This is a genomic window from Roseibium sp. MMSF_3544, from assembly GCF_030732845.1.
Classification (GTDB): Bacteria; Pseudomonadota; Alphaproteobacteria; order Rhizobiales; family Stappiaceae; genus Roseibium.
The window spans coordinates 56116-111383 of sequence record NZ_JASHKA010000016.1; the positions used below are offsets into that span (position 1 = coordinate 56116).

The following is a 55268-nucleotide window of genomic DNA, read 5'->3' on the forward strand; positions in this document are numbered from 1 at the left end:
TCGAGCAGGAATCTGTTCACCTCGGCCGATCTCAGATGATCGGCAAGGGCGTTTCGGGCCCCCTCACCACGCGATGCGTTGAGTGTCTTGAGCAGCGCGTCGAAGGATAGGATCTGAGGCGCCTTTTCGACCAGTGGCTCGACGATTTCGTCAATGAGCACATCCAGATCGCGCACCTCACCGGCCTCATTGGCAATGGTCCTTGCCATCTGGTCGAGTGGAGCCACGGTTGCCGGATTGAGGACAGGCTTGAACAGGCGGAAGGCACTGCGCAGCCGGCGAAGCCCGACGCGAAGCTGGTGGGGTCCCTCCGGATCGTCCGATGCGAGCACCACCATGCGGTTTTCAGAAATCTGTTTCAGGCAGGAGCGCAGCACGTCGCGGAATGCCAGTTCTGCGCTCGTGCCCGGCGTGAACCTGATTGCTTCAGCGAAATAAGGCGTGGGTGTTTCGGTTTCCCGGCCTTCCGCGAAGCGGTAACCGCGCTCTGCCTTGCTGTAGGGCGAGAACCGGAACGGAACGTCCTTCAGGAGCGATTTGGCGACATCGAAGATTGCCTGGCTCGGGCCGGACTTGAGTTCCATCTCAAGTTCAATGAGAGGCTGGCTGCCGTCTCCGGCCAGAATGTTGCCGGTATCAAAGGCAAGCTCCACGTGACCACCATCGCTGTCACGCGTCAGCTGGCGGGTCGTCCGTTTCATCACCGTTTCGAAACATTCCGAAAGCGGCGCGTCGCCGATGATTTCTAAGAGCGTCTTGCTGACTTCATCATCCTCAATCACGGAAAAGTCCACCGCGCGGCCCTTGACCGGATGTTCCGCTTCGACGGGAGAGGACAGTCCGGCGACGATGCCCGTGCCAATCTTGACGGTCTGGACCCAGCTGCGGCCGGTTTTTCTGACCCTGAGGGAGATTTTCGCCTTGCGAAGAGCTTGATCAGGAGTGTCGAAGTAAATCGACTGCAAGGTCTTGGAAACAGCGCGGCCCGCGGTGAAGCCTTCAACGGTTCCCAACCGTTTCATGGCGTCTTGCGCTGACCGGTCCAGTTCGAGCTTGAGCTCGATTTCTCGTCCTGATTTGCTCATAAAGCCGTTTCTAAACAGGCTAAAATCGCTTGTCCAGAAAAAGCGCACAATTTGCGCTTTTCTTTGCAGGCTAATGTTTCACGAGATTCAAATGCATATCACTTTTTGCAACTCTTGATATGCGTCGTTTCCGCGCGGAAATTGCCGGTGGCGAAACGAGCAATCGCTTGCATCGTCGAATAGGCCATGATAGGCACCCTCTCCGGTGTCAGTTGCCCCTCTGGCGGAACTGGTAGACGCGCTGGATTCAAAATCCAGTTCCTTAGGGAGTGCCGGTTCGATTCCGGCGGGGGGCACCACTCTTTCTTCCAATTTCATAGACCTGCTGTCCCCGTCATTCGGTTTCGAACCGGAAATCGGGATCGGGGTCTTTTGCGCCGTCGTGTTTCCGGTTAAGTCTTGCCCTCGAAGGTGTGGGACCAGAAACAGCCTTGTGCGGATTTTTGAATTTGCGGATGAGCGCGAATTCGAGCCGCTGGGCGATGTCACGGGGACTTAACGTGCAGAACCACACCTATGAGGCGCCATGCCTCTCTCAACTTGTTTTCAATTTGGCGAAACTCTTTGTTGCCGGGATGATGGTCCTGGCCGCACTTCCTGGATTGTCCCGGGCCGGGGACAAATCCGTCACTGTCACGGCCTGGGCGGACTATCTTCCACCGGATGTTATTTCCGAGTTTGAGGCCAGAACCGGAATTGATGTCATCTACGACACGTTCGACTCGCTGGAAGTGCTTGAAACCAAGCTGTTGACCGGAGCGTCCGGCTACGACGTCGTCTTTCCGTCCGCCTTGGTTGCCAATCGACTGATCCAGGCCGGTGCCTTGCAGACGCTGGATCGGGAGCGACTTTCCAACCACGTCAATCTCGATCCTGCAATTCTGAGGTTCCTGGCCGCGCACGATCCGGGCAACCAGTATGGTGTCCCCTATCTTTGGGGAACCACGGGCATTCTTTACAACCCGGCACTTATCTCAGAACGGTTGGAAACAGCCCCGATCGACAGTCTGGACATGATCTTTGATCCGGACATCCTCTCCAAGGTCGCTGATTGCGGCGTTGCGATGATCGACTCACCCGAGGAAGTCATGGCAATCGCGCTGAATTATCTCGGACTTGATCCCTTTACGTCGGATGCCGACGATTTCAAGGCTGTCGATGGTTTGCTGACTGCGATCAGGCCGCATGTCCGGCATTTCAGAACCGGTTCACTCATCAATGAGTTGGCGGATGGAGACCTGTGCCTCGTTCTGGGGTGGAGCGGGGATGCCGGGCTCGCCCAGGCGCGCGCGCTGGAGGCGCAAACCGGCGTGGAGGTCGCCTATGCCCTTCCAAGAGAAGGAACCGAAATCTTCTTCGATTTCCTCTCCATTCCGGCAGATGCGCCCAATCCGGACCACGCGCACACGTTCATCAACTTCCTGATGGAGCCGAAGGCAATCGCCGCCGTAACCAATCTTTACTATTACCCAAACGGCAACAAGGCAGCGCTCGAATTCGTCCTGCAAGAGGTCCGGGAGGACCCGAGCGTCTATCCGGCTGACGAGTTGATGGCCAAGTTGTTTCCGAACCTGCCGCGCGATCAAAAAACACTGCGGCTGCTGACCAGAAGCTGGACCCGTTTCAAGTCCGGAACCTGACGGATTTTTGGAGCGGATCACGGGCTGCGCCCCTCTTGCGGGCGCTGCAGACGCCCAGGCAGCGCCAGTCCGGCATAACCGGGCTGGTTTAACCAAGTCTGCGTATTCTTGGCCCTTTTTGGCCTGCATCGCTTGTGTGCTCGACCGATATCGGAGATATGAACCTTTCGGATTTGAGCGCGCGGGGAGCGATCGTCAAAAGGCGAGGCTTCCCCAAGCCGGTTCGAGGGGGCAAACATGTCTGAAGGAAAACGACATTCGTCCTTTGCGGCGATAGGGCTTGCTGCTGTACTTGCAGCCTGCTCCGGAAGTGCGGACCAGCATTCCGGACTGACGGCCTGCGCTGTTCTGGAAGACATCGACCTTGCGGCCGTGATGGGTCAGGCGCCCCAAAAAATCGCCGAAAACAATCTCCTGGTGGCACCCGATGACGCGCAGTCCACGCTTTCCGGATGCGACGTGCTCGACTCGGATGGAAACGCGGTTCTGTCCCTGATGCTGCGCGAGGCGAAGGACGGCACGGAAGGGTCCGATGCCGATGCAGCGATTGACAGCATGATCGCGGCGTTTGAACCTGGAACCGCGGATAAGATATCCATCGGGGAAGGCGGTTACTACAGCGAGGTGACCGCGACCTCCTCACAGCTTGGCCTCTTTACGAGAAATGGTCGCATGCTGATGATCTTCAACGGGATGGCGGAGGCCACAGACCGGGCGATGCTGGAAGCAGCTGCGAATGCGGCGCTGGAAAAAGTTCAGAACTAGGTCAAACCCTGTTTTCAAAACCTTGTTTTTCCCACATTGTGCGGGGTTCCATCCGGGCTGACACACGAAAATTACGGAGAAACGCATGTCGGGACATGGCTATGAATCCGGGCGTTTGAACCTGCCCTTCGTTGGCATCGCGACCTTCGGCAAAAAGGAGTTTGTTTCCGACTGGGACAAGATCGACGCCGACGTTGCGGTTCTCGGGGCGCCATTCGATTTCGGTTGCCAGTTCCGTTCCGGAGCCAGATTCGGGCCGCGGTCGGTACGTGAAGCTTCGACGCTGTTCAGCTTCGGCCACGCCGGGGCCTATGATCATGAAGACGATGCGACCTATCTCGGTGAAGACGTCAGGATTGTCGACATCGGCGACGCCGATATCATTCATACCAAGACCGAGGAAAGCCACGCCAATATCGAGTTCGGTGTGAAGAAAATCCTAAGTGCAGGCGCGATGCCGGTCGTGATCGGCGGAGATCACTCGGTCAATATTCCCTGCATCAACGCCTTTGAGGAGAATTGCGCGGCAAACGGGCCTATCCACGTGGTCCAGATCGACGCACATCTGGATTTTGTGGACGAGCGGCACGGCGTGACCGCCGGTCACGGCAATCCCATGCGCCGGGCGATCGAGAAGGACTACGTTTCCGGCATGACCCAGCTCGGCATCCGCAATGTGTCGTCGACGGCAAGGGAAGGTTACGTGGATGCACGGGAGCGTGGATCCGATATCCTGTCGGTCCGGCAAGTGCGCAAACTCGGGACCGAGGCGGTGCTGGAGCGCATCCCAGTGGGAGCGCGCTATTACGTCACCATCGATATTGATGCCTTCTGCCCGTCCATAGCGCCGGGAACGGGCACGCCGAGCCATGGCGGCTTCTTGTATTATGACGTTCTGGAAATCCTGCAGGGCCTTTCAAAGCGGGGCGATGTTGCCGGTATCGATCTTGTGGAAGTTGCACCCGACTACGACCCGAGCCAAAGCACCCAGATCCTGGCGGCGCAGATCCTTCTGAATTTCATCGGATTCATCTTCCATAACAGAAAATAGGCGGGTCACTACCTTAGAAACTGGTCAACGTAGTCTTCGCCAAGCCCGACCTTTTCGTAGTGCTCGCGGCACATGTCGATCTTTGTGAAAACATCCTCATATCCGAGTGGTTTTCCGTAAGGGTCGACGTAGTACATGATGCCGTTGACCTGAAAGAGCGTGATCATTTCCTCCACGTCGTCGGGAACGACCAGCGTATGGGTCTCGCCGGGCGGTTCATAGACATAGCCGCCTGCCTCCGCCACCCAATCGTGTTCCAGGTAGTGCCAGCGCCCCTTCAGCACAAACCCGTGGACCGGGTTGGGGTGGCGATGACGTGACAGGACGCCGGCCTTTCGCACGCGGAGCAGGTTGACCCAGTATCCCTGGCTTCGGTTGAGGCAGAGTGGCCGAAACCAGACATTGTCTGCCTGGGGCACCCAAACCCGTTCGTCCTCGGGGATGGCGCTCGGGACCACGATTTCCGCCTGTGCGTCCTTTGGAAAGGGCAACTGATAGGGAATGCGCGGGTTTTCATCTTTTTCCGTGACCGGCATGTCAAATCCACTCCGTTTTCTTCAAAAAGGGCCTAGACGGAAGAGTACCCGCCGTCCACCGGATACACCGCCCCGGTGACAAAACTTGCCTGGTCGCTCAGGAGCCATGCCGCCAGTGCACCGACCTCGCTCGGCTGTCCCCAGCGTCCCATGGGAGTTCGGGACAGTATCGCCGTTTCACGTGCACTGTCCGCTCTCAGACCCGCCGTCATTTCCGTTTCGATCCAGCCGGGTGCAATGGCATTCACGCGGATGCCGTCCTTCGACCATTTCGCCGAAAGTGCCTTGGTCAATTGCGCAACGCCGCCTTTCGAGGCGGAGTAGGCCGGGACAAGCGGGCCACCGAAATAGCTGAGCATCGATGCCGTATTGACGATTGCGCCGCCCGATGTCTCCAGAAGGGGTCTTGCTGCCAGACACATTCGCATCGTGCCGGTGAGGTTGACGTCGATCACCTTGCAGAAGTTCTCGATTTCGTACTCGGCTTCGCGCATCAGAATACCCGCGCAATTCACCAGTCCATCCAGTGTGCCGAGTGTGGCGAACAGTCCGGCGATTGCGTCGGCATCGGTCACATCAAGAACAACCGTCTTGAGATTGTCTGCGGGCGGGCAGGCGGCCACTTCGCTCTCGCTGATGCCGGTCGCCGTCACAGACCAGCCCTGATCGAGAAGCGAGCCCGTGACACCGCGCCCGATCCCCCGTGTTCCGCCAGTCACCAGGGCATGTTTCATGCAGCCTTACCTTCGTTCAAGAAGCGTTCAACATCCGGCCGTCTCGGCATCGGGGCCACCGCGCCATAACCCTGTGTCGACAGAGCGGCGGCCGCATTTGCATATTTGGCAGCTTCGTACGGATCCCGCCCGGCAGCCATCTCGGCCAGAAAGGCGCCGTCAAACGTGTCTCCGGCAGCGGTCGCGTCGACGGGTGTCACAGGCTGACCCGGAACGCGCCGCCGCTCATTCGGCAGTGCGATGAGAGTCCCCTCCTTGCCAAGCGTCAGGGCAACAATTTCACAACCGAGATTGAGATAAAAGTCTGCAATTGCATCCGGATCGGTCAAGCCGGTCAGAAGCACCGCGTCTTCAAGGCCCGGCAGCGCGATGTGTGCCCTGGCCATGGCTGCATGGGTGACGGCGCGCGCGCGCTCCAGCGGCCAGAGATTCGGTCTCAGGTTGGTGTCGTAGGACACCCAGCCGCCGGCATTACGGCAGACTTCGATCGCCGCAAACACCGTGTCGGCAGCCGATGCGGAAATCGCCTGAGAAATGCCGGATACATGCAGGATCCGCGCTTTTGAAACGTAGTCTTCGGGAATGTCTGGCGGGCTTATCAGGCTGGCCGCCGATCCCTTGCGCATATAGGTGAAGGAATGGCCCTTCTCGTTATGGCTGACGAAGTAAATGCCGGTCCGGGCCACGGGGTCCCGGATAACCTGGCTGGTGTCGACGCCTTCGTGTTGCCAGAGTTTCAAGAACTCGTCACCAAAGTCGTCCTGACCCAGGCGCGTCAGATAGCCGACGGACGCGCCCTGCCTTGCTGCAGCGATCGCGGCATTTGACGTGTCGCCACCGTGACCTTTTAGAAACCGGCCGTCTTCCTGCTCGTTGAACTCGAGCATGGGTTCGCCCAAGCAAACAATATCTGAATACATCGCACTGCTCTTTGAGTGAGAGCCGGCCCCAACGCGGTGTGGGACCGGCCGCGTTGGTTATTCGGTCGTATAGCTTTGCCCGACGTTCGGAATACGCCAGATCCTGAAGTTCGGGATTTCCGGAGACTCGAAATTCATGTCTCCGTCCACCCAAACGTGCAGGTGATTGGAAACAACATACAAAGATCCGTCCGGTCCCCACGCCAGCGTGTCCGGCCAGTTCATTTCCGGATGATGGACGAACCGGCTGACCTGACCGGTGGATTCGTCGAATTTCATGAGGCCGTCGAGCGACAATGCGGTCATGTAAATGTTTCCGGCATTGTCCGCCGTCATGCCATCCGTGTTGGAAGGAAGCGATGTCTCAACACGCGCCGCGTTCTCGATCACCGTTTCATTGGTTTCGAAGTCGCGCAGGATCTCGGTCGGCAGCGAATAGAGCTTGTTGCCCGTCAAATTGGTCCAGTAGACGGTCTTCTTGTCGCCTGAGAGCGCTATGCCGTCCGCGCCGGTTTGCATGCCGCCGTTTTTGAGGACCGGACGGTCGTCGATGTTGAAGAAGAAATTCGGTTCGTTGTTCGTGAACTTGTGCTGATCAAGGATCCGGCGGACGGTGTTCGTATTGCTGTCATAGACGATCAGGCCGCCGTGAAGCGGGTTACAGAAAATGCCGCTGTCGGCGATGTAGGCAAACCCGGTGTCATTGTCGACGGCCAGATCGTTGAGGAAAGAACACTGCCTGTCTGCTTCGTCGGCGGTAAAGACGTACCGCTGAATTTCCTTGTTACCCTTGATGTCCCACAAGACGAGTTTGGCGTCACCGTCTTCAAAGGGAGGGCCTGCGACATGTCCCTGATCGAGGATCCACATGACATCATTGCGATCGATCTCGAAGCCCAACACAGCCTTCAAGCCGGCCGCGTTGGCCACATCGTTCATTTCCTCGCTCGGATAGGGCTCGAGCTCCCAGACGTCTCCATTTCTGACAAGTTTGGAGAGCGTTGAGGGGATTTCTTTCCCACCCCACCTGGCCGTCGACACGTAGATGTTGCCATCACTGTCGACCTTTGCGCCCTGTATGAGGGCCTGGCCGAAAATGTCGCTGTTCTCCCAAGACGACCGTATGTCTTCAGATTCAACTTTGTACGGCAGACGGTTCCACTCGGCGACAACTTCGGGCTGAGGCGGTTCGCTGGCAATAGCACTTCCCGCGCCAAGGCAGGTCGCTGCGATGGCCGACAAGGCGGCAGCTTTCAGCAGTTTCATTTTTCTTGTCCTCTTAGGTCTGGTTCAGATGCGGCCGTATTTCGCAAGTCCCTCGCGCAGCGAGCCTGCCTGCATGATCAGTTTCGCCTGTTCGGCTTCGCGAACATCGATTTCGCGCGCCATTGCCAGAACCTCTTCGGCCTTGTCGGAAGGCACCACGACAACGCCGTCGATATCTCCAACGATGATGTCTCCGGGATGAACGATGACATCGCCGACTGGGACAGGTTCGTTGGCGGCGAGTGTCTTGTGGCGGCCGAGCGTCGTTCCCGGTGAGGTCGACCGTGCATAGACCGGAAAATCATAGTCACGGCGGATTTCGGTTATGTCGCGTACTGCGCCATCCAGAACCGCGCCTTCGTGCTTGTTGGCGACGGCCCCTGCCGTCATCAGCCCACCCCAGACCGCTACGTTTTCATCTCCAGAAATGGAGATGACGATGACCGAACCTGGCTCCGATTCATCAATTGCGTCCAAGGCATGCTGAGGGGGAACGAATTCATCGGTCGGACCCTCAAGCACGGTCACGGCCGGGCCGACAATCTTCTTGTCGTTGATGCGCGGCTTGATGGCCTGATCAAGATACCCTTTGCGCCCGACAATTTTGTCGACCGCGTCCGCGACGGAAGCGGTTGCCGTTTCCCGGAAGCCTGCGATCAAGTCCCTAAGTTCCATTTGAGTTACTCCTGATTGGGTCCGTCCGCAGACGGCAAATTCGGTCGGCCGCGGGTCTGTTCACCAGCGGTTGACCCAGTTCTGTGGTGGATTGCCTTCAAGGACGCGGGCCAATTCGGCGCCGGCACGCCTTTGAAGTTCACTGACGGAAGCCTCCGAGTACCAGCCGCTGTGATCGCTGAGCACGGTGTTCGGTGCCGAAAGCAGAGGGTTGTCTGCCGCTGGCGGCTCCTGTTCGAAGACATCGACGCCGGCGCCGAAAATGCGCCCGGCACAAATCGCGTCGGCCAGGGCGGTTTCGTCGACAAGGCCGCCGCGAGAAACGTTCACGAGGATCGCGGTTTTCTTCATCAAAGCGATGCGTCGTGCATTCAAGATGTTACGGGTGTCGGTTGTCAGCGGTGCATGAAGACTGATCACGTCGGACTCCCTGCACAGGGTGTCCGTGTCGCAGGCTTCGATATCCCATTCAGCCCGGGTGTCGTCATCGAGATAAGGGTCGCTCACGAGGACGCGTGAAAATCCGAGAGCGCGAAAACGTGTGCAGACCGACTTGGCAATGCGCCCAAATCCGATCAATCCAACTGTTGCGTTCCTGCGCCCGGGAATGGGTGCGTGCTGACCTATTCCCCACTTTCCCTGGCGCACCTCAAGGTCTCTTGAAACGATCCTGCGCGAAACCGCGAGGTAGAGCGCGATTGCGTGGTCGCTGACTTCGTTTTCCGCGCCGTAGTCCGGAATGTTGGCAATATAGATCCTGCGTTCCGTGGCGCGGGTCAGGTCGACGTTGTCAACGCCCACGCCGTATCTCAGGATCAGCTTGAGGTCAGGGAAATTCTCATAGATGGCCTTGTCGATGAGGCGCTCGCGAACGAGCACCGCAAAGACATTTCTGCTGGCCAGTGCGGAGACTGCGTCCTGTTCCGCCGGAACAGGCAGCACACGGGCGCCGAAGCGCCGAATGGCTTCCTGTTCAAGCGTGTAGTCCGCATACCCCGGTTCAAGGACCGCGGCACAGGGCATGTCCAGTTCGGTCACAGCCTCCGCACGCATCTTACTGGTTCCGATACGCAGCGACGGCATCATCAAGCTTGGACGGCCAGTCCTCGCCAATTTCGCCGACAATGTATTCCCGGACGGCAGGCTGTGCCAGGTCGCGGAACTTGGCCTTCTGTTCCGGGCTTACCGGGACGACTTCCAGCCCCTTCTCGCCCAGAATTGTCGCTGCGTTGGCGTCCTGGGCAGCCGTCATGCCGCGATGGATGATCTTTGAAATCTCAACGCACTGATCGACAGCGAGTTTCTCGTCGTCGGTCAGACCGTTGTAGAAATCGTCGTTGATCATGTAGGCGTGCCAGGAAAAGACATGGCCATCGAGCGAGACGTATTTCTGGTGCTGGTACAGCGATGCGTTGACGATGTTGGTCACGCCGTTTTCCTGACCGTCGACAACACCCTGTTGCAGCGCGCCCGGCAGTTCGGGCCAGGGGACCGGGGTCGCGGAGGCCCCAAGGGACTCAACAAGTTTTGTCCAGACCGGCGCGGTCATCACGCGCATCTTGAGGCCCTTCATGTCCTCCGGTTCAGCCACCGGAACCTTCGAGTTGGTGAAGTTGCGGACGCCATTGTCCGCAAGGCCAAGGACGCGAATGCCGGTCTGGGAACGCATGTCCTCGAACATTTCGTCGCCGAAGGAACTGTCCACGATCGACCAGGCCATCGCCTGATCATCGAACAGATACGGCATGGCAAAGACGGCGAAAGGCTTGTAAACCGCCGAGATCGGACCGTCGTGAACGACGCCCATCTGGACCGTTCCCAGTTGCAGACCTTCGATGATCTGGCTGCCGTCGCCAAGCTGTGATGCCGGGAAAACCTGGACATCGATGGAGCCCGAGGTTTTGCCTTCCACGCATGTTTCAAACGCAAGCGCGGCGGCGTGTTTGGGCGAGGACATGTCAGCCGCCTGGAAGTGGGCGTATTTCAGGTCCTTGGCCTGTGCCGCAGAAGCGGCTGCGAAGATGGCGAGAGCAGCTGCCCCACCCAGCAAACGTGTCGTCAATTTCATAAGTTTCCTCCCATGTAACTAGCTCGAGAAACCGAAGAAGCGAGGTAGAGCGGTGCTGAGGCTTGGTACGAGAATGACCAGCAACAGAACCGCCAATTCCGCAGCGAGTAGCGGCAGAACAGCGCGCGACAGGCCTTCAATGCGAAGACGGCCAATGGTCGCGATAACGAAAAGAACGGGCCCGACGGGGGGCGTGATCATCCCGATGGTGAGGTTGAGGACCAGCATCATTGCGAATTGCAGCGGGTCGATCCCGAACTGTGCCGCAATCGGGCCGAGCACGGGTGTCAGGATGATGAGTGCCGGAAGAGTGTCGATGAACAACCCGCAGACAAGTGCGAAACCCGCCAGCAGGAAGAGCACGACGATGCGGTCGTCGGTCATCAGGGCAATGGCGGACGCAAGCGTTTGCGGGATCTGCAAATATGTCAGCAGCCAGCCGAATACCGATGCCATTGCAACGATCAAGAGAACGGAAGACGTCGTGATGGCTGCCCTGACAAGAACGTCGTAGAGCTTTGACACCGACAGGGTGCGCAGGATCAGTCCGAGGAACAGCGCGTAAGCCGTTGCCACCGCGCCTGCTTCCGTGGGTGTGAAGACACCGCCGAGAATGCCGCCGAGAATGATGAGCGGCATGAGCATCGCGGGTCCGGCACCGATTGCGCTGCGCGAAACTTCAATCGCCGAGGCGCGTTTGTCCCGTCCGCGATAGCCTTTTTTGACCGACACGACATGATTGGCCGCAGCAAGTGCAAGGCCGAGCAGAAGACCCGGGACGACACCGGCGAGAAACAGGCCTGCAACGGTTACCCGATTGTCGGAGATTGCGAAAATCACCATGAGGATGGATGGCGGAATGATGGGCCCAATGGTGGCGGTCGCCGCCGACAGGGCTCCGGCGTAGTTGGCCTCGTATCCGGCCTTGCGCATCATCCGCATGACGATGGCGGACGGACCGGCCGCGTCGGCAAGCGCCGATCCGGAAATGCCGGCGAACAGCATGGAGGTCAGGACGTTGACGTGGCCGAGACCGCCGCGGATGTGGCCGACAAGGTCGTTTGCGAAGCGAAGGAGGGCAGCTGTCAGGCCGCAGGCCGTCATCAGCTCTGAGGCGAGAATGAAGAACGGTACCGCCATCAGTGGGAAGGAGTTTATCCCTCCAAACAGACGCTGCGGAATGAGGAGAGGATTCAGCGAGCCGTCGAGCAGGATTGCCACCGTTGAGGCAACACCCATCGTGAAAACAACGGGCAGCCCGAGCGCAAGCGTGCCGAAGAACAGGATGATGAGGGTCTTCGCCATCATGGCTGGGCTTCCTCCGCATCATCCAGAACGGTGTCCGTTTCGAATTCACCGGCAACGAACTTCCGGCAGACAAGCGCCAGGTGGCAGAGAAACAGAACCGACCCCAGCGGAATGGCCAGATAGGGAATGCCGCGGGAGATGCCGGTCGCCATGGTTTCCTTGTTCCAGCCGAAGCTGACGAACTGGACACCAAACCAGAAAATCAGGGCCATGAAGCCCGCCATGACGATAACGCTGCCCCAGCGAACAAGCGTCCGCAGCCTGTCGGGAAGCAGGGCGACAAAGAGGTCGATCTCAACCAGCCGTCCGCTTCTCAGGGCCAGTCCGGCACCGGCGAACACACCGAATATCATCAGGAACCGCGCCACTTCCTCACCCCAGGACAGGGATATGCCGAACAGGTAGCGGCCGACGACATTGGTAATGACGATCAGGAAAACCATGGCAAGCGCCGATGCGACCAGGAACTGGTTCACAGCAATCAGAATGCGCTCCAACTGCGCCATCGGTGTCCTCCCAAATCACGACTTCCGCATTTGCGGTTCTGAATTGCCGAAATGCTGGCATACTGGCATACAGTATGTCAATAACAAAAGTACTGTGCACAAAATGCTATTGGGTCTATAACGCTTTCTGCTGATGAAGGGATTTGAGAAAATGCTGAAAATTCAACGACCAAAATCATTTGCAGAACAAGTTTCGGATGCCTTGCGCGCGCAGATCATCAGCGGCGAACGGGACATGGGCGAAGCGCTTTCGGAAACGAAAATTGCAAAAGAGCTTGGCGTCAGCAGAACCCCTGTTCGTGAAGCTTTTGCCCGATTGGAGCTTGAAGGCCTGGTGCATACCGAGCCGCAGCGCGGGACGTATGTCTTCACTCTTGACCGGTGCTCGCTGATCGATATTTGCGATGTCCGCGTCTGTCTTGAGACCGCGGCGTTAAGAAAAGCGGCAGAAAGAGATCCGGCCGGGCTTGCGTCGACGTTGAAGGACATCACCAAGAAGATGACCCGCGCACACAAGAAGGGTGATGACCGGGAGTATCTGTCTCTCGATACAGACTTTCATCAGGGCTTCTTCGATCACGCGAAAAACGCGTTCCTGAACGATGCGTATCAGACAATCGCAGCCAAGATGGCGTGCTTGAGGAACAAGCTGGGCAACCATCCGGACCACATGCAAAAGTCCTATGGCGAACATTTGCAAATTGTCGATCTGATCTCGGACTCACGCCTGGAAGAGGCAGTAGACGTCCTGATAAAGCACATCGGCAGAAAAGAAGGTTCCTACTGGAACAACTGACGGCCTGACTGTGGGTTTACCGCAGCCTGAACTGCCAGAAACTGCCAGAAACCGCCCGCATAATCAGGTGCGTTTTAGCAGCTGACAGGTGGATCGCTATTCCAGCGACACCCACAGCACCTTTGCATCTTCCTTGCTCGTTGAAACACAGCCGTGACCCATGCCGCTGTCGTAGTAGACACTGTCGCCTGCCTTCATCGGCAACGGTTTGTAGTGCTCGGTGAAGAACGTCAGCTCACCGCTGATGACATACATGAATTCCTCACCGCGGTGGCGGATCCAGGACTCGAATTCGGAAACGTCGCGGGCCTTGATCGTGCTGATATAGGGAAACATGCGTTTGCTGGTGAGCTCAGTGCACAAGAGCTCATGGAAATAGGTCGGCGTGTCCTGGGGTTCTCCCTGGCCTGCAAGCGTAACGTCCCGTCGGCCGGAAATATCGCTCGGTCCGGACTGAACGAACAATTGCGGCGTCCTCAGTTCCAGTGCTTTGGTCAGGCGGCGGACGATATCAAAACTCGGCCGCGTCTGGTTGTTCTCGATCTTTGACAGGGTCGAGCGGCCGATCCCGGCGGCCTTGCCCGCTTCTTCCAGCGTCCAGCCTTTTTTCAGACGCGCCTCGCGGATCATTTTTCCCAGGTGGTCGGCATCGGGAGTGTCGACAATCTCTTCCTCGGAAGTCTGCGAAACAGGGTCCATGTCGGGCCTTTCCAGTTGTTCTCCAACACCTTGCACACTCTCGTATAGGCGTCAAATTTCTCTCACGAAAACTTATGTTGCTAAATAGCGAAAAGTTTCTTATAAGAAACACAAGTTGCCAACAGGAAACTTAAGGTAATTCCGGAAACGGTTGGAGAGAGTCATGTTTCGGACAAACCTGGAAACTGCAGATCCGGTCATTGCCGGGTCGATTGACCGCGAAGCTGGACGCCAGGCGGATCAGATCGAACTGATTGCTTCGGAAAACATTGTCTCGAAAGCGGTTCTCCAGGCACAGGGGTCGGTGCTGACGAACAAATACGCCGAGGGCTATCCGGGACGCCGGTACTATGGCGGCTGTGAATATGTCGATGAAGTTGAGGCGGAAGCCATCGACAGGTTGAAGCGCTTGTTCGGTGCCGGGTTTGCAAATGTGCAGCCTCATTCCGGTGCGCAGGCCAACGGTGCGGTCAAGCTTGCTCTCCTGAAGCCCGGCGACACGATCCTGGGCATGTCCCTCGACGCGGGCGGTCACCTGACCCATGGTGCAAAGCCGGCGCAATCTGGAAAGTGGTTCCGGCCCGTTCAATATGGACTGACCCCGGAAGGTCTGATCGACTACGATCAGGTTGCCGACCTTGCGCGCACTGAAAAGCCTCAACTCATCATTGCCGGCGCGTCCGCTTATTCGCGCAAGATCGATTTTCGGAAGTTTCGGCAGATCGCCGACGAGATCGGCGCCTGGCTGCTGGTCGACATGGCGCATATCGCTGGTCTTGTCGCGACAGAACTGCATCCGTCTCCGATGCCGCACGCCCATATCGTCACCTCCACGACCCACAAGACCCTGCGAGGCCCGCGCGGCGGCATCATTCTCACCAATGACGAGACCTTGGCCAAAAAGATCAACTCAGCGGTGTTTCCCGGACTTCAGGGTGGACCGCTGATGCATGTCATTGCAGCCAAGGCGGTCGCCTTTGGTGAGGCGTTGCAGCCCGGGTTCAAGGACTATTGCCAGCGCGTTGTCGACAGCGCACGCTCGCTTTCCGACGTCATGATCGAGCGTGGGTGCGCAGTTGTTTCCGGTGGTACCGACAATCACCTGATGCTGGTTGATCTGCGGCCGAAGGGGGTGAAGGGCAATGCTGCTGAAGCAGCCCTTGAGCGCGCCGGGATCACCTGCAACAAGAACGGGGTTCCGGGCGACCCGGAAAAACCCACGATCACCAGCGGCATCCGTCTGGGCACGGCAGCTGGCTGTTCGCGCGGGTTTGGACCAGACGAATTCCGTCGCATCGGTCATCTGATCTCCGATGTCCTGGACGCGCTGGCGGAAAATCCCGATGGCAGTGCCGAGGTCGAAGCGGCGACGCGTGGCGAAGTGCGCGCGATCTGCAAGAAATTCCCGATCTACGAAAACTGAGGCGCCGAGATGAAGAGTTACGATCTTGTCGTCATCGGCGGTGGCCCGGGCGGCTACGTGGCAGCGATCCGCGCCACGCAACTCGGCATGAGCGTCGCCTGTGTCGAAGGTCGCGGAGCCCTCGGCGGGACCTGCCTCAATGTCGGCTGTATTCCCTCCAAGGCTCTTTTGACGTCTTCAGCAAAATTCGCCGAGCTGTCCCATCTGGCTGCGCATGGCATCGGGATTGAGAGAGCAACGCTCGATCTTGCGGCGATGATGGGGCGCAAGGACAAGATCGTCGGCGATCTCACCAAGGGCATTGCTTACCTGTTCAAGAAGAACGGCGTAGACCTCATCGAAGGCTGGGGCTCCATTCCCGAACCCGGCGTCGTCAAGGTTTCCGGCAGCGAAGGCAATTCGCTTCTGTCAGCGGTGAGCATCCTGATCGCCACCGGCTCCGAACCGGCGTCGCTGCCTGGCATCGATATAGACGAGACGGACATTCTCAGCAGCACCGGTGCGCTCGCGCTCGCCCAGGTTCCGCAACACCTTGTGGTGATAGGTGCGGGCGTGATCGGCCTTGAACTCGGACAGGTCTGGTCCCGGCTCGGCGCAAAGGTGACCGTCGTGGAATATCTCGACCGGATCCTGCCGGGAAATGACGGCGAGATTGCCAAACTCGCACAGCGGGCGCTGACGAAGCGCGGCCTGAAGTTCCAGCTTGGGCGCAAGCTTACCGGCATCGAGCGCGGCGCAGACGGTTTGCAGCTGTCGCTGGAACGGGTCGGCAAGGACAGCACCGAGACGCTGGAGGCCGACAAGGTTCTCGTTGCCATCGGCCGCCGCCCGGTCACGCGCGGGCTGGGCCTCGATGCACTTGGTGTTGCAACGAATAGCCGCGGATTCATTGAGGTCAATGATGCCTTCATGACGTCAGTCCAAGGGGTCTATGCCATAGGTGACTGCATTCCCGGACCGATGCTGGCGCACAAAGCCGAGGAAGACGGTGTGGCCTGCGTCGAGATGCTGGCAGGGAAGGCAGGACACGTCGACTACAACACCGTACCGGGTGTTGTTTATACCGATCCGGAAGTCGCGTCTGTCGGCGCGACGGAAGAAGTCCTGAAGGAAACAGGCACCGACTACATCACCGGAAAATTCAACTTCATGGCCAACAGCCGCGCGCGTTCGTCCGGCGAGACGGACGGCGCTGTCAAGGTGCTTGTCGCGCCTGACGGAACGATCCTTGGCGCGCATATTTGTGGTGCCCATGGCGGCGACCTGATTGCCGAGCTGGTGCTGGCCATGACCAAAGGCGTGAGCGTGGAGGAAGTCGCACGAACCTGCCATGCGCACCCGGCATTGGGCGAGGCCGTCAAGGAAGCCTGCCTCGATGCACTCGGGCGCGCCATCCACGCCTGAAACACACGAGATCACGAACTCCTTCATCCGCAGCCGTCAACACAGAGCCAATTGACGGGGATGAAGGCATCAACGCTCCCGAGCACTTTGCCAAGGGCCTGGCAAGCGGGAGCAAACCCTAACGCACTGGGAGGACAATCATGGAAGCGTTAAGCAACATAGTGGGCCAGATAAACGGGGTCGTCTGGGGCCCGGTCATGCTGGTTCTCATTCTCGGCGTCGGTTTCTTCCTGCAGGTCGGGCTGAAGTTCATGCCCATCCTGAAACTCGGTACCGGGTTCGGTCTCCTGTTCAAGGGCCGGACCGGTCAGGGCGAGGGTCAGATCAGCCCGTTCAACGCGTTGATGACCTCACTCTCGGCGACCATCGGCACGGGTAACATTGCGGGTGTTGCAACAGCGATCTTCCTTGGCGGTCCCGGCGCGTTGTTCTGGATGTGGATGACTGCTCTTGTGGGCATGGCAACGAAATACGCCGAAGCGGTCTGTGCGGTGAAATACCGGGAAACAGACGAACTCGGCAATTTTGTCGGCGGGCCGATGTACTACATCAAGAACGGTCTTGCCGCGCATTGGCACTGGCTCGGCTGGGCCTTCGCGCTCTTCGGCGCGATTGCAGCTTTCGGCATCGGCAACGGCGTGCAGGCGAATGGTGTCGCCCATGTGCTCGACGCCAACTTCGGTCTCAACACATCAGTCACCGGCGTGATCCTGATGGTCCTGACCGCGGCTGTTATCCTGGGCGGCATTACCCGGATCGGCGCTGTTGCGGGCAAACTGGTTCCGTTCATGGCGGTCAGCTATATCATTGCCGGCCTTCTGGTCCTGCTGATCAATTTCGGCGCGATCGGCGACACGCTCGCGCTGGTCTTCACCCATGCCTTCACACCTTCGGCTGCCACGGGCGGATTTGCAGGAGCTGCGGTCTGGGCAGCGATCCGCTTCGGTGTGGCACGCGGTGTCTTCTCCAACGAGGCAGGTCTCGGTTCTGCGCCGATCGCACATGCTGCCGCGTCGACCAAGGGTCCGGTCAACCAGGGCCTGATCGCGATGCTGGGCACGTTCATCGACACCATTATCGTCTGCTCCATCACCGGTCTTGCGATCATTTCATCCGGTGCCTGGACCAGCGGTGAATCGGGTGCTGCGCTGACGTCACTTGCCTTTGAGACATCCTTGCCGGGCGTTGGCGGATATCTCATTGCCATCGCGCTGTCGATCTTCGCCTTCACCACCATCCTGGGCTGGTCCTTCTATGGCGAGAAATGCGTCGGCTTCTTCTTCGGCTACCGGGCGCTGGTGCCGTACCGCATCCTCTGGATCGCCATGATCTATTTCGGCGCGACCGCGGATCTGGGCTTCATCTGGCTGCTTGCGGACACGCTGAACGCGATGATGGCAATCCCGAACCTGATTGCCCTGGCGCTGCTCAGCCCGGTCGTCTTCGCACTGACCAAAGAGTTCTTCGCGACCAACGGTGCCAGCGAAGAAGGCGAAAAGAGCGCTGCAGAATAACTGAGAGGCGGGAGGGCTGGTTCCCCAGCCCTCCTCATATCCAACCCGTTGTTTGGAGATGACAGATGACTAAAAAAATTCTGCTGCCGATCGATCATACGGACGACCGGTCCTGGAAAAAGGCGCTACCCATGGCGCTTGAGCAGGCGAAATTTTATGGCGCTGAATTGCACGCCGTCTCCGTGATTCCGGAAATCATCCGGTTGCCGAATCTGCCGGCAAATTACGGCGCCGGCGCGAAGGATTTCGTGCGCGGAAAGCTTGCCGCCATTCTGGAAGCAAATGGCGCCGGTGACATCCCGATCCATATCGAGGAAGGCAGTGTCTACCGCGAGATTTTGAAGCTCGCCCACAAGGAAGGCTACGATCACATCGTGATGGCCTCAGCCAAGGGCGATTTCCCCAACTATGAAATCGGTCCGAACCTTGCCCGTGTCGTGCGCAACGCGCATTGTACGGTCACGGTGGTGCGCGACTGACCGAAACAACAACGAGAGAGGACCGGCATTATGGCTGACGCCCCCAAACGTACACCGCTCTACGACCTTCATGTCGAACTGGGCGGAAAGATGGTCGATTTCGCCGGCTGGGAAATGCCGGTTCAATACCCGATGGGCATCATGGGGGAACACAAGCAGTGCCGCGAAAAGGCGGCTCTGTTCGACGTCAGCCATATGGGTCAGGTGATCCTCATGGGCGAGAATGTCGGCGAGAAGCTGGAAGCGCTCTGCCCACAGGCGTTCTCGACGCTGAAAGAAGGCAAGGCACGCTACGGTTTCTTCACAAACGAGACCGGCGGCATCATGGACGACCTGATTGTATCCAACGCGGGCGATCATTTCTTCGTTGTCGTGAATGCCTCCATGCGCCACCAGGACATTCCGCATATGGCGAAGCACCTCGACGGGGTGGACGTGACCGAAATCTTCGATCGGGCGCTGGTCGCGGTTCAGGGGCCCAAGGCTGAGGATGTTGTCGGCGCCCTCTGCCCGGCAGCGCGCGATCTCAAGTTCATGGAAACCATGGTTGGCGAAATCAACGGCGTCGAGTGCCGGATCTCGCGTCTTGGCTATACAGGTGAAGACGGTTACGAGATCTCGATCGCGGAAGACAAGGCCGTCGAGGTGGCGCGTGCCTTCCTGGCGGACGAGAATTGCGAACCGGCCGGTCTTGGAGCGCGCGATTCGCTCAGGCTGGAAGCCGGGCTTTGCCTCTACGGCAACGATATCGACAACGACACGTCACCGATCGAAGCTTCGCTGATCTGGGCCATCCAGAAACGCCGCCGTGAAGAAGGCGGCTTCCTGGGCGCGGAACGGATCCAGCGGGAGATTTCCGGCGGAACGGCGCGCAAGCTGGTTGGCATCCGGCCTGAAGGCCGCGCACCGGCGCGCCAGGGAGTTGAAGTGCAAAGCGAAGATGGTAATGCCATCGGCGTCGTCACGTCGGGCGGATTCGGTCCGACCGCTGGCGGACCGGTTGCGATGGGCTATATCAGCACTGATCAGGCGGAACCCGGCACCAAAGTCAACCTGATGATCAGGGGCAAGGCACAGCCGGCCGAAATCGTCTCGCTGCCGTTCGTGCAGCAAAATTACAAGCGTTAATCGGGGAGAGACCGACATGACCACTTATTATTCCGAAGAACATGAATGGATCACCGTCGACGGTGACACGGCAACTGTCGGGATCACCACGCACGCGGCAGAACAGCTCGGCGAAATCGTCTACGTGGAACAGAAAGACAGTGGCGACACTTTCGAAAAGGGCGACGAGATCGGTGTCGTTGAATCGGTCAAGGCTGCGTCTGAAATCTATGCACCGGTGGACGGCGAAATTGCCGAATCCAACGAAGTGCTGGCGGACAATCCCGCCAAGCTGAATGAAAGCCCGGAAGGCGACGGTTGGCTGTACAAGATCAAACTGTCGAACACCGACCAGTTGAATGATCTGATGGACCTTGACGCCTACAAGGCCTTCATCGCCTAAAGGAAAGCAGAAGATGGCTTTTGAACTCACCACTTATCAGGCGTATGATTTCGCCAACCGGCGGCATATCGGTCCTTCCCCGACCGAGATGGCGGACATGCTTAAGCTGATCGGCTTCGACAGCCTCGACGATCTGATCGACGCCACCGTCCCGCCGGCCATCCGCCAGAAAGAGGCTCTCGACTGGGGCGGACCCGGCCTGTCCGAACGCGATGCGCTGTTTCACATGAAGGAAGTGGCCAGCAAAAACCAGGTGCTGACGTCGCTGATCGGCCAGGGCTACTACGGCACGACGACACCGGCCCCGATCCTGCGCAACATCCTGGAGAACCCTGCCTGGTATACGGCCTACACGCCCTACCAGCCGGAAATTTCCCAGGGCCGCCTGGAAGCACTTTTGAACTTCCAGACCATGGTGTCCGACCTGACCGGCCTCGATATTGCCAACGCGTCGCTGCTGGACGAGTCCACTGCGGCTGCCGAAGCCATGACCATGGCGAAGCGCTCGGCGAAATCGAAATCCAATACATTCTTTGTCGACGAGAATTGCCACCCGCAGAACATTGCGGTGATCCAGACGCGGGCAGAACCGCTCGGCATTGACGTTGTCGTCGGCAACCCGGACGAGCTTGATCCCACGACCGTGTTCGGTGCGATTTTCCAGTATCCGGGCACCTACGGCCACGTGCGCGACTTCACAGGCATCATCGGGAAACTGCACGAGAACAAGGCTCTGGCAATCGTTGCCGCGGACCCGCTGGCACTTGCGCTTCTGAAGTCGCCGGGTGAGATGGGCGCCGACATTGCCGTCGGATCGACCCAGCGCTTCGGTGTTCCGATGGGCTACGGCGGTCCGCACGCTGCTTATATGTCGTGCAAGGACGCGCTGAAGCGCAGCATGCCGGGACGCATCATCGGTGTTTCCGTCGACAGCCGCGGCAAGAAGGCCTACCGCCTTGCCCTGCAGACCCGTGAACAGCATATCCGCCGCGAAAAGGCCAATTCCAACGTCTGCACCGCGCAGGCACTCCTCGCCGTGATCGCGTCCATGTACGCGGTCTACCACGGTCCGGACGGCATCAAGGCAATTGCCCAGTCCGTGCACCGGAAGACCTCGCGTCTTGCGACAGGCCTGGAATCGCTTGGCTTCAAGGTCGAGCCGGCCGTCTTCTTCGACACGATCACCGTCGAGGTTGGCGCCCTCCAGGGTGTCGTCATGAACGCGGCGGTCGCCAACGGCATCAACCTGCGCAAGGTCGGCGACACGCGTGTCGGGATTTCGCTCGACGAGCAGACCCGTCCGGAAACCATCGAGGCCGTGTGGCGTGCCTTCGGTGGCGACCTGATCGATGACAGCGAACTGAACCGTGACTACCGGCTGCCGCAGCATGCGCTTCGGGAAAGCGAATATCTGACGCATCCGATCTTTCACATGAACCGCGCCGAAGCGGAAATGACGCGCTACATGCGCCGGCTTGCCGACCGCGACCTGGCGCTTGACCGCGCAATGATCCCGCTCGGTTCGTGCACCATGAAGCTGAATGCGACGATCGAGATGATCCCGGTCACCTGGCCGGAATTCTCGAACCTGCATCCGTTCGTGCCGGCGGACCAGGCGGCCGGTTATCACGAGATGATCGACGATCTGAACGACAAGCTCTGCCAAATCACCGGCTATGATGCGATCAGCCAGCAGCCGAACTCCGGCGCACAGGGCGAATATGCCGGCCTTCTGACGATCCGCAACTACCATGCGGCGCGTGGTGAAGGTCATCGTGATATCTGCCTCATTCCCACCTCCGCGCACGGCACCAACCCTGCCTCTGCGCAGATGGTCGGCTACAAGGTGGTTCCAGTAAAGTCGGACGAAAACGGCGACATCGATCTTGCCGATTTCCGGGAAAAGGCGGAGCAGCATTCCGCAAGCCTTGCTGCCTGCATGATCACCTATCCGTCCACGCATGGCGTGTTTGAGGAAACGGTGCAGGAAGTCTGCCAGATCACGCATGACCACGGCGGTCAGGTCTATATCGATGGCGCCAACATGAACGCCATGGTCGGCCTGTCGCAACCGGGCAAGATCGGCGGCGATGTCAGCCACCTGAACCTTCACAAGACCTTCTGCATTCCGCATGGCGGCGGTGGACCCGGTATGGGCCCGATCGGCGTGAAGGCGCATCTGGAGCCCTACCTGCCGGGTCATCCGGAATATGGAACGTCGGTCGGTCCCGTTTCGGCAGCACCGTTCGGCTCGCCTTCGATTCTGCCGGTGAGCTGGGCCTATGTCCTTCTGATGGGCGGTCCGGGCCTGACGCAGGCAACCAAGGTAGCGATCCTCAATGCCAACTACATCGCGGCGCGCCTGAAGGATGCCTACGAGATCCTCTACACGTCCGACACAGGCCGGGTCGCACATGAGTGTATCCTTGATACGCGTCCGCTGGCCGATAGCGGCGGGGTCACGGTTGAGGATATTGCCAAGCGCCTGATGGATAGCGGCTTCCACGCGCCGACCATGTCCTGGCCTGTCGCAGGCACGCTGATGGTGGAGCCGACTGAATCCGAGCCGAAAGCGGAACTGGACCGGTTCTGCGACGCGATGTTGTCGATCCGAGCAGAAGCCCAGGACATCATCGACGGCAAGATCGATGCGGAAAACAACCCGCTGAAAAATGCGCCGCACACGGTCGCCGATCTTGTTGGGGAGTGGAACCGGCCATACAGCCGTGAACAGGCCTGCTATCCGGCCGGTTCGCTTGATGTCGACAAGTACTGGTCTCCGGTCAACCGGGTCGACAATGCCTATGGCGACCGTAATCTGGTCTGCACCTGTCCGCCGATGTCCGAATACGCAGAAGCGGCAGAATAACAAACAGATGTGCGGCGCGGTTCAGCGCCGCACACATGACAGAGCTAGCAGCCATGTTCCTCAGCGTTTTCGACATTTTCAAGATTGGCATCGGGCCGTCATCCTCCCACACCATGGGACCGATGACCGCGGCTGTCGATTTCCTGGAACGCCTTGCCGCGGGTGGCCGCGGACGTTTCGATCCCAAAGCCGTTGCGCATATCACTGCCTCCCTGCACGGGTCTCTCGCATTTACCGGCAAGGGCCATGCATCGGATCGGGCTGTCATGCTTGGCCTTCTAGGCTTTCGTCCCGACAATGTGGATGCGGATCTGGCTGAAGCGAAGCTGGCGGAGCTGCATGAGCGCTGCAGCTTGCAGGTCAAAGGCTGCGGCGAGGTCCGTTTCGATCCGGACTCCGACCTTGTTTTCGACTATGGGCCGGCTCTGCCGCTTCACGCCAATGGCATGAAACTCACCGCTTTCTCTGAGAACGGCGACGTCGTGTTCGCCGATACCTATTACTCGATAGGCGGCGGCTTCGTGGCGACGGAAGCCGAAATGATCGCCGACGAGAAAGCGCCGGATGCGGATCTTCATGAAGAAAAGGAAGCCATTGGCTATCCCTATCCGTTCGGTTCTGCAGCCGAAATGCTGGAGATGGGCAAGGCGTCCGGCCTGACCATTGCCCAGATGAAGCGGGCCAATGAAGAATCTGTTCTCGGCGCCGATTTTCTGAATGAGAAGCTCGACGCCATCTGGGGCGTCATGGACAACTGCATTTCGCGCGGCTTGTCCCAGGAGGGCATTCTGCCGGGTGGTCTCAGCGTGAAGCGCCGGGCGAAGGCGATCCATCAGCGCCTGGTGGATCAGACCGGCTCGAACAGCCAGCAGCCGCACGCGATCAACGACTGGCTGTCGGTCTATGCCATGGCGGTCAATGAGGAAAACGCAGCCGGTGGCCAGGTGGTTACCTCACCCACGAACGGCGCGGCCGGCGTCGTTCCTGCCGTGATCCGCTACTACCGGGACCACTGTGTGGATGTTACACGCGACGGCATCGACACGTTTTTGCTCACGGCAGCGGCTATTGGCGGCCTGATCAAGCACAACGCGTCCATATCTGGCGCAGAGTGCGGGTGTCAGGCTGAAGTCGGCTCGGCCTCTGCAATGGCCGCCGCGGGCCTGTGTGCGGCGCTTGGAGGCAGCAACGAGCAGGTTGAAAATGCCGCAGAGATCGCGCTTGAGCATCATCTCGGCATGACCTGTGACCCGGTCAAGGGTCTTGTCCAGGTGCCGTGTATCGAACGTAACGGCATGGGCGCCATCAAGGCGGTGTCGGCGGCTTCGCTTGCACTTCATGGCGACGGCAAGCATTTCATGCCGCTCGACAATTGCATCGAGACCATGCGCCAGACCGGGCAGGATATGCGCGACAAATACAAGGAAACGTCGCTTGGCGGTCTTGCCGTCAACCTGCCCGAATGTTGAGCAATTCGACGCCAAGAGAGTGTTGGCTCGGCAGAAAAGCAAAATGGTGAAGCCGGAAAGCGAATATCCAGGCTTTTCGGGGATTCCGTTGGTGACTTTTTAAATCACTGCCGCTAATGGAAGCGCCATGATCAGACGCCTCTATGACTGGACCCTGTCCCTTGCCGCCGGACCGCGCGCACCTGCTGCGCTGGGCTCCGTTTCCTTTGTTGAAAGCTCCGTCTTTCCGATCCCGCCGGACATTCTGCTGATACCGATGGTCATCGCGCGGCGCGAGCGTGCCTGGTGGTATGCGTTCCTGTGCACCGTGACGTCGGTCGCCGGAGGCATCCTCGGTTACCTGATCGGCATGTTCTTGTTTGAGCAGGTCGCGCAGCCCGTTCTGTCATTTTACGGAAAGATGGACAAGTTCGACGAGTTCAGCGCCGTCTTCAATCACTGGGGCTGGTGGTTCGTTTTCTTTGCAGGCCTCACTCCCTTTCCCTACAAGGTCATCACGATTGCCTCCGGAGTTGCCGGTCTAAGCCTGCCGGTCTTCATCGTGGCGAGCATCGTTTCAAGAGGGCTTCGGTTCTTCATCGTTGCCGGTCTGCTTTACTTCTTCGGCCCGCCGATCAAGGACTTCATCGAAAAACGCCTCGGTCTCATGTTCACCCTATTTGTGGTGTTGCTGGTCGGCGGATTTGTCCTGTTGCGGTATATCTGAGGGAAGAGGGCGCAATGACCCAAGATCAATGGGCGCGGAATTCAGCGGGTCTGGTCCTGCTTGGCGGACTGGTCGTCATTGCGACGGCCTGGGGTTTTCAGCTTATCGGCGGGTATGTGCCCTGCAAGCTCTGCCTTGAACAGCGTATTCCCTACTATGCCGGATTGCCGCTGACCGCTCTTGCACTGATCCTGATGGCACAGGGACGCAAAACCCTGGCAATGCTTGTGCTTTTGGGCGTCACCGCGATTTTTGCCTACGGGACAGGCCTTGGCATCTACCAGGCGGGTGCGGAGTGGAGTTTTTGGGCGGGTCCCAGCGACTGCGGTGGCGGAACGACAGCGCCCGCGTCGGCGGCGAACATGCTGCAGGCGCTTCAGTCGACTCGGGTCGTCAGCTGCACGGAAGCGAGCTGGCGGATGCTCGGTCTTTCCTTTGCGGGCTGGAATGCGGTCGCATCCGCCGGACTCGCCGCGTTCAGCCTCCTTGCTGCTTTCCTGTTGAAACAGCGCGGAAACAAAGTCACTGTGAGCGCATGAGCAAGAAAAAGCATCCCAAAGAAGAAGAGCGAGAAGAGGCGCTCAAGGCCCTCGACCGGGTGCAGGCGGAGAGTGAGACCATCGTCGGTTCGACCATGGTGCGCATGGCTGACCGGGCGAAGAACCACCTGAGCGCAGCGGACAAGGACGAGGACGACCAGATAGAAGTCTGGGGGACGCGGATCGGCCGGTTTGCCGGGCTGATCTTTGCGATAGGACTGGTGATTTACCTCGCCGTTACCTACCTTTAGGCGAAATATTCGTAGCCTGCATTATCTGGCTATGGCTTCTGCATAATAAGAACGAATTAGAGTGTAAGGCGAGAAATGGCATCGGTCCGACCGATCAGCCGCAGTGGCTGGTCAGAACGCAAGGCACCAGAACTGACCGACTTTGAGCAGATGGCGAGCGAAGTTCTGGCCGGGCTGCCGGATGACGTGCTGCTGCGTTGCGGCCATATCCAGATCAGTCTGGCTGATTATGCGCCGGACGATGTCCTGGATGCGCTTTCGATCGAGGACCCGCACGATCTTCTGGGGCTGTTCGAAGGCCAGGGCCTTGCACAGGGGGGCGACACGGAGTTCACCGGACAGATGCCCAACCGGATCTGGCTGTTCCGCAGACCCATTCTGGATTATTGGGCCGCAATGGATGAATCGCTTGGCGATGTCGTTGCCCATGTACTGATCCACGAAATCGGCCATCACTTCGGCCTGTCCGATCAGGACATGGAGCGCATTGAGGCTGCAGCCGACCGCTAGGCAGCTGCAGCGCTTTCAGTTAGACAGCCGCTTCAGACTTGGCGCGTTCGATCGACTCAGCGATCAGTCTCTTCGCCGCTTCAGCGCCTTCGACACCCGTGATTTTCACCCATTTCCCGGGCTCAAGATCCTTGTAGTGTTCGAAGAAGTGCTTGACTTGGTCGGTCGTGATCTGCGGAAGATCGGTGATGTCGCGAATGCTGTCGTAGCGCTTGGTCAGCTTGTGACCCGGAACCGCGATGATTTTTTCGTCCTCGCCGGATTCGTCTTCCATCAGCAGGACGCCGATCGGGCGGCATGACATGATTGCACCTGGAACGACGGGCCGCTGGTTGACGACAACGACATCAATCGGATCCCCGTCTCCGCACAGGGTGTGGGGGACGAAACCGTAGTTCCCGGGGTAGCGCATCGGCGTGTACAGAAAGCGGTCGACAAACATAGCGCCCGCTTCTTTGTCCATCTCGTATTTGATCGGTTCACCGCCGACTGGGACCTCGATGATGACATTGATGTCTTCCGGCGGGTTGCTGCCAATCGGCACGGCGTCGATACGCATGGTATAACTCCTGTTGATCGCTGCTGCGTCTATCGCAACCCTGCCCGAGAAGTTCAAGCCTTTAATTTTGCATTGCACCTAAAGACGGAGACGCTCCCGATCCGGGATCCGTCTCAAAAAACGGGCCGATGAGCACGGCGTCGTCGGTTCAAGCGTCGGAGTCCGGCCAGGAATAGATCGACAGTTCCATGCGACGGCCGCCGAGCCTGTACCAGGACTTGGCGGTTAATCGACCGCCGAGAGCCCGGTAGAAGTTTCGGGCAGGCTGATTGTCGCTCAGGACCTGGACGGCAAGCCCGCGCAGTTTTCGGGCCGAGAGGGTATCGCGGACGCTGCTGAACAGCGTGCGGCCGAAACCAAGCCCCTGGTACTCTGGCTTCAGGTAAAGCTCATAGATCTCGCCCTCCATGCCGGTGTTGCGAAGTCGGCAATGTCCGAACGTCGCGTATCCAGCCGGAGTGCCGGCAACGCTGAGGATCTTGATGTCAACGCCGCGGGCCAAAGCGCCACGCCACCAACCTGACCCTCTGCGGGAAATCATTTTCTGAAGATCAACCCCATGCAACATGCCACGATAAGCGCCAAGCCAGGCTTCGCTGTGTATGCCTGCAAGCGCATCGCAATCAGCGGTCCGGGCCGCACGAAGATCGATCAGGTCAGTGGTCATCCTGAAAAAAGGATACAACAAGTGCAGGATTGGAAAAGTGGCAATTGCGCGCGTGGAGGCGAAAAGTTTGCGTGGTCTTTCGTAGTCCTGGAAAAACTGGCTATGTGAAAGGATCGCAACCATCAAATGAAAAGGGCCGGCATTCAGCCGGCCCTTCAGTTGCCCTGATGTTTGACTCTGTAAATCTAGCTGACCTGTAAAAACCGCGGGGGGCTGGGGGGCTAATGCATTCCGAGATTCTTACCGATCAAACCCATCGGGGTATGATCGAAATATGGGTGGCTAAAATGGCTTGCCAAGGGCTGGATTGCGGCAAAATCAAGGAATTTTACGCATTCTTTCTAGGCAAACTGACGTTACGTGCGATTTATGGGTAATCTGCGAAATTTTACTTGATAAAAATAACGGGATCGTGAGCCGCGAAAATGTTTCTGATCCCGTGGGCTTGCCATATGCCCCAAAGCCAACGCATCATGACGAAGAGGCGAAACCGGACCTGCTCGGCCGGGGACTGACGGGTGCGGTGCTAGAACCGAAGGAGGCGGAATGAGCGAAGCCGATGACAGCGCGTTTCAGCGCGGCGCGGGACACAACCCGTCGCCGCAAAGCCAACCGGCTCAGCCTTCCACACCCGTTGTTGCATTCAACCGGCGAGAACTAGACACCATCCTGCGTCTTTACGGCCGCATGGTGGCCGACGGCGAATGGCGCGATTATGCGATCGACCTGCTGAAGGACAGGGCGGTTTTCTCGGTTTTCCGGCGCTCGTCGGAAATGCCGCTTTACCGGATCGAGAAGGATCCGAAACTGGCGCGCAGACAGGGCGCCTATAGCGTGGTTGCCACTGGCGGCATGATCCTGAAACGTGGCCAGGACCTGGCGCAGGTTCTGCGCGTGCTTGAGAAAAAGAAGCATCTGCGGGTCGTGGAAGTCTAGGGGTCCTGACCCCAGGGTTGCTTCTGCTGAACCCTAAACAAAAAAGCCCGGCGTTTGCCGGGCTTTTCGTTTCTGAATGTCCGCGCTGCTTATTCGCGGTTGCCGAACAACTGCAGAAGCATCAGGAACATGTTGATGAAGTCGAGGTAGAGGCGCAATGCACCCATGACAGACTTCTTGGTCGCGACTTCGCTGCTGTCGCCCTCGTAGTACATTTCCTTGATCTGCTGGGTGTCGTAGGCGGTGAGACCTGCGAAGACCAGAACGCCAATCACGGAGATGGCGAACTGCAGAGCAGAAGACTGCAGGAAGATGTTCACCAGCATGGCAATGAACACACCAATCACACCCATGATCAGGAATGAACCCCAACCGGACAGGTCTTTCTTGGTGGTGTAGCCATACAAGCTGAGCGTGCCGAAGGCCGCTGCAGTGATGAAGAAGACGCGCGCAATCGAGCCGCCTGTGTACACCAGGAAGATCGATGACAGCGAAATGCCCATGATAGCCGAGTAGATCAGGAACATCATGCGCGCGGAAGACGCGCTCATGGACTGGATCCGGAACGAAAGCCAGAACACCATTCCGAGCGGCGCGAGCATCACGACCCATTTCAGCGGGCTGCCATACAGCGTCACACCGAGCTGGGTCAGCATCTTGCCATTGCCCAGGCTTGCGACGGCGGCGCTCTGATCCGTGGTCGTTGCGAGCATCATGGTTGCAAGCGCAAAGAAACCTGTCAGTGCCAGGCCCATGGTCATGTAGTTGTAAACGCCCAGCATGTAGGCGCGCAGGCCTTGATCAATGCCGGCCTCGGCGCGCGAGCCGGCAACGGTATAGGCGCCTTGAGATTGACGGTCAAAGGTCGACATGGTTGTGTGAATCCCCTTCTAGATCAGTTTTTGCTCGTACCATTACGTGCAACACAACTCCCTCAACATATGGGAAAATGCGGACATAAGCACAAGACAGGATTCCTGAAAAAATCGTAATCTTTATGCTCCAGCCCGCATTATAGGCCAATATGCTTAAAATACGGAATGGTTAAGGCGCGAAAATTACTTCATTGCCTTCAACCGCGAGGCAATTTGCGCATCGCAGTCGCCACCCGGATTGCGAACGATCTCCTCTGAAGCGAAATCCAGGATTTCACGTTCCTTGTCGCGCATCTGCTCCATGGTGACACCCGGCTTGAACCACTGAAGAACCGCGTAATCACCGCCGGCGTCGGTCAGGAAGGCAATCGGCTTGCCGCCTTCGGTGATGCCCATGCGGCCAACCCGGACTTCCTCAATGGTTATGTCGCGGGCTTCGCCGTCGATCGTGATCTTGTCTTTGCCCACATTGAGCTTTTTCAGCTTGGAGCCACTGGTGCCGGCCCAGTTTCCGAAGAAACGTTTGCCCTTCTTTTCAACCGAAAGGCAGGAATTTTCGAAATTTGGAATGGACAGACGAACCGCGGACACCTCGACCGGTTCCTCACCCTTGGGAGCGAGCGTGTATTTCATCGCATTCTCGCCGGTGCGATAGACGCGTATGCCAACCGGGGTGTAGCCGCTGTCACCGATGGTCCGGCTAAAGAAATCGAACTGGTTTTCATCGTTGGTTCCTGCGCGCCGGTAGAGCCAGCGTTTCGGCAATCCGTCTTCGAACACCAGCCAGTCGCTAACGACCAGACCTCGCGGCCCTTCCGGTGTGTTCAGCTGCCATACACCCGTGTGAAAAGGGCTTTCGGCGAAGGCCGATGATGCCAAGGAACCTGTAGCGACAGCAGCGACGACTGCAGCTTTCGCAATGACTTTCAACGCGGAATTTCTTCTAATACCAAACATGGAACCTGCCCTTCTTCCGATCTTGCCCCTGATCTAGGGTCTGTTTGGGTTCAGGATTTGCTCGTGGTTTGGATGAAAGTGGCCCGGTTCAAGAAGCGAACTCGCGGAAAGGGCAACCCATCTCAAGAAATTGCGACGCCGCAACTGGCTCCTTTTGCCAAATCCTGCAGCGAAACGACGGATTTCGGTCCCGACAATGTCGGAAGCCCCTTGTGATGGTGCCGCACCACTGCGGATTTTTCTCCTCGTCGGCATCCGGAATCCGACACACGCCACGACCTAAACCTGAACCCAAACAGACCCTAATCGGATATCCAAGTTCCAAGAAGCATGCAAGGTGGCGAACGTGGGAGTTCGCCGGGAAAGTTCACGAATTTTGTGAAACTTTCCCGACAGTCATGACCTTGCGGTCAAGTCGACTTCATTTGTGAGTCTGTCCCTAGAGGTTCCGCAGGACCGGAGCCGGCTTTTCGCCCAGAATGCGCCAGGTGCCGATCAGGCCGAAACCAACAGTAAGCACAAGGGCGACCAGGGCCGCGCTTGCGGCAGTAACGGGCATGAGAACGAAACTGCCTTCCATGATCTGGGTAATCACAAACCAGGCTGCCACACCGCCTGCAACCAGCGCAAAGATCGCTGTCGACAAGCCGAGGATCGCATATTCCAACGCATAGGCGAGGATCAGCCGTGGCCGTGTCGCGCCAAGCGTTTTCAGAATGACCGCGTCGTAAATCCGGCTGCGGTGGCCTGCAGCCAACGCTCCGGCCAGAACAAGGACGCTCGCGATCAGCGTGATCGAGCTGGCCCCCCGGATCGCCCAGGCGAGTTGGGAGACGAGATCGTTCACTTGCGCGATGGCGTCCTTCACCCGGACCGACGTAACCGTCGGAAACGTGTTGGCGACCGATTTCAGCAGCGCAAGTTCGGTTTCCGTCGGAACTTCTTCCTCCCAGCCGAGCGTCATGAGATGCGCGTGGGGGGCGCCCGCGAAGGTGTTGGGAGAAAACACCATCACGAAATTGATCGACAGCGATTGCCATTCGACTTCCCGGAAACTGGCAATTTCGGCCATGATCTCGCGGCCGAGCACATTGACTGTGACCGTGTCGCCGATTTTCAGGCCAAGGTCGGTCCCCACTTCCTCGTCGAAGGACACCAGCGGTGTGCCGGTGTAGTCGGCAGGCCACCAATCGCCTTCAACGAGCGTGGAATTTTCCGGAACGTCCTGTTCATAGGTGATGCCGCGGTCGCCGCGCAGAACCCAGTCGGAACCTTCCTGCACCGGTTCGAATTCGTCCGAGGGAATACCGTTCAGGCTCACGATCCTGCCCCTCAGCATCGGAACACTTTGAAGAACGCCATCCGGGGCCTGCTCCTGAAGGGCCTGTTCGAAGGCGTCGCGTTCGGCGCTTTGGATGTCCACGAAGAAGAAACTCGGAGCCTCGTCTGCCATGGTCGCCGTTAATTCGCGGCGGAGATTGCCGTCGATAAGCGCGAGTGCGACCAGAAGTGACAATCCCAGGCCCAGTGACAGGACGACGGACGGGGTCAGCGCGCCGGGCCGGTGAATATTGGCAATTGCGAGCCGCAGTTCCGTGGCTCGGACCGCAGGCAGGCGCCGCGCGACGAACATGATCGCGCGTGCAACGGCAACCAGCAGCACAAACGCACCGGCCGATGCAGCAATATAGACAGTCGCTATGAACTTGTCGTTGGACAGGACGACAGCGATGCCGGCCAAGAGCGCAACGGTGATTGCTGTTGCGGTCAAATAGCGCTTGCGTGGAAGCTTTGAGCCGCCGGTAACAATGTCGCGGAAAAGCGCCGTCGGCGGCACGTCGTGCGCGCGTCCAAGCGGCCAGAGCGCGAAGGCAAGGGCCGTGAGCAGCCCGTAAATCAGCCCAAGGCCAAGTTCGGTGGGGTAAATACCTGCGGCCAGTTGCACGGGGAGGACATTGGAAAGCGCGGCGCCGGCAACAAAGGGGATCAGGGCGCCGACAGCCAGCCCGATGGCGATCCCGATCAGCGCTATGACCAGCATTTGTACCAGATAGATCCGGAAGACGAAGTCACCGGTCGCGCCGAGACACTTGAAGCTGGCAATGACTTCGCGCTTGGTTTCCAGGTAGGCGCGAATGGCATTGGCAACGCCGACACCACCGACGACAAGTGCCGTCAGCCCGACCAGCGTCAGAAACTGTGCAAATCGGCCGATACTGCGCTGCAGGCCCGGCGATGCATTTGCCCTTGAACGGATGCGCCAGGCGGTGTCCGGCGCTGCGTTTTCAGCACGTTCGATCACCCCTTCGAGATCCTGCATGTCGGGCGCAGGGGACATGCGCACCCGGTAATGCCATCGCACGAGACTGCCAGGCTGAATCAGGTCGGTATCGCCGATTGCTTCATCAGAAATCATCAGGCGCGGGCCGAATTCCATGCCGCCGGCCAACTTGTCAGGCTCCGCCTCGATCACGTCGGTGATGCGGACGGTCGTACGCCCAAGTGCCAATGTTTCTCCAACGGAGACATCGAGACGGGCCAATAGGGCGAGGTCAACGACAGCGCCCCAAACCCCGTCGGTCTTTGCAAGGGCGTCGTTCAGCGGTTGACCAGAGGCAAGGTCGAGCGTCCCGTAGAGCGGATAGGAGCCGTCAACGGCCTTGAGTTCCACAAGCGCCTGATCGCCCGTGTCGGACCGCCGTGACATGGCGCGCAACGTCGCGACGCGCGATACGGAGCCGAGCGTTTCCAGAAAGGCGACTTCCTCGTCGCCTGCCTGCCGGTGGATCAGCGAAAAGGAGAGATCGCCGCCAAGAATTGACTGGCCTTCATTCGCAATGCCTTCGGTCAGCGCACGCGAAAGCGATGTCACGCCGGCGATTGCGGCCACTCCGAGCGCGATACAGGCAATGAAGATGTAAAATCCTCTTAAGCCGCCCCGCAATTCCCTCAGAGCAAAGCGTGTTGCCAGCCTGAAGGTCTGGTTCCCCGCCTGAATGTTTGCAGGAACAAAACTGCTCATGCAGAGACCTCTTTCTGAAGGTCTGTCTCACCAAGTTGCGCTTCTTCGATCTCGCCGGACCGCACTCTGATCATGCGGTCACATCGTTCTGCAAGACCTGGATCGTGCGTCACCAGCACAAGGGTCGTCTTGCGCTCGCGCTGGACGTTGAACATCAGCTCGACAATCTGGGTGCCGGTCGAGTCGTCCAGGTTTCCGGTCGGCTCGTCCGCAATCAGGATTTCGGGCTCGACCACAAGCGCACGCGCGACCGCGACCCGCTGCTGTTCACCACCGGACAATTGCGCCGGATAGTGCTGCAGCCGGTGACCAAGGCCGACAGCCTCCAGTTCCGCCTTCGCCTTGTCAAAGGCAGACGGGTCGCCAGCAAGCTCAAGCGGCACGGCAACATTTTCAAGAGCGGTCATGTTGGGAACGAGATGAAAGGACTGGAAGATAATGCCAACATTGCGGCCACGAAAGCGAGCGAGCTGATCTTCCGACAGCGGTCCGAGCTCCGATCCGGCAACACTCACGTTGCCCTCGTCTGCACGCTCAAGGCCCGCCATGACCATCAGCAGCGTAGACTTGCCTGAGCCGGAGGGGCCGACGAGCCCGACGGATGTTCCCTTTTCGATATCAAGGTCAATGCCCTTCAGGATATGAACCCTGCCGGCGCCTTCTCCTAGGGTCAGATGAACTTTCTTGAGAGAGATCGCCGGAGTATCTGTCATCATAAGACCTTTACAAGGAGCAATTTTAACGTCTTCCTAAACATCGACTGCCCTCGACATTTAGACGCTGAGCGACCATATGGGCCTGATGTGGTTGATCTTCCAGTCCTGAAAGAGTTTTTAGCGTGAACCGAATCTACGCAATTTTTGGTCTCCTGGTTTTCTGCCTTGCCCCTGTTACAGCCCTTTCCGCGGACCTGAAGCTGGTTGTTCTCGGTGACAGCTTGACGGCAGGGTATCAGCTGGCGCCGGAGGAAGGGTTTCCGGAGCAGCTGCAAAAAGTGCTCGACGCGCGCGGTCATTCTGTTGAAGTGGTGAATGCGGGCGTCTCCGGTGACACATCGTCGGGAGGGCTTTCGCGTCTCGACTGGTCGGTTGGAACCGACGTCGACGCCGTGATCGTCGAGCTTGGCGCGAACGACGCCCTGCGCGGTATCAAGCCTGAGTTAACCCGCAAAAACCTTGATGAAATCACCAAGCGTCTTCGGGAACGCGGCGTGGAAGTGTTGCTGGCGGGCATGCTGGCACCACGCAATCTTGGTCCCGAATATGCTGACGCCTTCGATCCGATCTATTCGGACCTTGCCAAGGCCCACGGCGCTCTGCTTTATCCGTTCTTTCTGGAAGGGGTCGCGCTCAATCCGGACCTCAACCTGTCTGACGGCATGCATCCCAATGCGGATGGCGTGGCCGTGATCGTTGAAAACATCCTGCCGAAAGTGGAAGAGCTTTTGGCAAAAGCCCAGTCTTCCTGAGGGGACGGCCCCGCCTCCCGGACACCGGCCGCCCTTTCTTCAGAAATCAAAAGGAATGCCTGATGGAACAGCGCCGTCTTGGCCGTACCGATGTTGAGGTGAGTGCTCTTTGCCTCGGAACCATGACCTTTGGCGAACAGAACTCCGAAGCCGAAGGTCACGCACAGATGGACGTCGCCTTCGACAAAGGGATCAATTTTTTCGACGCCGCCGAACTTTATCCGATACCTGCGAAACGGGAAACGCAGGGCCGGACGGAAAGAATTATCGGAACGTGGTTCAAGAAGTCAGGTCACCGCGACAAGGTTGTCATGGCCACAAAGGTGGTTGGCCGTACCGTCATGGACTGGTTCCGCGAAGGGGGAGAAACAGGACAGCTGACACGCAAGCAGATCGAGTTTGCGGTCGACCGGAGCCTGAAGAACCTTCAAACCGACTATATCGATCTTTACCAGATCCACTGGCCCGACAGGAACGTGTCCGGGTTCGGGTCCAACCCGGCGCGCTGGAAAGACGCAGAAGCGGTGGAGAACGAGAACAGCATTCAGTCGACGCTGGAAGCCATGAAAGATCTGGTGAAGGCCGGCAAGGTTCGCCACATCGGTGTGTCGAATGAAAGCTCCTGGGGCACCATGCGTTACGTCGGTGCTTCGGAGCATCACGACCTTCCCAGGATCGCTTCCATTCAGAATGCGTATTCGCTCGTGAACCGGACCTTCGAGACCGGACTTGCCGAAGTCGCACGCCGTGAGAATGTCGGCCTGCTTGCCTACTCGTCGCTTGCGCAGGGCTACCTTACCGGAAAGTACCGGAACGGCGCCCTTCCGGCGGGGGCGCGGAAAACCCTGTTCAACAAGATGCAGCGCTACGAGCATCACCGGACCTTCGAGGCCGTGGATGCCTATTGCGATCTGGCGCAGGAAGCCGGTCTCGATCCTGCGCAAATGGCAATCGCCTTTGCAAAATCGCGCAGTTTCATGACTTCCGTTATCATTGGCGCAACGCGGTTGGATCAGCTGGAAAGCGATATCGCTGCCGCTGATCTTTCCCTGAGCACGGATATTCTCGACAAGATCGACGCCATCCATCAGGAGTTCGGCAATACAGCGCCATAGGGCGCGGCTCAGCGGATTTTCCCGCAGGACGTTCAAAAGAATCAATTTCGCCCGTTTTGCCAGATTGGCCCTGGATCAGCAGCGACGTTCGACGCTTCATGGCGCGAATTCCGATTCAGCGTCAAAACCTTAGATTTTTGTCTTGCGATTTTCATGAAGTTGATTCCTCATGGCTTTTGTCAGCGACAGCGGAGGGAGTGCCCATGCCGCGCCTATTCACAGGACTTGAGATTCCGTCCCAGACGGGCCTCATGCTCTCAATGCTCCGGGGAGGCCTTCGGGGCGCACGCTGGATTGATCCAGAAAACTATCACCTGACCCTGCGCTTCATCGGCGACATTGACGACCGTACCGCCGACGAGGTGGTTGCAGCGCTCGACCGGGTCCGGCGCGATCCGGTTGAAATCCGGCTGAATGGTCTCGGTTCGTTCGGCAACGGCAAACCGCATGCGGTCTGGGCCCGGGTGGAGCCGACCGCCCAGCTTGCTGAACTTCAGGCCGAACAGGAGAGGATCCTGCAGCGCCTCAACCTGCCGGCGGAACGGCGCAAGTATATTCCGCACGTGACCATCGCGCGCTGCAAGACCTCGACGAACGAGGATGTCGCCAAGTGGCTCAGCGAACGCGGGAATTTCCAGGCGCCGTCCTTCGTCGCCGGACGTTTCGTGCTGTTTTCCGCCAAGGCGAGCGTCGGCGGAGGTCCTTATCTTGTGGAAGAGGCCTATCCGCTGGCCGCATGAGGTTCCAGCAAACCGGCATAGACATCAAGCGTGCGCGCGCACATCGTCTCGACGGAAAAGTTCTGGCGGACATGGGCCAGGGCCCTCTCCGTCATTGCCTTTCTTGCCTCGTCCGGCTGGTTGAGCGCTTCGCGGATGGCATGTGCGAGCGCGGCGGTATCGCCCGGTGCGACACGCCAACCGGTGCGCTCATCTTCGCCAACCTCCGGCGGCGCAAGAACGGTTTCCGGGACAGCACCGTGATTTGAAACAATAACGGGAACATCAGCTGCCTGCGCCTCGACGGCGGCGCGTCCGAACGCTTCCGGTTCCACGGAGGCGACGACTGCAAGATCTGAAAGTGCGAGGGCCGCCGGGACATCCGCGCAGTGACCGACAAGTCGGACCTGATCCTGCAAGCCGTGTTCAGCAATCAGGTTCTTGAGTTCCGAGAGATATCCGTCTCGGCCCTGTGCGTCGCCTGCAAGAATGGCGATCGGCTCTTCGAGGCCGCCGTCCCTCAATAGCGCCATCGCCTCGATGAGGACCTTCTGGCCCTTCCAGGCGGTCAGGCGCGCCATGTTGAGAATGATCGGATGCCCTGCCGGGATGCCCCAACTGTCCTTCAATGCCTGCTGCCGCAGCGCGCTGACATTTTCCGGATCCAGGCTCTTGAGGTCCGAACCTCGCGGGATGACGCGAATCCTGTTTCCGGCAAGGGGGTGGCGGGTTCTGATGAGATCAGCGATGAATTGCGAATTGGCGATAACCGCGTCGCCGCGGGCCATGACGGAATTGTAGAACGCCTTCAGGGCGTTCGTCTGGTTATAGGTGCCGTGATAGGTCGTCACGAACGGGGTCTTGGTTCGCCGTGCCGCCCGCAGGGCCGACCAGGCAGGCGCCCGGCTTCTTGCGTGAATGATGTCTACATTGCGCGCGCCGATGAGATCCGACAGCGCTGACGCGTTTTTCCAGAGCGTCACAGGGTTCTTCGATTTCACCGGCAAAACGATATGCTCAGCGCCGCCTGCTTCAAGCTCGGGAACGAGCTGGCCACCCTGGCTGACAACAAGTGCAGTCCCCCCGGCTTCGGCGATTGCCCGCGCAACATCGAGCGTCGTTCTTTCCGCGCCGCCGGAATTGAGATCCGGTATCACTTGCAAGACCGTGGTCGCAGGAGGAAGCTGACGCAATTCTTGAGCCTTTTCAATCCGGGATTGGTGTGCCAAACGGCTGATTGGAAATGAAGATCGAATGAGAGCCATAATATGGGTGGACAGGAACCGCAATTCATCCAGGTCGGAAAAAACGGCACCGCCCGGCAGATCGCCGTCGATACGGTGCCCGGCAGTGGGCCTTGTCTTCTCTGGCTGTCCGGCTTCAAGTCGGACATGACCGGATCCAAGGCCGAAGCGCTCGCGGAATTCGGGCGCAACAACGGCCAGCAGGTTGTCCGCTTCGACTATTCCGGCCACGGCCGATCCGGAGGAAATTTCGAAGATGCCTGTGTGTCCGACTGGCTCGAAGAAACCGAAGCCGTGTTTGACCTGTTCTGCGACGGTGACACCATCCTGGTCGGATCGTCCATGGGCGGCTGGATTGCGTTGCTTTTGGCGCTGAGCCGATCCGCCAAGGACCGGATCAAGGGGCTCGTCCTGATCGCGCCAGCCGTTGATTTCACCGAGGAGATCATGTGGAAGCAGCGGTTTTCGGAAGAGATCAGGACCGCAATCCTTCAAGAAGGACGCTGGGCGCAACCGTCGGACTACAGCGATGATCCCTATGTCATAACCCGCAAACTGATCGAGGACGGCCGCCAGCATCTGCTGCTCGACAAGGACCTGCACCTGGGTGTTCCGCTCACGATCCTGCAGGGGGCACTCGACCCCGACATACCGGCAAGCCACGTTCAAAGACTTGTCGAAGTCCTGCCGCGGGACGATGTCACCTTCTCCCTAGTGCCTGACGGTGATCACAGGCTGTCCAGGCCACAGGATATTGAGTTGCTCCTGCGCGCGGTTCAGGATCAAATTGACGGCGTTCAATCGACCGCGAACGAGTAGCGTTCTCCGCGGTCCGCGTCATGACGGGGTCCGATATGCCGCTGCTTCATTTTTCGATTACCGCGACGGACCCGGAACACGTCGCGAGGGAACTTGCGGTGATCCTCGGGGGCAGGGCGATGCCGTTTCCGCCGTTTCCGGACAGTTGGATTGCCTTTGGCGCTGAAGACAACGGGACCGCGATCGAGGTCTATCCCGTGACCCATATCCTTGATGCAGGTGAGACGCAGGTGGATTGCCTGGTCAACAGGCCCGATACAGGCCGGACTTTTGCCCACGCGGCAATCGGTTCCCCGCTTGAGGTGCACGCGCTGCTTGATATCGGTGCGAAAAACGGCTGGCTTGCGCGAAAATGCAATCGTGGTCCTTTCGAGTGCGTCGAAATCTGGCTCGAAAACCGGTTGCTGATCGAGGTTTTGGACCAAGCCATGCAGGCGGACTACCGCAAAGGCATGACAATGGCCAATTGGCAATCGATGTTTGGCCTCGATTGAGGCGATACCCCGGGGTCCGGAACCTAAACGGGCAAAGTTTCGCGCCCCTGTTTCTGTACCTTGTACCAGGCCCAGAACAATCGGGCGGCCACGGCGCGGTTTGGAGCCCATTCCGCAGCGATTTTGTCCAGTTCCTTTGGCCCGGGCTTTTCGCCCAGCCCCAGTGCATTGGCGACGGCAACCTGAAGGGCAAGATCTCCGCTTGGAAAGATGTCCGGATGCCCGGCACAAAACAGCAAAAAAATGTCCGCGCTCCAGCGGCCGATGCCCTTGATGGTGCAAAGCATGGCATGTGCATCTTCGGCCGGTCTGGCCGCGAGCTTCGCCAGATCAAGTCCATCTGCACAAGCTGTCGAGACGGCTCGGAGTGTTCGGATTTTCGGGCGGGACAACCCGGCGCCGGCGAGGTCTTCATCTGAAAAGACGGCCAGACGTTCTGCCGTCAACGGGACCACAAGCTTTTGCAAACGGGCAAAGATCGCAGCGGCGCTCGCGACGGACACCTGCTGACCGGTGATAATCTGCGCCAGACCCTCAAAATCCGCGGACCGCCGGCGCAGCGGCAAAGGGCCGGCAATGCGCGCAATCTCTTCAAGGCGGGGATCGCCCGCGATCAGGGCAATCAGACCTTCCTGCACATCGGCGTCCGTGGCAATCGGTTTCATCTTGTTGGGCAGACCTTGCACTCTTGCGTGGTGTGGCGGGAATGGTAGTTATACCGATGCTCCTCGGACATGCAGTCATGTCTGCACCCGCGTCAACCCGGTTCGGCCCGTTTTCCATGACCCAACCCGTCTTCCGTTTCGCACCGTCCCCGAACGGGCATCTGCATATCGGTCATGCACTGTCCGCGCTTTTGAACATGCGTGCGGCGGTCGCGCTCAATGGCCGCTTCCTGGTGCGCGTGGAGGACATCGACCAGACGCGGTGCACGTCACAGCTTGAAACGGAGATGTTCGAAGATCTTGCCTGGCTTGGTCTTTCAACGGAGGAACCGGTTCTGCGCCAGTCGGAGGCCTTTGCGCATTACCGGGCGGCACTGGAGCGTCTCCAGGATATGGGGTTGGTCTATTCCGCTTATCTGACGCGTGCGGAAATCAAGCGCTTTGTGTCTGACTATGAAGACGGCGGAGAGGTCTGGCCGCGCGATCCGGACGGGGCTCCGCTTTATCCCGGCGACCTCGCCGTGCTCTCCGAAGAAGAAAAAGGGGCGCGAGCGGAAAGCGATGCGCCGTTTGCCCTGCGTCTTGATATGAAGAAAGCTCTTGCCGTCATCGGAAAGGACCTCTCCTGGGACGAAACAGGCGCAGAGGGCCGGTCACTCTTCGAACCGGTCCGGAGCGAGCAGGTCGACGCGAATGCCTGGGGTGATGTGGTCCTGGCGCGCAAGGAGACGCCGACGAGCTATCATTTGTCTGTCGTTGTCGATGACGCCCGGCAAGGCATCACGGATGTGCTGCGCGGGCAGGACCTCTTTCACGCGACCAGCGTCCACCGCGTGCTTCAGGAACTACTCGGCTTGCCGGCACCGCGGTACCGGCATCACCGCCTGGTTCTCGGTCCGGACGGGCGCAAACTGTCGAAATCCAATCAGGATACCAGCCTGCGGTCCCTTCGCGAGGCAGGTCTGACACACGCCGAATTGCGCAAGCGCATAGGGCTTTGACAAGAGGCCTATTGCAGCCCGGATCCAAACCAGAGGTTCAAGAACCAGACCCAAAGACTGGTGGTCAGGATGGCGCTCAGCGTTGTCATGGTGATCGCATTTGCAGACATCGCGTGCCCGGTTCCGTACCGGTTGGCAAAGATGTAGGGGTTCACGCCAGTTGGGCAACTCGCCGCCAGGGTGGTGGCAGCCACCCAAAGAGGCGGCAGCTGGAACAGGAACGTGCCTGCCAGGAAGATTGTTGCCGGCATGATGAATATCTTGATCAGACTGAGCAGGAACCCGGGCAGGATGTTGCCGCGGATACCGTATTGAACCAGGCTCATACCAAGTGACAGCAGGGCGAGCGGCAAAGCAGTCGCCGCGATCCTGTCCAGAATATCCTGCCCGATTTCCGGCAGCGATAACCCGGTCTGACGCCAGACCAATGCGAGAAGGATTGCGACGATCAACGGGTTCGTCAGAACTTTCCGAGATGTGCCGAGCACGATTTTCGCGACCGGGGGCATCGCCTGCCCGCTGTCTATGGCCGCGGCGCGCTCCATGGCAACCGTGATGATCACTGTCATCATCATCAGGTGGATCGACAGGACCAGCAGGATGGGCACAAGGCCCGCTTCCCCGTAGACGGCGGAAACCACGGGCATGCCGATCAGAAGAAGATTTGCAAACGAGGCCGAGACACCGCCGATTGCGCCGGCACGTGCCTCTCGGCCAAAACCGCGGCGGATGATGGTTGATCCCAGGAACCAGGCTACGGAAACACCGAGAAAGTAACAGGCCCAGAGCGCAAACGGATTTTCTGCCGAAAAGTCGGCTTCTGTCAGGGAGCTGAACAGAAGAACCGGTACGGCGACAACGAAGACGAATTGACCCAGAGCGTCGCTGACGGACTGCTTCAAAATGCCGAAGCGGGCGAGGCAATAGCCGATTCCAATCAGCAGAAAAACCGGTGCAACAATGGAAAGAGTATGTGCGAGCATCTGTGATTCAAGCCCAGGGCTTGAGGGTAGGAATGACGGTGCGGAGATCAATTTGCGGTTGGGAACTGTTTTTAGGGGATTGGATCAAGCGCCGCTAGCCCTCAAAATGCACAAGATCTAGGACGATGCACTTTACCGTCTCAACGGATCTTGCAGGCAGGCCTGGCGCCTGAACCCCGTCCTAAAGGAGGAAGTTGACCTTATGGCGGATCACGATGACGCCAATGTCAAGCTCGCGCTGCTGGCTCACGATCTGAGGACACCGCTGTCGGCGATGCGCCTGACTGCCGAATTGATCGGCGCCGGTCACCTGAACGCAGACCAGCAGGAAAAACTGTCAATCCTGATCGCATCCATTGATTCCTTGACCGACATGACCGGCGAGCTTGTTGCGACGGCACAGGTTCAAAACGACACTGAGCCCGTCTTGCACAGCGTTGAGGACATTGTGTCGGAATGTGCCGATCTTTTCCGGATTGCCGCTCAGTCCAAGGATTTGTCCTTCGATCTTCAGGTTGCTGAAGAGATCCGTGGCTTGCAGACGGACCGTGCCGCCGAGCTGCGCCGTGTGCTGACCACATTGCTGGACAATGCGATCAAATACACGGTCGAAGGACGGGTGGGAATGCGCGTAACGCCAGGCAGCAACGGTACCCCAAGGGCTGAGCAAGGTGGCGTACGCCGCTGGATCGCCGTGTGCGTCTCCGATACCGGGCCGGGCATCGACGCAGATGAAGAGGACCGCCTGTTTCGCCCCTTTTCAAGAGGCCGGCACGGAATGCTGAGCGGTCCGGGAGCCGGGCTTGGTTTGTGGAGCGCCGGTCAGCAAGTGGAGGCGATGGGCGGACGTCTGACGCTGGTTAGACCTCAAAACGGCGGAAGCCAATTCGAGATCCGGATTCCGGTCTTGCCGGGCAGACCCGGGATTTCCCCGGATGCGGAAAAAGCGGCCAGCCGCAATCGCGCACCAATTGATGCGCACGCCCTGATCGTCGACGACAATGACACCAACTGCCAACTTCTTGCCGCGCTGCTTCAGTCTTTCGGTCTGACTTGCGACACGGCAAATTCCGGTGAGGAGGCGCTTCGTCTCGTTCGAAACAGGGTGTTCGATCTGGTGCTTCTGGATATTCATATGCCCGGCATGAGCGGTCTCGAAGCGGCGGCGGAAATCAGCAAAACCAGACCGGATGGAGCCCCTCCACTGATCGCGGTAACAGCGGGTCTGGAAACGGTCGACGATGAGCGGCTGCTGGGGGCAGGATTCCAGAGTGTCGTGACCCGCCCCTTGCTACCTGAATTGCTTTATGACGCTGTCGAGCAGGCATGCCGGGCCGGCGGCTCCAAAGACCGCTAAGCATGGCCCCTAAAGGTGTGTTGCCATTTCCAGAGCGATCTCCATGCGATCGTCGCCCCAGTAAAGATCGCCATTTTGCAGTACGAAGCTCGGCGCACCGAAAATTCCGCGCTTTTCCGCTTCGGCAACCGAGGCTCTGAGCCCGATCTTGGTCTCCGATGATCGAGACCCATCAAGTGCCTGCTTGACAGGAGCTCCGGTCTCCAGCAGCAAGTCGGCCATCAGGCCCTCATCGGAAATATCGAGACCCTGGCCGAATTCGGCGACATAGACTGCGCGTGTGAAAGCACCAATCCAGGGTTCCTGACGGCCGAAATAGGCTATTCTGGCAGCCAGCAGGCTGTGCTGGGGAAAGGGTGTCGGCATCGTGAAAGGCAGTCCGTAGCGTTCGCACTGCCGCGCCATGTCCTGCCACATGTAGCGACCCTTTGCGGGATGCAGGTTAAAGGGCGAGGTATCCCAGCCTTGTTTCTTGAAAATGGGGCCGAGCAGAAAGGGCCGCCAGACGATTTCGACATTGCTGTCTTTTGCCAGCGTCTGGATGCGCATGGCGGACAGATAACTGTATGTCGAGGCGAACTCGTACCAGAATTCGACAACTGGCCGTCCCTCAGGCCGGAGAGAAACTATTTTCGAATCTCCATGTTGATCGAACTGGCGGCGTATTGGCACCTGTGATACTCCGCAAATACTCTAGGAGGCTCTGGATCAGAAGCCTCGACTTGATCTGAACAGCAGTGATGAAAAAAGACACCCCCAGCCAGAATAAGCCGAAGTCCGGCCTGCGCAAGCTGACCAGCTGGTCTATATCCCATCCGATGCTCATCGTCGGCCTGTATGTCGGTGCAGTATCACTGTTTTTCCTGATTTTTCCCAATGTCGATTTTTGGGCAAGCGGCCTTTTCTATTCGGACGTTTCCGGGTTTTGGGCTCAAAACGATGCGTTTTTGCGGGACGTGAGGCATCTTGGCCCGTTTCTCGTGCGGGTCATAGCAGTGACCTGCCTGGGTGTCCTCTTGCTCAAACTGCTCGTACCGGGCCGACCCCCCCTCATGCCGCTGCGCCAGCCGCTGTTTCTGCTGTCGACGCTCATTCTGGGGCCCGGTATCCTGGTCAACTCCATCCTCAAGAACAATTGGGGACGCCCCCGGCCGCGATACGTAGAAGAATTTGGTGGCGACCTGCCGTTCCAACCGGTCTGGAAGATCACCGACTACTGCCAGCACAACTGCTCCTTCACCTCAGGAGAAGCATCGGCGGCGATCTGGCTGACTTCCGTTGCCTTTCTCGTTCCCGCAACATGGCGCAAGGCCGTCCTTTTGTTTGTGCTGCCGCTTTGCCTGATCCTGTCGGTCAACCGGGTGGCCTTCGGCGGGCATTTCCTCTCCGATACGCTGCTATCCTGGGGACTGACGCTCCTGCTCATTCTCGGCGTCTACCATCTGCTTTACCAGCGCGTGCCGCCGCTCGTGACGGACCGCAAGCTCGATGAATGGTTTACCGTCAAGGGACGGCGGCTGCAGAGGCTGCTGCAGCGCATGACATTGCGCCTCCGCCGGTCGATGCGGGGTGTCGCCCGGCGCTTTTCGGAGCACTAGGTACGGGCCCATAATTTGGCTGCATTGGGATCGCTGGCTTAAACCTGAGCGCTGTCGCGGCGTGCCTGCTTCTTGCGGGGGCGTGTGCGTTTCAAGATGCGCGCAAATCGCAGCGGCGATCTGTTTTCGACCCAGGTCATGGCTTCGTTCAGCGGCGGTGTGTTGCGCCGGCGCTTGCGCAAATGCCGGGCCGCGCTGCGGCTTGTTCCAACAACGACAATCAATCCAAGAGCAAGAAGGGGGACACCGGTTGGTATGGGTAACCAGACCGTTGCCAATCCGAGCAGTATGAGAACGGCGGCCAGGGACCACCAAAGGAGTTTCATGACGCGCCAAGCTTAAGGACCAGGAAAGTCACCCATACAGCGGGCATCAAGAAGGATTTATGAAGCCGAACAGATAACTGCGGGAAATCGTTAACAAAAGGTCGACTTCATTGACGGGTTCGTTCTCTAAAGCATGGGCTTGAGAAGATTTTCGCAACCGGCACGAATGAGCTGGTAAACCTCTTCAAATCCCTCCGGACCACCGAAGTAAGGGTCGGGCACATTTGCCGGGGGAGAATTCAGGAGAAGGCGGAGGCCGGCGCTTGAGCCGGGGTCCAGCGCTGACAGCGTCGTCAGGTTTTTGTCGTCCATCGCAACAATGACATCGAAGTTTTCGAAATCCGTTTTGTCGACCTGCCGCGCTTTCTGATCTGAAATGTCGATACCGTGTTTGGCCGCAATGGCGATGGAACGCGGATCCGGCGGGTTGCCGATGTGCCAGGGACCGGTTCCGGCGGAATCGATCCTGAAATCTGGCAAACGGCCTGCTTCCGCGACCAGGGCTCGAAAAATGCCCTCTGCGAGTGGCGAACGGCATATGTTGCCAAGGCAAACAAACAGGACTGCTCGGGTCAAACGGACCTCCAAATCACGTACGTATCGAAGATTGCGAACTTCATTGCGCAAAGCAATGGCGAAGACGGTATCTTGGCCCTGTCATCGTGTTGAGGATGACCTAGGTTATTGAAAGGTGCCCGTTATTTCGGGCTGTGAATCGATGGAGGATCAGATGGTTGAGCGACTGAAGCCCGAAGACCGTGCCGCGGGTCTCAATGCGCTGCCGGACTGGCATCTGTGCGAGGGGCGCGAGGCAATTTTCAAGTCCTTCAAATTCCGGGACTTCCGGGAAGCGTTCGGGTTTATGACGCAGGTTGCGCTGATTGCCGAAAAGATGAACCACCATCCGGAGTGGTCTAACGTCTACCGAACCGTCGACATCACGCTCGCAACGCACGATGTCGGTGGCCTGAGCGAACTGGATCTCAGCCTTGCAAAGGAAATAGACGGCATCGTCTCAGGAACCTGACAAATCTGACGTGTCCGACCGTCAGGTCCCCTTCGACAACAAAAAACGATGACCGAAATCGGTCCTTTCCCGTGAAATCAGCGTATGTCCGGCTTCCTGGCAGAAGTGGGGGATATCGATTTCGGCCATTGGGTCGGTGGTGAGAACGACAAGTTTTTCACCATGTTCGAGCCGCGTCATCGCCTTGCGGGTCTTCAGGGCCGGCAGGGGACATTTCAATCCCTTCAGATCAAGTGTGGTTTCGCTCACCGCTGCCTATCCGTTAACTGTGTGCTGCATTTCTTTGCGCCAAGTTATTTCAAATACGCAGCAAGCGCCAAAAATTCAAATGCCATTAATGGTTCACCAATTAAGGTGTCCCTGTTTTTTCCGAAGCGTTCGCAGGTTCCACAGTTGACCAAGCCGAAACGCTTCAAACCAAATCGGCTTCATTTATGGGTCCGAACCTTGGGGGGCACATGAAAGCAGACCATTGGAATGGCTTTTGGGTCGGACTTTTGATCCTGCTGTTTTCAGCGGTGCCGGCAGCGAGTGCGCCCAAGGAAATCAAGATCGTCACTCAGAGTTTCGCGCCGCTCCAATGGGAAAATAATGGCACACCGGACGGGTATGTTGCCGACTACATGATGGCGGTCTTCGACCGGGTTGGTGATCGTTTCCCCGTTAAAGTCGGTTCGTTTGAGTTCATGCCGTGGAAGCGGGCGATGCTGACCGCCAGTACGGAGCCGGACGTGATGCTTTTTTCCGTGTCTCGCATGCCCGAGCGCGAAGACAGGTTTCACTGGCTCGGTGAAGTCTCCCCCTATGGCCAGTATCTTTTCCAGCGCAGGACAAAACCGGAAATCGTTGTCGAGTCGGTGGAGGATCTTCTGGATCTTGAACTGAAGATCGGTGTGCAGGATGGTGGCAGTACACATGCCTACCTTAAGAAACTCGGCTTTGAAGCCACGGGCAACCTCGTACCGATTACAGATTATCGTCAGGGCATCAGGATGCTTTATCTGGACAGGATCGACGTATTGCCGCTGACAGGGTTCCTGGCGCAAGCCTCTTCCTGCAAGCAGGGGTTCGACGGAAGTCAGCTTAAACCGGTCGTCTTCATTGATGATCTTGCCAAGCCGCTTTGGGCTGTTTTCAGCAAGGAGACCGACCCTGAACTCGCCGAAGTCTTTCGCGAGGAGATGGCCAGTCTGAAGGAAACGGGTTATCTCGATGATCTGACCAAGCACCATCGCGCCAAATGGCAGGAGCTTGCCTGCGGCAATCAGCGAACGGAACTTCAGTAAGTCAACGAGCGGCCTCTTTCCGGTAAAGGACTTGCCGACCTTGTCTGCGCATGGTGGGAATAGTCAGCGCTCTTTTGTCCCGACAGGATTTCCGAAATGACTGATGCATCCCTTACACCGCTTGATGTCCTTGATTTCTGGTGGCAGGCGGGGCCTTCGAAATGGTTTGCAAAGAACGACACGTTCGACGGCAACTGCCGCAAAAAGTTTCAAGAAGCGCTGGAATCTGCAAAATCCGGACACCTGGATCACTGGTGCGAAACGGCGGACGGAACGCTCGCGCTGCTGCTGCTTCTCGATCAGATGTCACGCAATATCTATCGCGGCGAGGCCGAGGCTTTTGCCGCCGACGCGAAGGCGGTGTCGGTGGCCGAACTGGCTGTTGCGCGCGGATTTGACCGAGCCTTCCCTCACGATGTCAGGGTGTTCTTCTACCTGCCGTTTGAGCATTCGGAAGACATGGCGCACCAGGAAAGAGCGGTGGACCTGTGCAGAATGCGTGGGAACAAGGAGGTTTATCACTACGCATTGATCCACATGGACGTCATCCGCCGGTTCGGACGATTTCCGCATCGAAACAAGGTGCTTGGCCGGATCTCGACACCGGAAGAGATCGCCTTTTTGCAAGAGGGCGGGTTTTCCGCCTAGGGTCCAGATCTTACCGGACACGCCAAGGGTAGAAATCATCGGAAAATCCAGTCGATTTGCACCGAATTTGTCTAAGATTTTGAGCAGCCCTCTGTGAGCTGCCCTTTTTTTGATTAGTCTCGAATGGCCCTGCCTATTTTTTGGACGCATTGAATATATGTGATTAAAAAGAGGGCAATTAAGTCGCCTCAAATTTCACCATTCCTCACGCCGATTCCGTGCCTGGTTCCCCGGCGTTCAGTCTAACACGCTGAAATATTTACACTTTGTTTACTCGACGATTCAATTGGCACGGTCCTTGATTATGAAGTGGCGACGCCGACCCGGATCTCCAATCCATGGCGCAGCCGCGACCTGAGAAAACTCTTCCAGAGGGGACAATAACGGGCGGGTTGCCGGGGCGGACGGCAAGGCTTCTTCGATGGGAAGAAGCGAAACAAAGGGGAATGGTACGAGCAATGAAAATAGTGATGGCCATCATCAAGCCGTTCAAGCTCGACGAAGTGCGTGATGCCCTCACCGGCATCGGCATCCAGGGCCTGACGGTAACCGAAGTCAAAGGCTATGGCCGCCAAAAGGGGCACACCGAAATCTACCGCGGTACGGAATACGCGGTGAGCTTCCTGCCGAAGCTGAAAATCGAAGTCGCCGTCGACTCATCCGCAGTCGAGAAGGTTATCGACATCATCACCGGCGCCGCCAAAACGGGTCAAATCGGGGATGGAAAAATTTTCGTTCACTCGATCGATCAGGCTGTGCGCATCCGCACTGGCGAGACAGACGCCGAAGCTCTGTGATTTAGGTAAGGAAACGTATCATGAGAAAATTTGTCGCTAAGAGCGCGGCTGCACTTGCCGTGTTGAGCCTTTCGGCTCTTCCGGCGCTCGCTCAGGACGCTGAGGCAGCACCGGCTGTTTCTCCGGAAGTTGCATATATCTTCAACACGCTGCTGTTCCTGATCGGTGGCTTCCTGGTCATGTGGATGGCTGCCGGCTTTGCGATGCTGGAAGCGGGCCTTGTCCGGTCCAAGAACGTCTCCATGCAGTGCCTGAAGAACATCTCGCTCTATTCCATCGCGGGCCTGATGTTCTGGATCACCGGTTACAACCTGATGTATTCGGGCGTCGACGGTGGCTTCATCGGTTCCTTCGGTCCGTATTCATTTGATCCGGTGGGCGGCGATGCGCTCGACACAGGTTACTCCACGGCGTCCGACTGGTTCTTCCAGATGGTGTTCGTTGCCGCAACGGCCTCGATTGTTTCCGGAACGGTTGCAGAGCGTGTCAAATTGTGGCCCTTCCTGATCTTCACCGCGGTTCTCACCGGTATCCTTTACCCGATTTCCGGTTCCTGGCAGTGGGGTGGCGGCTGGCTCTCTGAAATGGGCTTCTCCGACTTTGCCGGTTCCACGATCGTTCACTCGGTCGGTGGCTGGGCCGCTCTTGCCGGTGCCATCGTCCTCGGTGCCCGTAAAGGCAAATATGGCGCTGACGGCACGGTGCACCCGCTCCCGGGCTCTTCCATGCCGCTCGCAACGCTCGGCACTTTCATCCTGTGGCTCGGCTGGTTCGGCTTTAACGGTGCGTCCCAGCTCGCAATGGGCTCGATCGGCGACGTCACAGACATTTCGCGTATCTTCGCCAACACCAACATGGCTGCCGCCTCTGGCGTTATCGTTGCGGTCATCCTGACCCAGGTGCTCTACAAGAAGGTCGACGTCACGATGGCCCTCAACGGCGCACTGGCCGGTCTGGTTTCCATCACCGCCGAACCGCTTGCTCCGAGCATGTGGGCCACAGTGTTCATCGGTGGTGTCGGTGGCGCGATTGTCGTCTTCGCTGTGCCGCTGCTCGACAAGCTGAAAATCGACGATGTTGTCGGTGCGATCCCTGTCCACCTGCTGGCCGGTATCTGGGGCACCCTCATCGTGCCGCTGTCGAACGGTGACGCTTCCTACGTTACCCAGCTCACCGGCATCGTTGCCTACGGCGTGTTCACGTTCGTCGCAAGCGGCATCGTCTGGTTCGCACTCAAGGCAGCCATCGGTATCCGGGTTTCGGACGAGGAAGAAGCACTTGGTCTCGACAAGGTCGAAATCGGTGTGGAGGCCTATCCTGAATTCGGAACAGGTTCCCAGCGTCTCTGAGCGCTCGGAGACGAGACATAAATCTCCCAGGCGGTCTATTGGCTCGGACCGCAAACTGGAAACCCGGGGGAAACCCCGGGTTCTTTTTTGCCGAATTAGCGCTTTTGTCAGGCTGTGTGCTTAAGCCGGGTCGCAACCTCCTGAACAGTCTCGGCCGCGCGCTGCGCGAGTTCGATGTTCCTGGCAGATCCCTTGATCGCGTTTTCCGTGTCCTGGCGGATCCGCTGCAGATTTGTAGAGACTTCGTCGAGAGCGCTCGTTCGTTCCGTCATCTGCAGCGACGTTTCCTCGTTGCGCGACGTCAGATCGCTCAAGTACCTCTCGACGGACGAGATCTGCTCAAGGCTGCTGGTGCTTTGGCTGTCCGAAAGCTGCAGTTTTTCGCGCGCAGTCTCAACCAGCTTTCGGGTCTCTGAGAGAGACTGCGTCATTTCCGACAAGATGGTCGCAATGGATTCAACAGCCCGTTCGGTTGATCCTGCGAGCTCTTTGACTTCACCGGCAACAACGGCAAAGCCCTTGCCAGCATCACCGGCACGGGCCGCTTCGATGGTCGCGTTGAGGGCGAGAAGGTTGGTCTGCGACGAAATTGACGAGATTTCCTGGGCGAGGTTCTCAATGTCGTTGAACCTGTTTGCCAAATTGCTCGTTGCTGTGTTCAGGTGACCGATCAGTTCCGCCGCTCCGAGACAGGTTTGTGAAATCGACTGTATGCCTTCACGTGCTTCGGAGATTTTACCGCCGGCATTTGCAAGGTCCTCGGTGCAGCTTTGCGCCTGCTGGCCGACGGTGCGAAGGTCCTGCTGAATCTGCTCGGCGGTCGAAATGAGCTCCGACAGAAATTCTGCCCTTTCCTTGCTGGCAGTATTCACTGCCTTGGCATTTTGACCAATCTGGGAAACAACGGCCTGCGCATCGTTGAGCTGTTCGATTTCGGTTTCCACCGGCGCGGCATGGTGGAGCTGGGCTGAATGAGTGTCCGGTTCAGTGGCATCTGGTGATCGGTCCAGACCGATTGCTCCTGCTTTTATGTTCGTGCCGGGCTTTTCCTTGTGTCGCAATGTCAGGTAGGCGCTGACAAGGGACACGATGAACGGAACAGCCGTTGACAGAAGCGCTTGCCAGATGACGAGCTCGGCTTGTCCGAACACAGCGTCGACCTGATTGATGACGGTTAAAATCGACCCGACAATTATCGCCGTGATCAAGGCGCGCTTGAACATTGGAATTAAGCCCCTTCGTCGCAGTGGCTGCATGATTGATCAACAGGGTTAATAGTGTGAAAACCGCTTGCGCATCGTCAATCGGAAATAATCCCGTCGCACAAAGATTGCCTCAGGTGCATGGTGCCGCATAAAATCTGCTCATTTGATTACTTATTAGGCAAGATAAGCATGCGCACTTCGAGTTGATCGCTGGTATCTGATCGAAAAAACGGCAGCTAATTGCCTATTTTTGGACTTATTGCCTGTTTGGCATGCAATTTGAATGCATCCTGACCCAAAAAGCAAAATCAAACGGCGTTTTGCCTAATTGGGGGTCATTCATGAGCACATCTGCTGTCGGCGGAGACGTCTTCTTCGTCCTGATCGGAGCCATTCTAGTCTTCGCAATGCATGGCGGTTTCGCCTTTCTGGAAGTCGGCACCGTCCGCCACAAGAACCAGGTCAACGCATTGGTGAAGATCCTGGTCGATTTCGCCTTCTCGACCGTTACCTACTTTTTCATCGGTTATGCTTTTGCTTACGGCACAACGTTCTTCGTGAATGCCGCAACGTTGTCAGGCGGCGGCGGGGGTTTTGAGCTCCAAGGGCTGACGCTGGTGAAGTTTTTCTTCCTGACCACGTTTGCAGCGGCAATCCCTGCAATTATCTCCGGCGGGATCGCCGAACGAATGAAGTTCTGGCCGCAATGCTTCGCGACAGTCGCGCTCGTCGGGATCGTCTATCCCCTGTTTGAAGGCATCGTCTGGAACGGAAATTTCGGCTTTCAGGCCTGGCTGGAGTCAACGTTTGGCGCCGGCTTCCATGATTTCGCCGGATCGGTCGTGGTGCATGGGGTCGGTGGTTGGATCGCCCTGTCCGCGGTCTTGCTGCTTGGAGCCAGACGCGGGCGCTACGATCGCAACGGACGCCCGATCGGTATTCCACCATCCTCCATTCCGTGGCTTGCCCTGGGCTCGTGGATGCTGTGTGTCGGTTGGTTCGGCTTCAACGTCATGACGGCAGGCTCTCTGGAGGCGGCCTCCGGTCTCGTGGCGATCAATTCGCTCATGGCGATGGTCGGCGGCATCCTGGTCGCTCTGATCGTCGGCAAAAACGATCCGGGCTTTGTTCACAACGGTGCACTGGCCGGTCTCGTGGCCGTCTGCGCGGGTTCTGATGTCATGCATCCGGCGGGCAGCCTTATTGTCGGCGGCGTTGCCGGGGCGATCTTTGTGACCGGTTTTGAGATCTGTCAGAACAAGCTGAAAATCGACGATGTGCTGGGTGTCTGGCCCTTGCACGGGATCTGCGGCGCCTGGGGCGGCATTGCTGCCGGTATCTTCGGGCTCGAGGCGTTTGGCGGCCTTGGCGGTGTGTCGCTGATCTCCCAGATCATCGGGACGGTTCTGGGCGCCGCCTACGCGACCGGGGCAGGGTTTGTCGTCTACGGTGTCTTGAAATCGGCGATGGGGCTGCGCCTTTCCGAAGAAGACGAACACCGCGGAGCGGATCTGTCGATCCACAAAATCGGTGCCAATCCGGAAGCCGACCTGGGGCGGTAGACGTGCCGTTCAAGGGAAGATGGCTGGGCCTCGCGTAGGTCCAGCCAGTCATTACCCGACGCGTCAGGCGGCCGTGTTGCTCGGCAGTAACAGCCCGGCAAGATCAGTGTGACTGTCGACGATCTTGTGCGCTCCAGCCTCAAGCAGCTGTTCTGAATGACCCTGGTGGCTGTGCCCGCCGCCGACAAAGCCCCAGACGGTCATGCCTGCCGCAAGGCCCGCTTTCACACCGTTCGCGCTGTCTTCGATGACAAGCGTGGCGGCGGGAGTGACATCAAGCTTTTCTGCGGCAAACAGAAAGAGATCCGGAGCCGGTTTGCCGTTTGCCACCTGCTCGCCGGAATAGATATGCGGTTCGAAAAAATCGTAGAGGCCGGTGTGTTGAAGCTTGTGAATGAGCCGGTGCAACCGGGAGGACGAGGCAACCGCCCGAGCGCCCTGATGCGTCTGTAGCAACTGCTTGATGCCGGCAATTTCGGAAAGCTCCCGGTCGATCCGTTCCATCGTGGCTGCGTCGAGTTCCGGGCCGAAGGTTTCAGGCAATGGGCCTTTGCCGAGCGCCCGATGATCCCGATCAAGCGCTGCCCAGAAATCGTCGCTCCCAAGGCCCTGGAACCTGTCCATATATTCGTCGATGTCATAGCGAAGGCCGATCCGGGCCAGATGTTCCCGTTCCACGTCGACATAGATCTTTTCAGAATCGACCAATACGCCATCGCAATCGAACAGGATCGCTTCAAAAGCCATGAGGTTCCGCCCTCTTCCATTCCATCAAACCGAACTCCAGGTTCTAACGAGAACCGTCAAACAGTCCTTTAACGACTTGTCTTTGAAACAAAATGACACTCAAAGCGAGCGGCGCGTGCGCCGGCAAGCTCGTAAAGAGATCTCACGGGTTCGGACCCTCTCTGACGCCTCGTTAAAATGTCCTGAGGTCAAGTCATACCCTCATGAAAAAGGATGCACCAGCATCGCCTTAGTGGTGGTGGAACACTTTTTTCGCTATCTTGTTATGCAACTGGTTCCCTGCGGCATTTGCCGTCTGGTTCCAGATTTACCGCTTTCTTTTGTTTCTGTATTTGTGGCGCGATCCGGCGCTGAGCGAAAATGTACAACACTCTTTTAAATTTCCGGATGCGTCCGGATCCCTATTCTAATTTCAACACGGCGACGCTTTGGACGGACCCCCATATTTCCGGCAAGATGCTGGAATTGCACCTTGATGACACCAGTCCCGCCGCATCGAGATCATCTGCGGAGATCGACCGGATCGTGACGTGGATCGACAAGCAAGTCGGTCTCAAGGGGAAAACCGTTCTCGATCTCGGGTGTGGTCCGGGTCTTTACGCGCGCAGAATGGCCGCGAGCGGGGCAGTGGTGACAGGGGCAGATTTTTCTCCAGGCTCGATCGCCTATGCCAACTCTGCTGTTGAGGGGGAGACCCTTTCCTATCTCTGCCTGGACTATCTGTCGGATGACCTTCCGGACGGCAACGACATGGTGACGCTGATCTATTGCGATATCTGCGCCTTGCCTCCTTCAAAGAGGCGGCTTCTTCTGAAAAAGATCCGTGCCTCGCTAAAGCCGCAAGGTGTCCTGATCGTCGATGCCTATTCCGACACGCAATTCAGAACCCTGAAGGAGAGCGCGACCTACGAGTTCAACCTGATGAACGGTTTCTGGTCGGCAAATCCTTACTTCGGGTTCGCTTCGACATTTCTTTATCCCGACCTCAGGCTGGCCCTGGACCGGTACCTGATCGTGGAGAAGGACCGCACCTGGGATGTGTTCAACTGGCTTCAGTACTTTCATCCTTCGGAGCTCAAGCAGGAACTGATGGAGGCAGGTTTCAGCCATTGCGAAACG

The 55268-nt window shown here is 58.2% G+C and carries 58 protein-coding genes and 1 tRNA gene (2 of these 59 only partly in view); 33 read left to right on the plus strand and 26 right to left on the minus strand.

All coding sequences use genetic code 11. The features are described 5' to 3' along the window. Positions 1 to 1085, minus strand: the 5' portion of a protein-coding gene (locus RBB47_RS21090; protein WP_305987864.1) for a CYTH and CHAD domain-containing protein. 481 nt of this gene lie to the left of the window's left edge; only the first 1085 of its 1566 coding nucleotides appear in the window; it begins with the start codon at positions 1083 to 1085; its stop codon lies off the left edge, out of view. A gap of 214 nt (positions 1086 to 1299) precedes the next feature. Between RBB47_RS21090 and RBB47_RS21095 the strand changes: the two genes are divergently transcribed. The 4 genes from RBB47_RS21095 to speB all read left to right on the plus strand — a co-directional run bounded on the left by RBB47_RS21095 (position 1300) and on the right by speB (position 4541). Further along, positions 1300 to 1384, plus strand: a tRNA-Leu gene (locus tag RBB47_RS21095). A gap of 156 nt (positions 1385 to 1540) precedes the next feature. Further along, on the plus strand, positions 1541 to 2725 hold the full coding sequence (locus RBB47_RS21100) for a polyamine ABC transporter substrate-binding protein (protein WP_305987865.1): 1185 nt from the start codon (positions 1541 to 1543) through the stop codon (positions 2723 to 2725). 237 nt (positions 2726 to 2962) lie between these two features. After that, a complete protein-coding gene (locus tag RBB47_RS21105) occupies positions 2963 to 3490 on the plus strand; it encodes a hypothetical protein (protein WP_305987866.1) in 528 nt (175 codons plus the stop codon). Between the two features lie 85 nt (positions 3491 to 3575). After that, a complete protein-coding gene (speB, locus tag RBB47_RS21110) occupies positions 3576 to 4541 on the plus strand; it encodes an agmatinase (protein WP_305987867.1) in 966 nt (321 codons plus the stop codon). Between the two features lie 8 nt (positions 4542 to 4549). On the opposite strand, the gene RBB47_RS21115 is transcribed toward speB, so the two are convergent. From RBB47_RS21115 to RBB47_RS21155, 9 genes are read right to left on the minus strand one after another with little or no spacing between them, the layout of a single operon-like run. After that, positions 4550 to 5077, minus strand: a complete 528-nt coding sequence (locus RBB47_RS21115; protein ID WP_305987868.1) for a 2,4'-dihydroxyacetophenone dioxygenase family protein — start codon at positions 5075 to 5077, stop codon at positions 4550 to 4552. Positions 5078 to 5109: 32 nt separating this feature from the next. Next, a complete protein-coding gene (locus RBB47_RS21120; RefSeq protein ID WP_305987869.1) occupies positions 5110 to 5811 on the minus strand; it encodes an SDR family NAD(P)-dependent oxidoreductase in 702 nt (233 codons plus the stop codon). Beyond that, positions 5808 to 6731, minus strand: coding sequence for a sugar kinase (locus RBB47_RS21125; RefSeq protein WP_305987870.1), 924 nt, complete (start codon positions 6729 to 6731; stop codon positions 5808 to 5810). Before RBB47_RS21125 ends, RBB47_RS21120 begins: the two co-directional genes overlap by 4 nt. Positions 6732 to 6788: 57 nt before the next feature. Beyond that, on the minus strand, positions 6789 to 7997 hold the full coding sequence (locus RBB47_RS21130) for an L-dopachrome tautomerase-related protein (RefSeq protein ID WP_305987871.1): 1209 nt from the start codon (positions 7995 to 7997) through the stop codon (positions 6789 to 6791). Between the two features lie 24 nt (positions 7998 to 8021). Next, on the minus strand, positions 8022 to 8672 hold the full coding sequence (locus tag RBB47_RS21135) for an RraA family protein (protein WP_305987872.1): 651 nt from the start codon (positions 8670 to 8672) through the stop codon (positions 8022 to 8024). A gap of 60 nt (positions 8673 to 8732) precedes the next feature. Further along, a complete protein-coding gene (locus tag RBB47_RS21140) occupies positions 8733 to 9725 on the minus strand; it encodes a C-terminal binding protein (RefSeq protein WP_305987873.1) in 993 nt (330 codons plus the stop codon). 1 nt (position 9726) lies between these two features. Then, positions 9727 to 10740, minus strand: coding sequence for a DctP family TRAP transporter solute-binding subunit (locus RBB47_RS21145; protein ID WP_305987874.1), 1014 nt, complete (start codon positions 10738 to 10740; stop codon positions 9727 to 9729). A gap of 18 nt (positions 10741 to 10758) precedes the next feature. Beyond that, positions 10759 to 12048, minus strand: coding sequence for a TRAP transporter large permease (locus RBB47_RS21150; RefSeq protein ID WP_305987875.1), 1290 nt, complete (start codon positions 12046 to 12048; stop codon positions 10759 to 10761). Then, on the minus strand, positions 12045 to 12554 hold the full coding sequence (locus RBB47_RS21155) for a TRAP transporter small permease (RefSeq protein ID WP_305987876.1): 510 nt from the start codon (positions 12552 to 12554) through the stop codon (positions 12045 to 12047). Before RBB47_RS21155 ends, RBB47_RS21150 begins: the two co-directional genes overlap by 4 nt. Before the next feature lie 151 nt (positions 12555 to 12705). Here RBB47_RS21155 and RBB47_RS21160 point away from each other — a divergent pair, with 151 nt between their 5' ends. Then, positions 12706 to 13350, plus strand: coding sequence for a GntR family transcriptional regulator (locus tag RBB47_RS21160; protein ID WP_305987877.1), 645 nt, complete (start codon positions 12706 to 12708; stop codon positions 13348 to 13350). A gap of 96 nt (positions 13351 to 13446) precedes the next feature. On the opposite strand, the gene RBB47_RS21165 is transcribed toward RBB47_RS21160, so the two are convergent. Next, the gene (locus tag RBB47_RS21165) at positions 13447 to 14049 is read right to left on the minus strand and encodes a helix-turn-helix domain-containing protein (protein ID WP_305987878.1); all 603 of its coding nucleotides are present in this window, start codon (positions 14047 to 14049) and stop codon (positions 13447 to 13449) included. A gap of 163 nt (positions 14050 to 14212) precedes the next feature. Here RBB47_RS21165 and glyA point away from each other — a divergent pair, with 163 nt between their 5' ends. From glyA to RBB47_RS21225, 12 genes are all read left to right on the plus strand, one after another. Continuing rightward, positions 14213 to 15472, plus strand: coding sequence for a serine hydroxymethyltransferase (glyA, locus tag RBB47_RS21170; protein ID WP_305987879.1), 1260 nt, complete (start codon positions 14213 to 14215; stop codon positions 15470 to 15472). A 9-nt stretch (positions 15473 to 15481) separates the two neighbouring features. Beyond that, a complete protein-coding gene (lpdA, locus tag RBB47_RS21175) occupies positions 15482 to 16876 on the plus strand; it encodes a dihydrolipoyl dehydrogenase (RefSeq protein WP_305987880.1) in 1395 nt (464 codons plus the stop codon). Positions 16877 to 17016: 140 nt separating this feature from the next. Beyond that, complete coding sequence (locus RBB47_RS21180; RefSeq protein WP_305987881.1) at positions 17017 to 18390, plus strand: sodium:alanine symporter family protein; 1374 nt, start codon at positions 17017 to 17019, stop codon at positions 18388 to 18390. Between the two features lie 65 nt (positions 18391 to 18455). Then, positions 18456 to 18869, plus strand: a complete 414-nt coding sequence (locus RBB47_RS21185; RefSeq protein ID WP_305987882.1) for a universal stress protein — start codon at positions 18456 to 18458, stop codon at positions 18867 to 18869. A gap of 30 nt (positions 18870 to 18899) precedes the next feature. After that, the gene (gcvT, locus tag RBB47_RS21190; protein ID WP_305987883.1) at positions 18900 to 19997 is read left to right on the plus strand and encodes a glycine cleavage system aminomethyltransferase GcvT; all 1098 of its coding nucleotides are present in this window, start codon (positions 18900 to 18902) and stop codon (positions 19995 to 19997) included. Positions 19998 to 20013: 16 nt separating this feature from the next. After that, positions 20014 to 20379, plus strand: coding sequence for a glycine cleavage system protein GcvH (gene gcvH, locus RBB47_RS21195; RefSeq protein WP_305987884.1), 366 nt, complete (start codon positions 20014 to 20016; stop codon positions 20377 to 20379). A gap of 13 nt (positions 20380 to 20392) precedes the next feature. Continuing rightward, positions 20393 to 23248 (plus strand): aminomethyl-transferring glycine dehydrogenase, encoded by a 2856-nt coding sequence (gene gcvP, locus RBB47_RS21200; protein ID WP_305987885.1) that lies wholly within the window; start codon positions 20393 to 20395, stop codon positions 23246 to 23248. Between the two features lie 53 nt (positions 23249 to 23301). Further along, positions 23302 to 24717 (plus strand): L-serine ammonia-lyase, encoded by a 1416-nt coding sequence (locus tag RBB47_RS21205; RefSeq protein WP_305987956.1) that lies wholly within the window; start codon positions 23302 to 23304, stop codon positions 24715 to 24717. A gap of 127 nt (positions 24718 to 24844) precedes the next feature. Further along, the gene (locus RBB47_RS21210; RefSeq protein WP_305987886.1) at positions 24845 to 25423 is read left to right on the plus strand and encodes a YqaA family protein; all 579 of its coding nucleotides are present in this window, start codon (positions 24845 to 24847) and stop codon (positions 25421 to 25423) included. A 14-nt stretch (positions 25424 to 25437) separates the two neighbouring features. Then, a complete protein-coding gene (locus RBB47_RS21215) occupies positions 25438 to 25962 on the plus strand; it encodes a disulfide bond formation protein B (RefSeq protein WP_305987887.1) in 525 nt (174 codons plus the stop codon). Then, positions 25959 to 26213: a hypothetical protein gene (locus RBB47_RS21220; RefSeq protein ID WP_305987888.1), complete on the plus strand. Its 255-nt coding sequence runs from the start codon at positions 25959 to 25961 to the stop codon at positions 26211 to 26213. Before RBB47_RS21215 ends, RBB47_RS21220 begins: the two co-directional genes overlap by 4 nt. Positions 26214 to 26288: 75 nt before the next feature. Then, positions 26289 to 26723, plus strand: a complete 435-nt coding sequence (locus RBB47_RS21225; RefSeq protein ID WP_305987889.1) for a metallopeptidase family protein — start codon at positions 26289 to 26291, stop codon at positions 26721 to 26723. Between the two features lie 19 nt (positions 26724 to 26742). On the opposite strand, the gene ppa is transcribed toward RBB47_RS21225, so the two are convergent. Both ppa and RBB47_RS21235 read right to left on the minus strand, forming a co-directional pair. After that, positions 26743 to 27282, minus strand: a complete 540-nt coding sequence (gene ppa / locus RBB47_RS21230) for an inorganic diphosphatase (RefSeq protein ID WP_305987890.1) — start codon at positions 27280 to 27282, stop codon at positions 26743 to 26745. Between the two features lie 148 nt (positions 27283 to 27430). After that, positions 27431 to 27949, minus strand: coding sequence for a GNAT family N-acetyltransferase (locus RBB47_RS21235; protein ID WP_305987891.1), 519 nt, complete (start codon positions 27947 to 27949; stop codon positions 27431 to 27433). A 546-nt stretch (positions 27950 to 28495) separates the two neighbouring features. Here RBB47_RS21235 and RBB47_RS21240 point away from each other — a divergent pair. Continuing rightward, complete coding sequence (locus RBB47_RS21240; protein ID WP_305987892.1) at positions 28496 to 28885, plus strand: DUF2794 domain-containing protein; 390 nt, start codon at positions 28496 to 28498, stop codon at positions 28883 to 28885. 89 nt (positions 28886 to 28974) lie between these two features. Here the strand turns inward: RBB47_RS21240 and RBB47_RS21245 are convergent, their stop codons facing one another. From RBB47_RS21245 to RBB47_RS21260, 4 genes are all read right to left on the minus strand, one after another. Continuing rightward, the gene (locus RBB47_RS21245; protein WP_305987893.1) at positions 28975 to 29757 is read right to left on the minus strand and encodes a Bax inhibitor-1/YccA family protein; all 783 of its coding nucleotides are present in this window, start codon (positions 29755 to 29757) and stop codon (positions 28975 to 28977) included. Between the two features lie 186 nt (positions 29758 to 29943). After that, positions 29944 to 30717: a hypothetical protein gene (locus tag RBB47_RS21250; protein ID WP_305987894.1), complete on the minus strand. Its 774-nt coding sequence runs from the start codon at positions 30715 to 30717 to the stop codon at positions 29944 to 29946. Positions 30718 to 31156: 439 nt separating this feature from the next. Continuing rightward, complete coding sequence (locus RBB47_RS21255) at positions 31157 to 33739, minus strand: ABC transporter permease (protein WP_305987895.1); 2583 nt, start codon at positions 33737 to 33739, stop codon at positions 31157 to 31159. After that, positions 33736 to 34452 (minus strand): ABC transporter ATP-binding protein, encoded by a 717-nt coding sequence (locus RBB47_RS21260; protein WP_305987957.1) that lies wholly within the window; start codon positions 34450 to 34452, stop codon positions 33736 to 33738. The genes RBB47_RS21255 and RBB47_RS21260 overlap by 4 nt, the downstream gene beginning before the upstream one ends. A 125-nt stretch (positions 34453 to 34577) precedes the next feature. On the opposite strand from RBB47_RS21260, the gene RBB47_RS21265 reads away from it, so the two are divergent. From RBB47_RS21265 to thpR, 3 genes are all read left to right on the plus strand, one after another. Next, positions 34578 to 35207, plus strand: coding sequence for an arylesterase (locus tag RBB47_RS21265; RefSeq protein WP_371932825.1), 630 nt, complete (start codon positions 34578 to 34580; stop codon positions 35205 to 35207). A gap of 62 nt (positions 35208 to 35269) precedes the next feature. Beyond that, positions 35270 to 36322 carry an NADP(H)-dependent aldo-keto reductase gene (locus tag RBB47_RS21270; RefSeq protein WP_305987896.1) on the plus strand — a complete coding sequence of 351 codons (1053 nt, stop codon included), beginning with the start codon at positions 35270 to 35272 and terminating at the stop codon, positions 36320 to 36322. A 203-nt stretch (positions 36323 to 36525) separates the two neighbouring features. Beyond that, positions 36526 to 37062, plus strand: coding sequence for an RNA 2',3'-cyclic phosphodiesterase (gene thpR, locus RBB47_RS21275; RefSeq protein WP_305987897.1), 537 nt, complete (start codon positions 36526 to 36528; stop codon positions 37060 to 37062). Here the strand turns inward: thpR and RBB47_RS21280 are convergent. Beyond that, positions 37044 to 38198, minus strand: a complete 1155-nt coding sequence (locus RBB47_RS21280) for a glycosyltransferase family 4 protein (protein ID WP_305987959.1) — start codon at positions 38196 to 38198, stop codon at positions 37044 to 37046. The two genes, thpR and RBB47_RS21280, sit on opposite strands and share 19 nt — an antisense overlap. A gap of 111 nt (positions 38199 to 38309) precedes the next feature. Here RBB47_RS21280 and RBB47_RS21285 point away from each other — a divergent pair, with 111 nt between their 5' ends. Both RBB47_RS21285 and RBB47_RS21290 read left to right on the plus strand, forming a co-directional pair. Next, complete coding sequence (locus RBB47_RS21285; RefSeq protein WP_305987898.1) at positions 38310 to 39104, plus strand: carboxylesterase; 795 nt, start codon at positions 38310 to 38312, stop codon at positions 39102 to 39104. 20 nt (positions 39105 to 39124) lie between these two features. Further along, the gene (locus RBB47_RS21290) at positions 39125 to 39598 is read left to right on the plus strand and encodes a hypothetical protein (RefSeq protein ID WP_305987899.1); all 474 of its coding nucleotides are present in this window, start codon (positions 39125 to 39127) and stop codon (positions 39596 to 39598) included. A 23-nt stretch (positions 39599 to 39621) separates the two neighbouring features. Here the strand turns inward: RBB47_RS21290 and RBB47_RS21295 are convergent, their stop codons facing one another. Continuing rightward, on the minus strand, positions 39622 to 40263 hold the full coding sequence (locus tag RBB47_RS21295) for a DNA-3-methyladenine glycosylase (protein ID WP_305987900.1): 642 nt from the start codon (positions 40261 to 40263) through the stop codon (positions 39622 to 39624). A gap of 116 nt (positions 40264 to 40379) precedes the next feature. Between RBB47_RS21295 and gluQRS the strand changes: the two genes are divergently transcribed. After that, on the plus strand, positions 40380 to 41264 hold the full coding sequence (gluQRS, locus tag RBB47_RS21300) for a tRNA glutamyl-Q(34) synthetase GluQRS (RefSeq protein ID WP_305987960.1): 885 nt from the start codon (positions 40380 to 40382) through the stop codon (positions 41262 to 41264). Positions 41265 to 41272: 8 nt separating this feature from the next. Here gluQRS and RBB47_RS21305 read toward each other — a convergent pair whose 3' ends face one another. After that, positions 41273 to 42247, minus strand: coding sequence for an AEC family transporter (locus tag RBB47_RS21305; protein ID WP_305987901.1), 975 nt, complete (start codon positions 42245 to 42247; stop codon positions 41273 to 41275). 202 nt (positions 42248 to 42449) lie between these two features. Here RBB47_RS21305 and RBB47_RS21310 point away from each other — a divergent pair, with 202 nt between their 5' ends. Then, complete coding sequence (locus RBB47_RS21310; RefSeq protein WP_305987902.1) at positions 42450 to 43604, plus strand: response regulator; 1155 nt, start codon at positions 42450 to 42452, stop codon at positions 43602 to 43604. A 9-nt stretch (positions 43605 to 43613) separates the two neighbouring features. Here RBB47_RS21310 and RBB47_RS21315 read toward each other — a convergent pair whose 3' ends face one another. After that, positions 43614 to 44270, minus strand: coding sequence for a 2-hydroxychromene-2-carboxylate isomerase (locus RBB47_RS21315; RefSeq protein WP_305987961.1), 657 nt, complete (start codon positions 44268 to 44270; stop codon positions 43614 to 43616). A 74-nt stretch (positions 44271 to 44344) separates the two neighbouring features. On the opposite strand from RBB47_RS21315, the gene RBB47_RS21320 reads away from it, so the two are divergent. Next, the gene (locus RBB47_RS21320; protein ID WP_305987903.1) at positions 44345 to 45202 is read left to right on the plus strand and encodes a phosphatase PAP2 family protein; all 858 of its coding nucleotides are present in this window, start codon (positions 44345 to 44347) and stop codon (positions 45200 to 45202) included. A gap of 38 nt (positions 45203 to 45240) precedes the next feature. Here the strand turns inward: RBB47_RS21320 and RBB47_RS21325 are convergent, their stop codons facing one another. Both RBB47_RS21325 and RBB47_RS21330 read right to left on the minus strand, forming a co-directional pair. Further along, positions 45241 to 45528 (minus strand): hypothetical protein, encoded by a 288-nt coding sequence (locus RBB47_RS21325; RefSeq protein ID WP_305987904.1) that lies wholly within the window; start codon positions 45526 to 45528, stop codon positions 45241 to 45243. A 126-nt stretch (positions 45529 to 45654) separates the two neighbouring features. Then, positions 45655 to 46104 carry a low molecular weight protein-tyrosine-phosphatase gene (locus RBB47_RS21330; RefSeq protein WP_305987905.1) on the minus strand — a complete coding sequence of 150 codons (450 nt, stop codon included), beginning with the start codon at positions 46102 to 46104 and terminating at the stop codon, positions 45655 to 45657. Positions 46105 to 46258: 154 nt separating this feature from the next. On the opposite strand from RBB47_RS21330, the gene RBB47_RS21335 reads away from it, so the two are divergent. Further along, positions 46259 to 46555, plus strand: a complete 297-nt coding sequence (locus RBB47_RS21335) for a 4a-hydroxytetrahydrobiopterin dehydratase (protein ID WP_305987906.1) — start codon at positions 46259 to 46261, stop codon at positions 46553 to 46555. A gap of 21 nt (positions 46556 to 46576) precedes the next feature. Here RBB47_RS21335 and RBB47_RS21340 read toward each other — a convergent pair whose 3' ends face one another. Further along, positions 46577 to 46804, minus strand: coding sequence for a sulfurtransferase TusA family protein (locus tag RBB47_RS21340; protein WP_305987907.1), 228 nt, complete (start codon positions 46802 to 46804; stop codon positions 46577 to 46579). Positions 46805 to 47013: 209 nt separating this feature from the next. On the opposite strand from RBB47_RS21340, the gene RBB47_RS21345 reads away from it, so the two are divergent. The 4 genes from RBB47_RS21345 (at position 47014) to RBB47_RS21360 (ending at position 50635) form a co-directional block, all read left to right on the plus strand. Next, positions 47014 to 47841 carry an ABC transporter substrate-binding protein gene (locus RBB47_RS21345; protein ID WP_305987908.1) on the plus strand — a complete coding sequence of 276 codons (828 nt, stop codon included), beginning with the start codon at positions 47014 to 47016 and terminating at the stop codon, positions 47839 to 47841. A gap of 96 nt (positions 47842 to 47937) precedes the next feature. Continuing rightward, the gene (locus RBB47_RS21350; protein ID WP_305987909.1) at positions 47938 to 48489 is read left to right on the plus strand and encodes a DUF924 family protein; all 552 of its coding nucleotides are present in this window, start codon (positions 47938 to 47940) and stop codon (positions 48487 to 48489) included. 458 nt (positions 48490 to 48947) lie between these two features. Further along, positions 48948 to 49286 (plus strand): P-II family nitrogen regulator, encoded by a 339-nt coding sequence (locus RBB47_RS21355; protein WP_305987910.1) that lies wholly within the window; start codon positions 48948 to 48950, stop codon positions 49284 to 49286. 20 nt (positions 49287 to 49306) lie between these two features. Then, the gene (locus RBB47_RS21360; RefSeq protein ID WP_305987911.1) at positions 49307 to 50635 is read left to right on the plus strand and encodes an ammonium transporter; all 1329 of its coding nucleotides are present in this window, start codon (positions 49307 to 49309) and stop codon (positions 50633 to 50635) included. A gap of 107 nt (positions 50636 to 50742) precedes the next feature. Here the strand turns inward: RBB47_RS21360 and RBB47_RS21365 are convergent, their stop codons facing one another. Then, positions 50743 to 51858, minus strand: coding sequence for a methyl-accepting chemotaxis protein (locus tag RBB47_RS21365; RefSeq protein WP_305987912.1), 1116 nt, complete (start codon positions 51856 to 51858; stop codon positions 50743 to 50745). Between the two features lie 323 nt (positions 51859 to 52181). Between RBB47_RS21365 and RBB47_RS21370 the strand changes: the two genes are divergently transcribed. Further along, complete coding sequence (locus RBB47_RS21370; RefSeq protein WP_305987913.1) at positions 52182 to 53402, plus strand: ammonium transporter; 1221 nt, start codon at positions 52182 to 52184, stop codon at positions 53400 to 53402. A 63-nt stretch (positions 53403 to 53465) separates the two neighbouring features. Here RBB47_RS21370 and RBB47_RS21375 read toward each other — a convergent pair whose 3' ends face one another. Beyond that, positions 53466 to 54149 (minus strand): HAD family phosphatase, encoded by a 684-nt coding sequence (locus RBB47_RS21375; RefSeq protein WP_305987914.1) that lies wholly within the window; start codon positions 54147 to 54149, stop codon positions 53466 to 53468. Positions 54150 to 54509: 360 nt separating this feature from the next. On the opposite strand from RBB47_RS21375, the gene RBB47_RS21380 reads away from it, so the two are divergent. Further along, positions 54510 to 55268, plus strand: partial view of a bifunctional 2-polyprenyl-6-hydroxyphenol methylase/3-demethylubiquinol 3-O-methyltransferase UbiG gene (locus RBB47_RS21380; RefSeq protein WP_305987915.1) — the 5' portion only. Its footprint extends 72 nt past the window's final position; the window shows 759 of its 831 coding nt (coding positions 1-759); the start codon lies at positions 54510 to 54512; its stop codon lies off the right edge, out of view.

Coding starts and splice junctions, on each gene's coding strand:
- RBB47_RS21285 (WP_305987898.1), top strand. CDS start 38,310: ATGGGTGGACAGGAACCGCAATTCATCCAGGTCGGAAAAAACGGCACC.
- RBB47_RS21270 (WP_305987896.1), top strand. CDS start 35,270: ATGGAACAGCGCCGTCTTGGCCGTACCGATGTTGAGGTGAGTGCTCTT.
- RBB47_RS21245 (WP_305987893.1), bottom strand. CDS start 29,757: ATGTCGACCTTTGACCGTCAATCTCAAGGCGCCTATACCGTTGCCGGC.
- RBB47_RS21345 (WP_305987908.1), top strand. CDS start 47,014: ATGAAAGCAGACCATTGGAATGGCTTTTGGGTCGGACTTTTGATCCTG.
- RBB47_RS21335 (WP_305987906.1), top strand. CDS start 46,259: ATGGTTGAGCGACTGAAGCCCGAAGACCGTGCCGCGGGTCTCAATGCG.
- RBB47_RS21375 (WP_305987914.1), bottom strand. CDS start 54,149: ATGGCTTTTGAAGCGATCCTGTTCGATTGCGATGGCGTATTGGTCGAT.
- RBB47_RS21250 (WP_305987894.1), bottom strand. CDS start 30,717: ATGTTTGGTATTAGAAGAAATTCCGCGTTGAAAGTCATTGCGAAAGCT.
- RBB47_RS21115 (WP_305987868.1), bottom strand. CDS start 5,077: ATGCCGGTCACGGAAAAAGATGAAAACCCGCGCATTCCCTATCAGTTG.
- RBB47_RS21105 (WP_305987866.1), top strand. CDS start 2,963: ATGTCTGAAGGAAAACGACATTCGTCCTTTGCGGCGATAGGGCTTGCT.
- speB (WP_305987867.1), top strand. CDS start 3,576: ATGTCGGGACATGGCTATGAATCCGGGCGTTTGAACCTGCCCTTCGTT.
- RBB47_RS21130 (WP_305987871.1), bottom strand. CDS start 7,997: ATGAAACTGCTGAAAGCTGCCGCCTTGTCGGCCATCGCAGCGACCTGC.
- RBB47_RS21155 (WP_305987876.1), bottom strand. CDS start 12,554: ATGGCGCAGTTGGAGCGCATTCTGATTGCTGTGAACCAGTTCCTGGTC.
- RBB47_RS21225 (WP_305987889.1), top strand. CDS start 26,289: ATGGCATCGGTCCGACCGATCAGCCGCAGTGGCTGGTCAGAACGCAAG.
- ppa (WP_305987890.1), bottom strand. CDS start 27,282: ATGCGTATCGACGCCGTGCCGATTGGCAGCAACCCGCCGGAAGACATC.
- RBB47_RS21360 (WP_305987911.1), top strand. CDS start 49,307: ATGAGAAAATTTGTCGCTAAGAGCGCGGCTGCACTTGCCGTGTTGAGC.
- RBB47_RS21215 (WP_305987887.1), top strand. CDS start 25,438: ATGACCCAAGATCAATGGGCGCGGAATTCAGCGGGTCTGGTCCTGCTT.
- RBB47_RS21350 (WP_305987909.1), top strand. CDS start 47,938: ATGACTGATGCATCCCTTACACCGCTTGATGTCCTTGATTTCTGGTGG.
- RBB47_RS21185 (WP_305987882.1), top strand. CDS start 18,456: ATGACTAAAAAAATTCTGCTGCCGATCGATCATACGGACGACCGGTCC.
- RBB47_RS21255 (WP_305987895.1), bottom strand. CDS start 33,739: ATGAGCAGTTTTGTTCCTGCAAACATTCAGGCGGGGAACCAGACCTTC.
- RBB47_RS21320 (WP_305987903.1), top strand. CDS start 44,345: ATGAAAAAAGACACCCCCAGCCAGAATAAGCCGAAGTCCGGCCTGCGC.
- RBB47_RS21180 (WP_305987881.1), top strand. CDS start 17,017: ATGGAAGCGTTAAGCAACATAGTGGGCCAGATAAACGGGGTCGTCTGG.
- RBB47_RS21135 (WP_305987872.1), bottom strand. CDS start 8,672: ATGGAACTTAGGGACTTGATCGCAGGCTTCCGGGAAACGGCAACCGCT.
- RBB47_RS21305 (WP_305987901.1), bottom strand. CDS start 42,247: ATGCTCGCACATACTCTTTCCATTGTTGCACCGGTTTTTCTGCTGATT.
- RBB47_RS21260 (WP_305987957.1), bottom strand. CDS start 34,452: ATGACAGATACTCCGGCGATCTCTCTCAAGAAAGTTCATCTGACCCTA.
- RBB47_RS21355 (WP_305987910.1), top strand. CDS start 48,948: ATGAAAATAGTGATGGCCATCATCAAGCCGTTCAAGCTCGACGAAGTG.
- RBB47_RS21160 (WP_305987877.1), top strand. CDS start 12,706: ATGCTGAAAATTCAACGACCAAAATCATTTGCAGAACAAGTTTCGGAT.
- RBB47_RS21220 (WP_305987888.1), top strand. CDS start 25,959: ATGAGCAAGAAAAAGCATCCCAAAGAAGAAGAGCGAGAAGAGGCGCTC.
- RBB47_RS21145 (WP_305987874.1), bottom strand. CDS start 10,740: ATGAAATTGACGACACGTTTGCTGGGTGGGGCAGCTGCTCTCGCCATC.
- RBB47_RS21325 (WP_305987904.1), bottom strand. CDS start 45,528: ATGAAACTCCTTTGGTGGTCCCTGGCCGCCGTTCTCATACTGCTCGGA.
- RBB47_RS21125 (WP_305987870.1), bottom strand. CDS start 6,731: ATGTATTCAGATATTGTTTGCTTGGGCGAACCCATGCTCGAGTTCAAC.
- RBB47_RS21290 (WP_305987899.1), top strand. CDS start 39,125: ATGACGGGGTCCGATATGCCGCTGCTTCATTTTTCGATTACCGCGACG.
- gluQRS (WP_305987960.1), top strand. CDS start 40,380: ATGACCCAACCCGTCTTCCGTTTCGCACCGTCCCCGAACGGGCATCTG.
- RBB47_RS21100 (WP_305987865.1), top strand. CDS start 1,541: ATGAGCGCGAATTCGAGCCGCTGGGCGATGTCACGGGGACTTAACGTG.
- RBB47_RS21140 (WP_305987873.1), bottom strand. CDS start 9,725: ATGCGTGCGGAGGCTGTGACCGAACTGGACATGCCCTGTGCCGCGGTC.
- RBB47_RS21165 (WP_305987878.1), bottom strand. CDS start 14,049: ATGGACCCTGTTTCGCAGACTTCCGAGGAAGAGATTGTCGACACTCCC.
- RBB47_RS21365 (WP_305987912.1), bottom strand. CDS start 51,858: ATGTTCAAGCGCGCCTTGATCACGGCGATAATTGTCGGGTCGATTTTA.
- RBB47_RS21235 (WP_305987891.1), bottom strand. CDS start 27,949: ATGACCACTGACCTGATCGATCTTCGTGCGGCCCGGACCGCTGATTGC.
- RBB47_RS21370 (WP_305987913.1), top strand. CDS start 52,182: ATGAGCACATCTGCTGTCGGCGGAGACGTCTTCTTCGTCCTGATCGGA.
- glyA (WP_305987879.1), top strand. CDS start 14,213: ATGTTTCGGACAAACCTGGAAACTGCAGATCCGGTCATTGCCGGGTCG.
- RBB47_RS21210 (WP_305987886.1), top strand. CDS start 24,845: ATGATCAGACGCCTCTATGACTGGACCCTGTCCCTTGCCGCCGGACCG.
- gcvP (WP_305987885.1), top strand. CDS start 20,393: ATGGCTTTTGAACTCACCACTTATCAGGCGTATGATTTCGCCAACCGG.
- RBB47_RS21295 (WP_305987900.1), bottom strand. CDS start 40,263: ATGAAACCGATTGCCACGGACGCCGATGTGCAGGAAGGTCTGATTGCC.
- gcvT (WP_305987883.1), top strand. CDS start 18,900: ATGGCTGACGCCCCCAAACGTACACCGCTCTACGACCTTCATGTCGAA.
- RBB47_RS21205 (WP_305987956.1), top strand. CDS start 23,302: ATGTTCCTCAGCGTTTTCGACATTTTCAAGATTGGCATCGGGCCGTCA.
- RBB47_RS21310 (WP_305987902.1), top strand. CDS start 42,450: ATGGCGGATCACGATGACGCCAATGTCAAGCTCGCGCTGCTGGCTCAC.
- gcvH (WP_305987884.1), top strand. CDS start 20,014: ATGACCACTTATTATTCCGAAGAACATGAATGGATCACCGTCGACGGT.
- RBB47_RS21120 (WP_305987869.1), bottom strand. CDS start 5,811: ATGAAACATGCCCTGGTGACTGGCGGAACACGGGGGATCGGGCGCGGT.
- RBB47_RS21150 (WP_305987875.1), bottom strand. CDS start 12,048: ATGATGGCGAAGACCCTCATCATCCTGTTCTTCGGCACGCTTGCGCTC.
- lpdA (WP_305987880.1), top strand. CDS start 15,482: ATGAAGAGTTACGATCTTGTCGTCATCGGCGGTGGCCCGGGCGGCTAC.
- RBB47_RS21240 (WP_305987892.1), top strand. CDS start 28,496: ATGAGCGAAGCCGATGACAGCGCGTTTCAGCGCGGCGCGGGACACAAC.
- thpR (WP_305987897.1), top strand. CDS start 36,526: ATGCCGCGCCTATTCACAGGACTTGAGATTCCGTCCCAGACGGGCCTC.